The organism is Paraburkholderia fungorum (assembly GCF_003610895.1).
Taxonomy (GTDB): domain Bacteria; phylum Pseudomonadota; class Gammaproteobacteria; order Burkholderiales; family Burkholderiaceae; genus Paraburkholderia; species Paraburkholderia fungorum_B.
Genome location: NZ_MCAS01000010.1, coordinates 1 through 57,104, shown reverse-complemented (window position 1 = coordinate 57,104; position 57,104 = coordinate 1). Strand labels below are relative to the sequence as shown.

Here is a 57,104-nt window from a genome sequence, read left to right as displayed (position 1 = left end):
GCTCGCGGGCCTCGCGGTCGGACAGCAACTGGGCGATTTCCGAAAGGATTTCGAGGTGCTGCTGGGTGGCCTGTTCGGGCACAAGCAGGAAGATCAGCAGCGAGACCGGCTGGCCGTCGGGCGATTCGAAGGGGATGGGTTCGGCAAGCCGGACGAACGCGGCGAGCGGTTGCTTCAAGCCTTTGATCCGGCCGTGCGGAATCGCGACGCCTTCGCCGAGCCCCGTCGATCCGAGGCGCTCACGCGCAAACAGATTGTCAGTGACCGTGCTACGGGCGATGCCGTTCTGGTTCTCGAAGATCAGGCCCGCTTGCTCGAATACGCGCTTCTTGCTGGTGACCGATAGTCCGACGACGACGTTCTCGAGGGGAAGAAATTTGGCTAAACGATTCATGTTGACAGGCGAAAACGTGGCCTGGGTTCTCCTCGCTGGGGCGTTTGAGTGGTGTTCCATTCGTTTGATGCTCGCGGCGACGTGCGTTGGAGTCCGAAAGCACAGGACTCCGGCCGACCGTTTTCCCTTTGAGCTTGCTTGACCCCGATGGTAACCGGAACATTATAGATCAGGGTAGCCATGGATGGTGCGGCGCGCCATCCATGCATCATGGGTTTCTTCGCAGGATTGATCCGATCTGTGCCGCAGGGCGAGAAAGCGGTCCACAAACGAAAAACCGCCCGGTCTCGGGCGGTTTGGCTGAACAAATAACGGCAAATGGGGAAAACGAAGGAATGTGAAAAAAGCCTTCTAATCTTCCTTATTGCGGCGGCACATCCAGTAGCGGTGCCGGCTGGTACTTGATCGCGTCGTGCTGATGGCCTTGCAGGCGATCCTTATGGCGTATCACTTGCCGGTCGAGCTTGTCGATCATCAGATCGATCGCAGCGTAGAGGTCGCTGTCACAACTCTCGACGAAGATATCCTTGCCCTTGAGATGCAGGTTGATTTCAACCTTTTGACGCTTTTCCTTTTCCTTGTGGTTGTCGACCGAGAGGACCACACTGCCGTCGATTACCTGATCGAAATGTCTTAGCACCCTATCCAGTTTGGTGATCACGTATTCGCGCAACGCAGGCGTTACTTCGAGGTGGTGTCCACTGATCTGCAGATTCATAGTGCTTCTCCAAGCTAGAGGCCGCTTGTTCCGCACGATGACGAAGGTCCGGTCGATCTGTCGGCTTGCCTGAGTCGCCCCCCGGTGACTGACTTCTGGCAGGTCGCATCGGCCGGCCTGTCCGCCAACTGCGGAGCGGCCGGTAAATGCCCGTCGCGGGAGGCGGCGGGCTACAGAGACTTGCGCAGGTTGACTGCCGGAATCTTGAGTGCTTCGCGATACTTCGCAACGGTACGCCGTGCGACCACGAAGCCCTGTTCCGCCAGCAGTTCGGCTATGCGGCTGTCTGAAAGAGGAGATTTCGGGTTTTCCGCTCCTATCAGTTGCTTGATGAGCGCGCGAATGGCCGTGGAAGAGGCCGCGCCGCCCGTGTCAGTCGAAACGTGTGATCCGAAGAAGTACTTAAATTCAAGCGTCCCGAATGGGGTCAGCATGTATTTACCGGTTGTCACACGCGAGACAGTTGACTCGTGTAGGCCCAGCGTATCAGCAATTTCTCGCAAAACCAAGGGGCGCATGGCAATTTCGCCATGAACAAAAAAGCTCTTTTGACGCTCGACAATAGCCTGCGCGACCCGGAGGATCGTCTCGAACCGCTGCTGGATATTTTTGATCAGCCAGCGTGCTTCCTGCAGTTGCTGGCGCAACGATCCGCTGCCCGGATCGCCGCGGTTATTGCGCAGAATATTCGCGTACAGATGGTTGATCCGCAGCTTCGGCACCACTTCCGGGTTGAGTTCCGCCTGCCAGCCCTGTGCCGTTTTGCGCACCATGATGTCCGGCACGACATAGTCCGCTTCCGCCTTGCCGTAAGCGGCGCCGGGAAACGGCTCGAGCGAGCGGATCAGGCTATGCGCATCGCGCAGATCGTCGTCGTTCGCCTTCAGATGCTTGCGCAGGCGCGTGAAGTCGCGTGCCGCGAGCAGTTCCAGATGGTGGGCGACGATGTCGAGCGCAAGCGTGCGCGTAGGCGACTGGTCGAGTCGCAGCAATTGCAGCTTGAGACATTCGGACGCGGAGCGCGCGCCGACCCCTGCCGGGTCGAAGCTGTGCAGCAATGCGAGCGCGGCGTTCATTTCGTCGAGATCGACTTCGAGCTCGTCGGGCAGATCGGTCAGCACTTCGTCGAGCGTGGCGGCAAGGTAGCCGTCGTCGTCGAGCGATTCGATCAGGAACGTGATGAGTGCGCGGTCGCGTTGGCTCGCCTGGGTGACGCGAAGTTGCGCCATCAGGTGATCGCGCAGCGAGGTGCTCGACTCGTGGATTTGCAGCGGCGGCAGATCGTCGTCGTCTGAGGCATTGCCGGAGCGGCCGTAGTCGTCGAGGTTCCATTGCGACGCTTCGCCGCTGCCGTCGCTCGCGAGGCCGTTGTATTCATCCACGCCCTGCGGCTCGCCGTTATCGGCGCGCTCGCTGCTGCTGGTGGACGAAGACGAGCTATTGCCGCCCATCTGGTCGGGCGGTGCGGAGGAATTGGGCGCCTGGGCGATCAACGAACCGTCGGCCGCCACGCGCAGGGGGCTCGCGATCCAGTCGTCCTCGTTTTCGAGGAGCGGATTCTGCGAGATCGCCATTGCGACTTCCTGCTGCAGTTCGAGCGTAGACAGCTGAAGCAGCCGGATGGACTGCTGCAGTTGCGGGGTCAGCGCAAGATGCTGCGATAGGCGGAGTTGGAGGCTGGCTTTCATGGCAAGTTGAGATTCATTGTAGAGAGTTTGCCACGACCGCGATACATTGCGACATTCGCAATTACGCGTGCGCCCGTTTTCGGCGGCGCTGGGCGCGGGACGGCCCAGGTCAAAAATGCTGATGTGGGGATGCCGCAAAGGGTCCGGCGGGTGCGCGCTCGCATCGCCGGTAATCCCTTGTGCACTTACATGCGGAAGTGTTCGCCCAGATAGACGCGCCGCACGCTTTCGTTTTCGATGATGTCGCTTGGCGCACCGGCGGCCAGCACGCTGCCGTCGCTGATGATGTAAGCGTGATCACAAATGCCGAGGGTCTCGCGCACGTTGTGGTCGGTGATCAGCACGCCGATATTACGCTGCTTCAGAAATTTGACGATCTTCTGGATTTCCAGCACCGCGATCGGATCGACACCGGCGAACGGTTCGTCGAGCAGAATAAAGCTTGGATTGGTAGCCAGCGCACGTGCGATTTCAACCCGCCGGCGCTCGCCGCCGGATAGCGACAGTGCCGGATTCTCACGCAGGTGAGCGATCTGCAGTTCGTCGAGCAAGGCCTCGGTGCGGTTCGTGATGGTGTCCTTGCTGAGCCGCTTGCCGTTGTCTTCGACCTGCAATTCCAGCACCGCGCGAATGTTTTCCTCGACGGTGAGCTTGCGGAATACCGATGCTTCCTGCGGCAGATACGACAAGCCCAGCGACGCGCGCTTGTGAATCGGCAGCAAGCTGATCGATTTGCCGTCCAGATCGATTTCACCCGCGTCGAGCGGCACGAGGCCGACGATCATATAGAACGAGGTGGTTTTGCCGGCGCCATTCGGACCGAGCAGACCAACCACTTCGCCGCTTTTCACGTCGAGCGAGACGTCTTTGACGACGGTGCGCGAGCCGTAGCGTTTTTTCAGGTTACGGACCACCAGCGAACTGCTGGTGCCGGCCGGTTTGCGATTGGGGAGGGACGCGGAAGAACTCACTGACTCGGTGCTCCCTGGATCGTGGTGGACGGCGCGAGCGTGGCAGACGCGCCGTTCAACGGCACGGGGCCGCCATTGCGTGGCGACAGCATCGCGCGCACGCGGCCAGTCGGGTTGCCCGGGCTGGCGACGTCCTTGCCTGCCTTTGCGGTGTAGAAGTCGTTCTGGCCGTCATATGTGATGACGCTGCCGTGCACCTGATCCATTACCGTCGAGAGGCCTTGCAGGCGCTTCACGGTAGCGTTGGTGGTGAGCGTGGTCAGATCCTGCTTGCCGTCGTAGTCGATACGAACGGCCGTGCCTTCGATGTATTCATCAAGACCTTCGCGTTTCTGGCGGAAATACGACAGATTGCCGCCGCTCGATGTGCCGGTGGCGTACTGATAGCCCTGTGGGTCTTGCGTCACTTCGACCCGATCGGCCTTGATCACGATCGTGCCTTTGGTGGCGACCACATGGCCGGTGAAGATGTTGACCTGTTTGAGGTCGTCGTAAGTCATGTTGTCCGCTTCGACGTTCAGCGGCTTGTCCTTGTCGGCGCGGTCGGCGTGCGCAAGCGGCGCGAAGCCGGCGAGCGGCAACGCGACGATCAGCGCAGCGAGTCCGGCGCGGCACGCGGACAGGGTGCGCGAGCGGCCGGTGTCAAAACGGGGGAACGATTCGTTCATGCAGTCACGCCTGGAATGGATTACCCGGGTTGCTTGGGCGAGCTGGCGGAGCCTTCGGACGCGGCAATCGCGCCCTTCACATTGCCGAACAGCTGCATCACCCGGGTGACGTTGTTGTAGTTCATGCCGCTGGCAGTCATCACAGACATGCCGCGCTGAAGTTTAACCGGCTTTTCGGTCTCGATCACATCGTCGTTGACCAGCACCCTAAAATGCTGCGAATCGGCCTGCATCTGCGGATCGCCGTTGCCGGCGGCCCGTATGATGCGCGCGTTGTCGTATAAATTGACGATCGAGGCGTCGGCGTTGACCGTGCCGGTGTCGCCGGTCGCGGTGACAATCGGCTTGCCCGGCTGGAACGCGCGCATGGCCGGCTTGACCAGATCGCTCAGCTCGTCGTCCTCGTAATGAATGAGGGACTGGGCGGTCAGACGGTATTGCGTCGAACCCGATTGATCGAGTTCGGACACCGAGAAGTTGTCCGCGAAATAGTCGGGCGTGTGCTCCTTGGGGCGCACCAGGCTTTCGTTTGGCCGCGGCAGCGTGGCCTGCAGAAGCCACCACGTAATGCCGGCGAGCGCCGCCATTGCGACGAGCGGAATCAGCGAGGTCCAGCGAAACTGATTCATCCGACGAGGCCCCGCTGTTCGCCGCTACAGGCTGCCGCGAGCAGCGCTTCATATTTGTGCTGCGCGCGCAGCAGGGTGTCGCAGACTTCCCGTGCCGCGCCGTGGCCGCCGCGCGCCTCGCTGACCCAATGGGCACGCGCGATCACTTCAGGGTGCGAATTGGCCGGCGCCGCCGCGAAGCCGACCTTCAGCATCACGCCGAGGTCGACCCAGTCGTCGCCCATGTAGCCGCACTGTTCCGCTGTGAGGCCGGTTTGCTTGAGCAGGTCGGCAAACGCCTGGGGTTTGTCTTGCACGCCCTGATAGACGTGCGTGATATTCATTTCCTTCACCCGCGCCGCGACGATGCCCGATTTGCGCCCGGTGATGATCGCCGTCTCGATGCCGGCCTCGCGCAGCAGCTTCATGCCGTGGCCGTCCATGGAGTTGAACGCCTTCATGGTGTCGCCTTCCGCCGTAAACAGCAGGCCGCCGTCGGTCAGCACGCCGTCGACGTCGAAAATCATCAGCTTGACGCGGCTTGCGCGTTCAGTGGCGGTAAGGGGCGCGACGGGCATCAGATCACCTTCTTCGAAAACAGGTCGTGCATATTGAGTGCGCCGATCAGCTTGCCTGCCTCGTCGACGACCAGCATCTGATTGATGCGATGGCGCTCCATCAGTTCCACGGCTTCGACAGCAAGTTGATCCGGACCGATCGTGCGCGGGCCGGCGGTCATCACCGAGGCGATCGACAGTTCGCGGAAATCGCCGTCGCGTTCAAGCACGCGGCGCAAGTCGCCGTCGGTGAAAATGCCGGTCACGCGATCGTCGTGATCGACGATCGCCGTCATGCCCATGCGCTTGGCGGTCAACTGGAACAGCGCGTCGCGCACGGTGGCCGTGGGCGTCACCTTCGGTACCTGTTCACCGGTGCGCATCACGTCGCGGACATAAGTAAGCAGGCGCCGGCCGAGCGCGCCGCCCGGATGCGAGCGGGCGAAGTCGTCGCGGCCAAAGCCGCGCGCGTCCAGTACCGCGACCGCGAGTGCATCGCCGAGCGCGAGCGCGGCGGTGGTGCTGGCGGTGGGCGCAAGATTCATCGGACAGGCTTCTTTTGACACGCCAGAATTCAGATGCACGTCGGCGAGTTGTGCGAGACTCGATGACGGGCGGCCCGTCATGGCAATCAGCTTGGCGCCGAGCCGCTTGATGAGCGGCAGGATCGCCACGAGTTCTTCAGTTTCACCGGAATTGGACAGCGCGAGGAAGACGTCGTCTGCCGTGACCATGCCGAGGTCGCCGTGGCTTGCTTCCGCCGGGTGAACGAAGAACGCCGGTGTGCCGGTGCTGGCGAGCGTGGCCGCGAGCTTGCGGGCCACGTGGCCGGATTTGCCGATGCCGGAAACGACGACGCGTCCGCGGCAGCCCAGGATGAAGTCGACCGCCCCGACGAAACCATCGTCGAGTTGATCGCGAAGCGCGCGCACGGCGTCCGCTTCGATGTCGAGCACGTCGCGAGCGAGCGCGAGTGCCCGGTCGCCATTGATTTTCGCTATCATTCGCGGAGTATAGCAAAGGCGCTTGTTCGCCGCGCCGGGCCTGCTGTCCCTAGCCACTGCCTTTATTACTGTCTTTAACGGCCCCACAACCTTGTCGCACGGCGTTTGGCGTGCGCGGTTCCGCTGACGAACGAGGACGCTTTACCGATGCGTTTTTGCCGATGATTTCCCCGCTCGAAATGACGCTGTTCCTGCTGCTGGCATCGGTGGCGGGCGTGGTGGTCTTTCGCTTCCTGAATCTTCCGCCGATGCTTGGCTATCTGACGGTCGGCATCGTGGTCGGGCCGCATGCGTTCGGCCTGGTTCCGGATTCGGTGGGCGCACAGAACCTCGCCGAATTCGGCGTCGTGTTTCTGATGTTCTCCATCGGGCTGGAATTTTCGCTTTCCAAACTGCGCTCCATGCGCCGGCTCGTGTTCGGCCTTGGCCTGCTGCAGGTGATCGGCACGATTGCGGTGGCGGTCACGCTCGGCTTCGTGCTGGAGCGCTGGGTGCATATCACGTGGCAGGCGAGCGTGGCGCTGGGCGGCGCGCTGGCGATGTCGTCCACGGCGATCGTGAGCAAGATGCTGGCCGAGCGGCTCGAGATCGAAACGGAGCACGGCCGCAATATCTTCGGGGTGCTGCTGTTCCAGGATCTGGCCGTGGTGCCGCTGTTGATCGTCATTGCGGCGCTGGGCGGCGATTCGAAAGATCTCGTCAGCGCGCTCGGGGTGGCGGCCATCAAGATCGTCGTGGCTCTCGCCCTGCTGCTGATCGTGGGTCAGCGCTTCATGACGCGCTGGTTCAACGTGGTGGCGCGGCGCCGTTCGCAGGAACTGTTCATCCTCAATCTGTTGCTGGTCACGCTCGGCGCGGCGTTCATCACGGACAAATTCGGCTTGTCGCTTGCGCTCGGCGCGTTCATCGCCGGCATGTTGATCGCCGAAACGCCTTATCGGCATCAGGTGGAAGAGGACATCAAACCGTTTCGCGACGTGTTGCTCGGCCTCTTCTTCATCACGACCGGCATGCTGCTCAATCCGCGCGTGGTTTGGGAGCACCCGTTCATCGTGCTCGGCTTTCTGGTCGGCCCGATCCTGCTGAAGGCGGTGATGGTGACCGGGCTCTCGCGCCTGTTCGGGGCGTCGCCGGGTGTCGCGATGCGTACCGGTATCGGCCTCGCGCAAGCCGGCGAATTCGGCTTCGTGCTGTTGAACCTGATTCTCGACAAGCATCTCGTCGACGCCACCTTGTTGCAGGCGATTCTCGCGGCGATGCTGCTCTCGATGCTGGCCGCGCCGTTCCTGATCCAGAATGCGGATCGAATCGTGCTGCGGCTGTCATCGACGGAATGGATGATGCAGTCCTTGCAGATGACGCGTATCGCGACGCAGAGCCTGAAGCAAAGCGGCCACGTGATTATCTGCGGCTATGGCCGGGCGGGGCAGAATCTGGCGCGCATGCTGGAGCACGAGGGCTTGTCGTACGTGGCGCTGGACCTGGACCCCGATCGCGTGCAGGCCGCGGCGGCGGCGGGTGAATCGGTGGTGTTCGGCGACGCGGGGCGGCGCGAATCGCTGCTTGCCGCGGGTATCCATCGCGCCGCGGCGATTGCGATTACCTACGCGAACACGCCGTCGGCATTGCGCGTGCTGCACAACATTCACGAGCTGGAACCCACGCTGCCGGTGATCGTTCGTACCGTCGACGACGCCGACCTGGAAAAGCTGCTGGCCGCTGGCGCAACCGAGGTGATTCCTGAAATCGTCGAGGGCAGTCTGATGCTGGCTTCGCATACGCTGGTGCTGATGGGCGTGCCGATGCGGCGCGTGGTGCGGCGGGTCGAGGAAATGCGCGACGAGCGCTACGCGCTGCTGCGCGGCTATTTCCACGGCGCGGACGACGTCGAAGACGACGACGGTCACGAACAGGTGCGGCTACAATCGGTGCCGGTCGACGAAAACTCGGACGCGGTAGGCCGCACGCTGGCGGAACTGGGTCTGTTCGATCTGGGCGTCGAGGTGACGGCAATCCGGCGGCACGGTATTCGCGGCGTGGAGCCGGACCCGTCCACCAAGCTGCGCGCGAGCGACATTGTGGTGTTGCGTGGTCTGCCCGAACGGCTGGCCGAAGCCGAAGAGCGGCTTTCGAAGCATCGCCGGGCGGGCGCCGCCGCAGCCTAGCGCGTAAGGTTGGCGTGGCATGATCTCGCCGGGGTGGTTCCGGGTTGACGTCTGGCTGGCCTTCCCTGGCGGCAGCGCCCGAACCAGCCGTATCTCGCCGCCCACACCTGAATTGGCATTTCATCGGACCTGTCGAGGTCCATCCGGAGACATCATGTCCAACGCGCTCGCGAGCGCGCCGCTCGATGCGGCCGACTACATCAAAAGCCATATCCGCACGGTGCCCGACTGGCCGCAACCGGGCGTGCAGTTTCGCGACATCACGCCGCTCCTGCAGGAGCCGAAGTCACTGCGCGTGCTGATCGATCTGTTCGTCCAGCGCTATATCGACGCGAAGCTCGACTACGTTGCAGGGCTGGATGCGCGAGGCTTCATCATCGGGCCGATTCTGGCTTATGAACTGAACCTCGGCTTCATTCCGATCCGCAAGCAGGGCAAGCTGCCGTACAAGCGGGTCGCGCAATCCTATGAGCTCGAATACGGCACCGCCACCGTCGAGATTCACGAGGACGCCTGCAAGCCGGGCGACCGTGTCGTGATCGTCGACGATCTGATCGCCACCGGCGGCACGATGATGGCCGGCAAGATTCTGCTCGAGCGGCTGGGCGCGGTGGTGGTCGAAGGTGCGGCGATCATCGATTTGCCCGACCTTGGCGGCTCGGCTCTATTGCGCAAAGCGGGGCTGCCGCTTTACACCGTGACTGAATTCGGCGGCCATTGAGCGGCCACTGAGCGCTGCCCGCGAACTTCTTCCTGCACACAAAGAAGGTAAGAAAGATGCCCAACTTCCTGCTGTTCCTCGCGACCTCGATTGCGATCACCATGGCGCCCGGTCCCGACAATCTGCAAGTGCTCGCGCGCGGCATCTCACAAGGCCGCGCGGCGGGCCTCGTCGCCGCACTCGGCTTTGCTGCCGGCATCACATTCCACACCACCCTCGCCGCGCTTGGCGTGGCCGCGCTGTTGCGCTCGTCGCCGGTTGCGTTTGAGGTGATCAAGCTGGCCGGCGCCGCGTATCTGATCTGGATCGGCATCAAGGCGCTGCGCAGCCAGGGCCTCGCCACCGCGCACGAGCGCGCGCCGCAACCGTTGATGGCGGTGTTCCGTCAAAGCGTGCTCGGCAATCTGCTGAATCCGAAGGTGACGCTCTTCTTCGTCGTGTTCCTGCCGCAATTCGTGCAGCCGCACGGCACGCAAAGCGTGACGGTGCAGATGCTCGAACTCGGCGTGTTGTTCATGTTGCAGACCGTGGTGGTGTTTTCGCTGTTCGGCGTTTGCGCGGGAATGATCGGCGGCTGGTTGAAGCGTCGGCCGCGCGTGGGTGTGTGGCTCGATCGGCTCGCCGGCGCGACCTTTATCGCGATCGGGATTCGCGTCGCCTTGCGTGATTGATGTGATCGAAGTGAGTGGGGCCGCCTGAGCGGTTGAATGAGCGGCCGGGCTCGCCAGAAGAACAGTTGGAGCTTTGAATGACTTTGCCTTGCATCACCGCCGCGCGCCGTTTCGATAGTCGCGCGCATCTGCCGTTCTGGATCGGCGCGGAGCAGGTCGGTTGGATTCGTTTGACCGATATGCCCTTGCTCGAGCGCTGGCCCGATGTGTTTGAAATCGACCGTGTGGAACAGCGGCGCGTGACGCTCGCGCCAGTGTTCAACACGGTCGATCTGCGCAGTGCGGCGCTCGGCTCTGTGATCGGCGCGCTTGCCGCCGAGGGCCGCATTCCCGGCTGGCGCAACGAGACTTACGCGATCCGCAATGCGTTCGATGCGCCGCCGCTCGCGTACATTGAACGCGCGGCGTCGCGCCTCTTCGGCACGATGACCTACGCGGTGCATCTGAACGGCGTCGTAGAATACGCGGATGGCGCACCGCAATTGTGGATCGCGCGCCGCAGCGACACCAAGGCAACCGACCCGGGCATGCTCGACAACGTCGTGGCGGGCGGAATCGGTTGGGGTTTCGGCGTCGAGGCGACGATCGTCAAGGAGTGCTGGGAAGAAGCCGGTATTCCCGAAGAGATCGCCGCGCGCGCCACGGCTGGCCGCACCGCGCATGTGCTGCAATCGTTGCCGGAAGGTACGCAGGCCGAACAGATTTTTATCTACGACCTCGCGTTGCCGGCCGATTTCGCGCCGCGCAATCAGGACGGCGAAGTGGGCGAACACCGACTCGCACGCATCGACGAAGTCGCGCGCTGGATCGAGGAAGGCGCGATGACCGTGGATGCGAGTCTCGCCACGCTGGATTGCCTGTTGCGCCGCCGTTGGATCGACGAAGACGCGTGTGCGGGCATCGAGACCTTGTTCGCGCCGCCCACGCTCGTATAAGTGCGAGCCGGGCGCGAGCGCGACGAACAGGCCGGCTTACGCCCTGTCACGCGGTATCGAGCAGGACACACAGAACACACCACGCACTGAAGAAGGGAGTCACCCAGGTCATGTCGACCGATCACAGCTTTATCCTCAAACTGTCGTGCGCCGACCGGCCCGGCATCGTCCACGCGGTTTCGGGCTTTCTGTTCGAGCGTGGCAGCAATATTCTTGACTCCGCGCAATTCGGCGACGGCCGCACGGGCGAGTTCTTCATGCGCGTGCATTTCCAGCAGGTGGGCGGCGATCCGGGCCTGGAGGTGTTGCGTACGTCGTTCGCGGCGCTGGCTGAGCAGTTCGGCATGCGTTGGGAGTTGCATGATGCATCGGTGAAGCCGCGCGTCGTCATCATGGTGTCGAAGATCGGCCATTGCCTGAACGACTTGCTGTTCCGTTATCGCACCGGTCAACTGGGTATCGAGATTCCGGCAATCATCTCGAATCACAAGGAGTTTTATCAGCTCGCGGCCAGCTACGACATTCCGTTCCATCACTTTCCGCTGCTGGGTGGCACACCGGATGCGAAGGCCGCGCAGGAAGCGCGCGTGCTCGAAGTGATCGGTGAGCATCAGGTCGATCTGGTGGTGCTCGCGCGCTACATGCAGATTCTGTCGCCGCAGCTTTGCGAATCTCTTGCCGGCCGCGCGATCAACATTCACCACTCGTTCCTGCCGAGCTTCAAGGGCGCGAAGCCGTATTACCAGGCGTTCGACCGCGGCGTGAAACTGATCGGCGCAACCGCGCACTACGTGACGACGGATCTCGACGAAGGTCCGATCATCGAGCAGGAAGTGGAGCGGGTGGATCACAGCATGACGCCGGAGCAACTCACGGCGATCGGCCGTGACGTCGAATGCGTGACGCTCGCGCGTGCGGTGAAGTGGCACGTCGAGCATCGCGTCGTGCTGAACGGCAGCAAGACCGTGGTGTTTCGTTAAGCAGAGGATCAGGACCGCATGGCGGTCCTGCCTGCCTCCCGCGCGCCTTCGGCGAGCCGTGAGTTCTGTGCCGAACGGCGGCGCGCATTCAGTTTCTTCAGCCAGATCAGCAGTCCCGTTGCGCTCAGCACGGCGACTGCAAGCCCCATCGCGCTGATCACAATCCGCCCGCCGAGACCGAGGATGCGTCCCGAGTGCAGCGGGAATTGCACCTGCATGAAGATGTCGCCGGCCGTGCCTTTGCCGGGAATCTGCACGCCTAGCGGCTTGCCGGTGGCCGCGTCCCAATACATCCACGGATTGCCGAGACCGAGGTCGCCGTGATCGTTGCCGGCGGCGTAGAAGCCGACGCCGTAGGCGCGCAGCAATTCCGCGTAGTAGACGCCGCCCGGCGGTACCTTCAGGTTCTGTGCTTTACCGGCTTGCTCGGCCAGCTGCACGATGCGCTCGCGGCTCAGCACCTGATCGCCGGGCTGGGGTTTGCGCAGAATTTCGGGGTTGTTGATGGGGTCCGGCGTGAGCGCCGAGAACATCGATACGACGGGCCGTACGACCGGTCCCGACAGATTCATCGACACCGACGTCAGCGCGACAATCACCAGCAGGCCCCAGATCCACACGCCGCCCGAGCGGTGCAGATCGAAGGTGAGCGCATAGCCGCCACGCCCCAGGCGAAACGCAAACGACTTGCGCCATGCCTTGAGGCTCGGAAACGACAGCCATAGCGCGATCACGCTATCGAACAACCACACGATCCCGACAATGCCCATTAGCCACGTGCCGGTATCGATACCGCCGGTGAACGGCAGGTGCAGCGTGTAGTGCAGCTTGTAGATGAACGGAATCAGATTGAGCCGCGCGAGCGAAACGGCGCCCCATTCACGGCGCCCTTGTATGTCGCCGGTGGCGGGGTCGACGGCGATCTGATTGAAGTCGAGCGGGTAGGGCTGCTGCGTGGCGGGGTCGGTGCGCGGCAGCACCATCATTTGCAACGTGTGGCCGGGTTCTGCGGCGAGCGGCAGATACGTGACCTGCAGGCGTGGATCAGCCGCTTCGACGCGACGTGCCAGCTCGAGCCCCGACAGCGCCGGGCCGGTGGTGCGGGCTTTGAAGAACGTCGGGTTCAGCGCCGCATCGAGTTCATGATCCCACGCGATGATCGCGCCAGTCAGGCCGGCAACGAACAGAAACAGCGCAATGGCGATACCGAACCAGCGGTGCAGGCGGACGAGCTGCCGCCTCATGGACGAATTGGCGAAAAGCGGCAGGGACTCTGAAACGATATCACGGTAAAGACATAGTGCGAATGGGAATTGTTCTCATCTTATGGAATTGTGCCACCGACTGCAAGTTTCCCGTAAGCGCGTCGTCGCTGGCGTTCGATGCCAGCATCACTCGTGGCCTCGAGGCGAGCTTCGGTGCGCTGTATCGGGAGCGCCATTCAAGCGGCATCGCCGGGGCGATCTCGACGGATGCAATATCAGGGTGCGACCTTGCCGCGCACGTTATCGCTGAACGCGCATCGACTTCTGAGCATAAAAAAAGCGGCACCCAGGTGCCGCTTTTTCGCTAGCTGCTATCTGCTTACACCAGCCGCAGATAAATCAATTCCCGCTTGATGTACGCGTAGAAGATCGGCGCCGCGACCACACCGGGCAGACCGAACGCGGCTTCCATCACGAGCATCGCGATCAGCAATTCCCAGGCGCGCGCCTCGATCTGACCGCCGACGATACGTGCATTCAGGAAGTATTCCAGCTTGTGAATCACGATCAGGAATATCAGCGACATGATCGCCGCCGGGAAGCTCACCGAGAGCGCCACCGCGACAATGATCGTGTTCGAGATCAGATTGCCGATCACCGGCAGCAAGCCGGCGATGAACGTCACCAGCACGAGCGTCTTGGAGAGCGGCAGCGTGTCGTGAAAGAGCGGCAGGATCACCAGCAGGAAGATGCCGGTGAAGACCGCGTTGATCGCGGAAATCTTGACCTGAGCGAATACGATGCGGCGAAAGGCATCGGCGAAACGGGTCACGCGCGTGACGAATGCCGTGGATAGCGGCAGCCGTTGCATATGCTTTTGTGCCCCGACCGCGATGATCGCCCCGATGATCATGCCGATCAGGATATGCGTGAAGCCGCGCGCCGCGGTCTTGCCGCTTTGCTGCAGCATGTTCGCGTGCGTTTGCATCAGCTCGGTCGCCTTGGTCTTCATCTGCTCGGTGTCGACCGGCAGATAGTTGGCGATGAACTGGGGAATCCGGCCGCGCGCCTGGTCGATCAACTGCATCGCCTGATCGAGCAGTTTCTGCACGCTCGGCACGTCGTTCTCGAAGTGCTCGATGATGCCGAGCGTCAGGCCCGTGAGTGCGCCGACTATCACCGCCGAGAGAATCACCACCGCGAGCCAGCGCGCGCGTTGACTCGACATGTGCCGCTCAATGCGCGGTGCGATGGTGTGCACGAGTTGGAACACGAGCAGCCCGGCCAGCAAGGCGCCAAGCAGCTTCAGTTCGATGACCCCCCACATTCCGATCAGCATCAGCACGTAACTGCCGATTTCGACCGCCGAAAGCTTCGGCAGGCTCATGTCGCTGGTCAGCCTGACCGGGCGTGGGCGTAGGTCCTGCACTTCCCCGTCGTCGCGCGCCTGATTCCGCTTGGCCATGGCTTATTCCGTCTCCAACCCGTGTTGTGCTGCGTTACTTTCTGCTGGCGGTGCGTTTCAGCAGCGGCGCCAGATATCTACCGGTAAAACTTGCCTTCGACTTCGCGACCTGTTCCGGCGTGCCTTGCGCAATAATCTGGCCGCCGCCGGCACCCCCTTCGGGGCCGAGATCGATGACCCAGTCGGCAGTTTTTATCACATCGAGATTATGCTCGATGATCACGACCGTATTACCCTGATCTCGCAATCGATGAATGACTTCCAGCAGCAGGGCGATGTCGTGAAAGTGCAGGCCGGTGGTTGGCTCATCGAGGATGTATAGCGTGCGACCGGTGTCGCGCTTGCTCAGTTCCAAAGATAGTTTGACGCGCTGTGCCTCGCCGCCGGAGAGGGTGGTGGCCGACTGGCCCAGCCGGATATAGCCCAGACCCACGTCCAGCAAGGTTTTCAGCTTGCGCGCGACGACCGGCACCGGCTTGAAGAACTCGTAGGCGTTCTCCACCGTCATGTCGAGCACTTCGCTGATGTTCTTGCCTTTGTACTGCACGTCGAGCGTTTCGCGGTTGTAGCGCTTGCCGTGGCATACGTCGCAGGGAACGTAGACGTCCGGTAAAAAGTGCATTTCCACCTTCAGCACGCCGTCGCCCTGGCAGGATTCGCAGCGCCCGCCCTTCACGTTGAACGAAAAACGGCCCGGATCGTAGCCGCGTTCTTTCGCTGCCGGCACGCCCGCGAACAGTTCGCGGATCGGTGTGAACAGGCCCGTGTAGGTCGCCGGATTCGAGCGCGGCGTGCGGCCGATCGGCGACTGGTCCACGTTGATGACCTTGTCGAAATGCTCCAGACCCTCGATCGATTCGTACGGTGCGGGCTCGGTGGACGAGCCGTACAGGTGATGCGCGACCGCGTGGTACAGCGTGTCGTTGATCAGCGTGGACTTGCCCGAACCGGACACGCCGGTCACGCAGGTCAGGAGGCCAACCGGCAGATCGAGCGAAACGCGCTGCAGATTGTTGCCGTACGCTTCGACGATGCGCAGACGCCGTTCGTCCGGTTCCTTGCGCTCGTCCGGGAATTCGATGCTGCGGGCGCCGGACATATACTGCCCGGTCATCGAGGCCGCGTTCGCCTGCACCTGCCTGGGTGTACCCTCGGCGATCACCATGCCGCCGTGCTCGCCCGCGCCGGGTCCCATGTCGACCACGTAGTCGGCCATGCGGATCATGTCTTCATCGTGTTCGACGACGATCACCGAGTTGCCCAGGTCGCGCAGATGCTTGAGCGTGGCGATCAGCCGGTCGTTGTCGCGCTGATGCAGACCGATCGAGGGTTCATCCAGCACGTACATCACGCCGGTCAAACCGGAGCCGATCTGCGAGGCGAGGCGAATCCGCTGCGCTTCACCGCCCGAGAGCGTTTCCGCGCTGCGTTCGAGCGACAGGTAGTCGAGCCCGACGTTATTCAGGAACATCAGGCGTGCGACGATTTCCTTGACCACCTTGTCAGCGATCTCGCGCTTCGAGCCTTCGAGCCGCAGCGTCTGGAAATAGCCGAGCGCGTCACGCAGCGGCCAGCCGCTGATTTCGAAGATGCCGCGCGCGTCGCTGTCCGCGCCGATCCGCACGAAGCGGGCTTCGCGGCGCAGCCGCGTGCCGGCACAGGCCGGGCAGGGCTGGTTGTTCTGATACTTGGCGAGCTCTTCGCGAACCGCGACCGAATCGGTCTCGCGGTAGCGCCGCTCCAGATTCGGGATGATCCCTTCGAACACGTGCTCGCGCACGGATGTACGGCCGCGTTCGTTGATGTACGAGAACGGGATCTCCTGCTTGCCCGATCCGAACAGCAGAATCTTGCGGACTTTCTCCGGCAGGTCTTCGACGGCCGTGTCGATGTCGAACTCGTAGAACGCCGCGAGACTTTGCAGCATCTGGAAGTAGAACTGGTTGCGCCGGTCCCAGCCCTTCACCGCGCCCGCCGCGAGCGACAGCGACGGATGCGCGACCACCCGCTTCGGATCGAAGAAGGTGATCTGGCCGAGGCCGTCGCACTCCGGGCACGCGCCCATCGGGTTGTTGAACGAGAAGAGGCGCGGCTCGAGCTCCTGCAGCGAATACGAGCAGATCGGGCAGGCGAACTTCGAGCTGAACAGTTTTTCCTTGTCCGTATCCATTTCCAGCGCGATCGCGCGGCCGTCGGCGAGACGCAGGGCCGTCTCGAACGATTCCGCGAGGCGCTGCTTCATATCGTCGCGCACTTTCAGGCGATCCACGACGACGTCGATCGTGTGCTTGTCGTTTTTCTTGAGCTTCGGCAGCGAGTCGACGTCATAGATCTTCGCGACGCCTTCGTTGGCGGTGCCGCCGCCCGAGCGGACGCGAAAACGGATAAAGCCCTGTGCCTGCATTTCCTCGAACAGCTCGACGTGCTCGCCTTTGCGGTTCGCCACGACGGGCGCGAGGATCATCAACCGGGTGTCTTCGGGCAGCGCGAGCGCCGCGTCGACCATCTGCGAGACGCTTTGCGCCTCCAGCGGAATTTCGTGGTCCGGGCAGTACGGCGTGCCGACCCGGGCGAACAGCAGCCGCAGATAGTCGTGAATCTCGGTCACGGTGCCGACCGTGGAGCGCGGATTGTGCGAGGTCGCTTTCTGCTCGATCGAGATCGCCGGCGACAGGCCTTCGATCAGATCGACGTCCGGTTTTTCCATCAATTGCAGGAACTGGCGGGCGTAAGCGGAGAGGCTTTCGACGTAGCGCCGCTGTCCTTCTGCATAGAGCGTGTCGAACGCGAGCGACGATTTACCCGAGCCGGACAGGCCCGTAATCACGACAAGCTTGTGACGCGGGAGGTCGAGATTGACGTTCTTCAGGTTGTGGGTGCGAGCCCCACGGATACGGATTTGTTCCACGCGTTATTCCAAGACTTGGCCCGTGACCTGGCGGAAAGAGGAGGAGGCTAAACCTGCTACTATAACGACTTTTCAAGACCGCCGTTACGGCTTCCTGACAGCCCGAAGAAGGCGCAAGGCAAGCTGTAAGGCAGCGGTCCAGCGCCGTGGGGAAGAGCTCTAACTGGGGCCAATTTCCGCGAGCACAAGGCGCCGCGAGGCTCCAGACGGGCGTGTAGCAAGGCCGCCCGCCCGAATGCCGCGCCGCATGCTGGCCGCCCAGCTCATTCAAAGAACGCTCCCGATGTCCAATCCGACCGCTACATCCTCACGCATGAGCGCGCCTGAAATGCGCGCGACCGTGTCGCTTGCCGCCATCTTCGCGCTGCGCATGCTGGGTCTCTTCATGATCATGCCGGTGTTCTCGATCTACGCGAAGACCATCCCCGGCGGCGACAACGTGCTGCTGGTGGGGATCGCGCTCGGCGCGTACGGCGTGACGCAATCGATGCTCTATATCTTCTACGGCTGGGTTTCGGACAAGATCGGCCGCAAACCGGTCATTGCGACCGGCCTCCTGATCTTCGCGCTCGGCAGCTTCGTCGCGGCGGGCGCGCACGACATGACGTGGATCATCGTCGGCCGGGTGATTCAGGGCATGGGCGCGGTGTCGTCCGCGGTGATCGCGTTTATCGCCGACCTGACCTCCGAAGAGCACCGCACCAAGGCGATGGCAATGGTCGGCGGCAGTATCGGCGTTTCGTTCGCGGTGGCGATTGTCGGCGCACCGATCGTATTCCAGTGGGTCGGCATGAGCGGCCTGTTCACGCTGGTCGGCATCTTCTCGATTCTGGCGATCGGGCTCGTGCTGTGGGTCGTGCCGGATGCGCCCAAGCCCGTGCACGTACGCGCGCCGTTCGCCGAGGTGCTGCATAACGTCGAGTTGCTGCGCCTGAACTTCGGCGTGCTCGTCCTGCATGCCACGCAAACGGCGCTGTTTCTCGTCGTGCCGCGTATTCTCGAAGCGGGCGGCCTGCCGGTCGCGTCGCACTGGAAGGTGTATTTGCCGGTGATGGGCCTCTCCTTCGTGATGATGGTCCCGGCGATCATCGCGGCGGAAAAGCGCGGAAAAATGAAAATCGTGCTGCTGTCGGCGATCGGTCTTATCCTGATCGGACAGTTGTTGTTGGGCGTCGCACCGCATACGATTCTGAGTGTGGCGGCGATCCTGTTTGTCTACTTTCTCGGCTTCAATATTCTTGAGGCGTCGCAGCCGTCGCTGGTGTCGAAACTGGCGCCGGGCACCCGCAAGGGCGCGGCGGCCGGCGTGTACAACACCACCCAGTCGATCGGTCTTGCACTGGGCGGCGTGATTGGCGGCTGGCTGCTGAAAGCGGATGGACAGAGCGCGGTCTTCTTCACTTGCTCGGGGCTGGTGTTTTGCTGGCTTATAATCGCCGCACAGATGAAACAGCCGCCGCGCAAGGCGTAAAAAGGCTCACTCAGAACTTACCTGGCGGCGGGCCGAGGCGCAGTTCCAGTCTCCGGCCCGCTGGCTTGAGATGTGAATTGTGCGTTGCCGCGCCGCCCGCAACGGAATCAACAGGAGAAACTCATGGCATCCGTGAACAAGGTCATTCTCGTCGGCAATCTCGGAGCCGATCCGGAAGTCCGTTATCTTCCGAGCGGCGACGCAGTGGCGAACATCCGCCTTGCAACGACGGATCGGTACAAGGACAAGGCGTCCGGCGAAATGAAGGAAGCGACCGAATGGCACCGCGTGTCGTTCTTCGGCCGGCTTGCTGAAATCGTGTCCGAATATCTGAAGAAGGGTTCGTCGGTGTACCTGGAAGGGCGCATCCGTACCCGCAAGTGGCAGGCTCAGGACGGCACCGACCGTTATTCGACCGAAATCGTCGCTGAGCAGATGCAAATGCTGGGCGGCCGTGGCGGCTCCATGGGCGGCGGTGGTGACGAAGGCGGTTACAGCCGCGGTGAGCCGTCGGAGCGTAGCGGCGGCGGTGGTGGCGGCGGCCGTGCGGTCTCGGGCGGCGGCGCTTCGCGTGGCGGCAGCGGCGGTGGCGGCGGTTCGAGCCGTCCGAGCGCGCCGGCCGGTGGCGGCTTTGATGAAATGGACGACGATATTCCGTTCTGAAGTCTCGGAACCGGAAACTGTAAGATCGACCCCGCTTTTTAGCGGGGTTTTTCTTTTGACGACCTCGCTGCGTCGCGAGTCATCGCCATTAAGCCTTGTCGCAAGCAGAATACTTTCACCGCCGGAGGTGCTCCAGCGCATCTCTCATCGGTGAACTGGAAATCACAATCGGCCCGGTAAACGGCGTATCCAGATCGGCGATCACATAGACCGCGGAAGCAATGGAAACCGCCCCAAGCGAGATCATGACCAATGCCAGCGCATTGCGCGGCGCGATCAATCCGAAGCTGAGAAAAATCACGCACAGCCAGAAAGTCAGAGTCATGAAGAACGGCAGAGAAATTGAGCTGTGCGCTTCCTCGATGATCTTCCATCGCGCGTCCACGGTTCGTCGATATTGCGTCAACGCATCACCCAGTGCGCGCTGCTGTAACGGATCGTGCGGCCGCAGTTGCCGCAACTGCCGCCCGACCGCGGTCAGCATGTCACCGAGCCGGACGTTCTCCAGCTTTTGCGTGTTGTCCTGAGTTCCGATATCCCGCGGATAGTCACCAGCCGGAGCCGGCTCACCTGGCCAGGTCGATGCAATCGCGGCCGCGGTGTACAGGCGCAGCAGGTGCCGGGCCTCGTCCGTGTCGCTGCCGTATTCCCGCATGGTGGTGTCGAATTCGATCAGGTCAGCCGCGAAAGCGCGCAAATCATTCGATTCGGTATCGAAACTGGCTTTTGCCGATGCCGTCATCAACCCGAGCACCAAGGCGGCAAACGTCACCAGCATGCCCATCACAAGCTGGATGAGTTGCACGGTTTCGTGCGCCTTGTGCTCCTCAGGCAGCAATGGCCGCACCCATACGCCAAAGCCGGTTATGACCAGCAACAAAGCGAAAACCAGCAGAGCCGAGCCTATCTCTGACATAGAAATGCTCCGGGGACGCGCGCCTCGTCACTGTCTACCAATCGCCGACCCCCGACCACCCGGGTAGTCCCGCAAATGCCCCTGCGTGAGTGGTTGCCGCGTTGCGCCCGTACATTGAGGCATCGCAAACGTATGCATCGTCAACCATAAAGTTTTCTGTAATCCGGCCGTAGACCATCTATGTGGCGTTCGCTTAAATTTCAAACAAAAGTTGCGGACCTGGCCGATGGGCTTGGGCGCAGCACGCGTGGCCGAGGCTAGCCCTCTGAGCATCCAGCCAGGCAGCCCAATGGAGACCAGCCCGATGTTGAAAAATCTGTCGATTCGAACCTGCCTGACCCTGATGATTGTGTTCTTCGGCGTGGTGCTGCTGGTTGGCGCCGCAGCCGGCCTGTTGTCGTTGCGTTCGAGCAACGCGTCGCTGCAGCAGATGTACACCGTGGATACGCCCGCAGTCGCCGACCTTGAAGGTAGCGCCGGGCAGTTGCTGCGCCTGCGTCTCGCTCTCGCGACCTATGCATCGTTGGTCGACCTGAACGATCAGGATGGCGCGAATGCGGTGCTCAAACGTTTTGATCAGTACCAGAAAGCATCGAACGACCGCCTTGCCCACTATGTGAGCCGTGCGGGTACGGATGCCGACGAACAGCGTCTGATCAAGGACATGCAGGACAAGCGCGACACCTTCCTGCACGAGGGCGTCGATCCGGCGCTGGCCGCGCTCAAGTCGGGTGACAAGACTGCGTTCGAGCAGTTGCAGGCGCACAAGCTGCCGACCCTCTATAGCGCGTACGAAAAGGCGATGCTTACGCTCGAGCAATTGCAACTCGATCATGGCGCGCAGCGCTATCAGGATGCGCAGGATCTGTTCTACGCAATCTGCGTTGCGGTGGCGATCGGCATGGGCTTGTCCTTGCTGGGCTCTTTGATCGGGCGCGCGGTTATGGTGCGGGCCATTGTCAGTCCGGTCGACGCGACCATCGCGCAGTTTCAGCGGATTGCCAACGGGGACCTGACCAGCAAGATCGATGTGACGAGCAACAACGAAATGGGCCGTCTCGCGGCGGCGCTGCGCAAGATGCAAGACTCGCTGATCGAGACGGTGAATGCCGTGCGTCATGGCACCGAGTCCATCGATACGGGCGTGAGCGAGATTGCGGCGGGCAATACCGATCTGTCGCAACGTACCGAGGAGCAGGCCGCGTCGCTTGAAGAAACGGCGGCCAGCATCGAAGAGCTGACTTCGACGGTCAAGCAGACCGCGGACAACGCGAAGGAGGCGAGTTCGCTGGCGCAGGGCGCGTCGAGCCTGGCTGCGCAGGGTGGCGATCTGACCGAACAGGTGGTGGGCACGATGCATGGCATCGTCGACGACTCGCGGCGGATTGCCGACATTGTCGGCGTGATCGAAGGGATTGCTTTCCAGACGAATATTCTGGCGCTGAACGCGGCGGTCGAGGCGGCGCGCGCGGGCGAGCAAGGGCGTGGATTCGCGGTGGTGGCGAGCGAGGTGCGGTCGTTGGCACAACGAAGCGCGGCGGCGGCCAAGGAGATCAAGGGGTTGATTGATGCTTCGACGGCGCGGGTGCAAGCGGGGTCGCAACTGGTCGAACGCTCGGGTTCGACGATGACTGAGATTGTCGAGGCGATTTCTCGTGTGAGTTCGATCATGGGTGAGATCGCGGCGGCGGCGCTTGAGCAGAGTACCGGGATCGATCAGGTGAACCTGGCTGTTGCTCAGATGGATGAGGTGACGCAACAGAACGCTGCGCTGGTGGAGCAGGCTGCGGCGGCTGCCAGTTCGCTGGAGGAGCAGGCTCGCAGGTTGACTTCGTCGGTGGCCGTGTTTCAGACGGGGAGTGGGGGGGCTTCGTTTGCTGGTCGGCGAAGTGGGGGTGTTGCTGCGCCGGTGACGAGAGGTTTGGGTGGGGTTGTGGCGGGTTGATGTTTTTTGCCTGTGCGGCGCTTACTCACGTGTACCGTGATTCCGACTGCAATCCCGGCGTGAACTGTACCGGGCAATCGTGCTTGATGCTAAGGACGTTGCCTCGTAACTAAATCACCGCCAAACGTACCACAAACCTACCATCCGACGCGGCGCAGACGAAACTGGATGACTGGCCGAGCGTGAAGCCAGCGGATGCCACGCGACCCAAACTGATGTGCATAAAGGTCGCGTTGCATGGAGAAGCAAGTGCACAGGCTGCCGCGGTGGCACACTGAATAACGCTAGTGGTTACTACAGCGCAGCAATGGAAAAAGGCGCGAGCGCCTTTTTCCTCACGCATTTACGAGGCGGGCGTAATCTGTTTCAAACAGTCGGCGTGTTCTGCGCGATCCATGACTTCGAAGCAAAAGTACGTGTCCTCGCCTTTTTGATCCATCGTTGCGTGCAGAAAATCCAGGGCGAGCCGATTGCATCGCCCTTGATAGGTCTCCCATTGCATAGCGGACCTCGGAGAATAGTCGGCGATGGCATCGATATATGGCATCACTTGATGTGCATCGAGGCGTGCAGCCTCGATGCCAAGAACGGCCATTCCAGCGTTCTGGCATACAGCAACGAATTGCAGCGCGTCCTTGCCTCTCAGAAAAATTTCGCCGCTTGGCCGCAGCTCAGCGTGCTCAATGAATGATGCGTAGATTTCGCTTTCCTTCGTCATTTCTGCTCACTCAAAATGGATTCTGCCAGTTCGGATCATTCCGGTTGGAGACCTGAACGACAGTACCGTCGACGTCGTTGCGCACAACATATGAGCCGTCGTCACGCACGTACGCGGTTGCTGGGTCATCGCGCCGACCGTTACCGTCTTCGAGATTTCTCGTGTCGCGTGTTTTTGTCGTCCGTGCCGGATTGTCGATTGTGTCCTCAACGTCTTTTTCAGTCCACCTGTAATGGCCTAATAAAGCTGGACACCTCAAAAGGTAGACTTCTAACCAAACGATGAGGTGTCAAATGGGAGGACGGGAATTCTCGGCGCAGTTCAAGGAAGGCGTGGTGAATCTGATGTTACAGCAGGGCTACATGGTCGGGAAGGCCGCGCGGGCGCTGGGCATTGGCGAGACGGCCTTGCGTCGCTGGATCGGTGCACGTGAGCCACAGGGCACGGTAAGCGAGCCGTCAAAGGCAGCGCTGACGCACGGACAGGCGCGGATTCAGGAACTGGAGAGGCGTGTCGCGGAACTCGAAAGGGAGCGCGACATTTTAAAAAATCCGCCGCTCACCCCGCCAGCTCATAAGCGGGTCCCCCGCGCAGCCACGGTAGTGGTGCATCTGGAATCTGTGTTCTCGCACATTCCGCCCTGTTGACAAGGCAGTCATTCTTCCGGCGGCGCTGCGCGCGCCGAAGGGTATTTCACAGAACCGTCTGCGCGTTTCTCGCGCGTGCTTGACTCGACGCTGCATCCAAAACCTACCTGCCATGCGCTTGCACTTCGTTCGAGGTGCTAATTCACACCTGAACGAGCTGTCGCAACTTGTCGATCGCCGGAGGCGCGAGTGGCGCTTTCCGCGGCAGATAGATTTTTCGGAACGTCGCCGAGGCAAAGCCGATGGCTCCCACCGAACTCAACCGAAGCCTCCCGGTTTCCCTGGCAGACCCATCCGCGACGCACGCAGTGCGGAGTGGGAGCGAATGAGTCCTTTGTCGCTAACGCGGAGTGTGCGAGAGCACAGATTCCAGATGCGCCACTACCGTGGCTGTGCGGGGGACCCACTTATGAGCTGGCGGGGTGAGCCGCTTTCTTTGCTTATCTTTCTTTGCGGCGGCAAAGAAAGTAAGTGCCGCCCCGCACAGGGGCAACACTAATAAACCACTAACAATTCAAGGAAAGGCCAAAGAAGTCAGAGCAGGAAAAGCCCAACCCCGCAGGCACACAGACAAAAGCGCCGCGCAGGCAAACAACACACTACTGCACACCCGCATAATACTTAGCAATCCCATCAATCTCCGCAGGAGTCATCTGCCTAACCACATTCCGCATCTGCTCATTAATATCGTTACGCCGGACACCGGAAGCAAACGCCCGCATCTGCGCAGCGAGATAAACAGAAGACTGTCCTCCAAGCCACGGCGCCGCCCCCTTACGATCAAGCTGCCCATGACAGGCCGCACAAGGCGCGATATTGCGCTGCGGGTCACCCTGCATCGCAAGCTTCACAGCATTCGCGTCTGGCCCCGCGCCGGCAGGCAAAACCTCGGCCGCCGGAGCCCTCGGCAGCGAAGCATAATAAGCCGCCAGATCATGCAAATCCTGATCGCTGCGAGCCGCAATGATCGGTTGCATGATCGCGTTCTGCCGCACGCCGTTCTGATAATCGCGTAACTCTTTATAGACTACGTCGGCATACTGCCCAGCCAGCGCGGGTGCCGTCACCTGCACCGTGCCCTGCACGCCATGACACATCGAGCAATTCTGCGTCGCGATGGTCGCGCCGCGGCCAATCGAACTCGCGTCGGCACGCACGCGCCGCAAAGGTGGCAAGACCACCACCTCGCTCGGCGCAGGGCCGGTAATGTTGGCACCGCCGTACCAACTCGACGGCGCGCCCGCGGCGCTGCAAATCGTCGCCCATAAACCACGCTCGCTGAATCCGCTATTGGCCGACGGCAACCAGATGAAGCCGATCAATATGGACACAACAGCAATCGCAATCGTGCCGCCGAGGCTCACCGTGAACCACGGGTTGCGCAAGCTGAAGACGCGTTCCTGACTCATCGCTGCGCTCCGACGACAACTGCCGGCACCGACGTCTGCGGCAATCTGAGCAACTGAACGATCGGCACACTGTAGTTGACGACCGTCAGCCCGATCATCAACGCCACCCACAAGCCGAAACTATTGAGCGCGGCAGGCACGTGCTCAACCGGCTGCGCCGCGCTCGCGAAGCGGAAACTCTGTTGCTGCACCAACGGCCCGAATTGCGATTTCGCGAGGATGTAAATGAACAGCACGCCTGACACCAGCAGAATCAGTCCGCCCACCGCCGACATGCCGACCCAGAACGCCTGCGATTCCATTCCCGGCATGTTGTAGTCGTAATACGCCATGCGGCGCGGCGCACCAAGCAGGCCGACGTAGTGCCACGGCAGCGTTGTCACCATCATGCCGATGAACCATAACCACAATTGCGTGCGCACCAGCTTGACCGAAGCGATCGCGCGGCCGGTCAGTTGCGGCCACAGTTCGTACGCGATCGCGAAGTACATGATGACGATCGCACCGCCGAAAATCAGATGGAAGTGCCCGGTCACCCACTGCGTGTTGTGCACCGTCGAGTTCAACTGGTAGCTCATGTTGATCAGGCCGCCCGCACCGCCAAGACCCAGCATCACGAACGAAAACGCGATCACCAGCATCATCGGGTTCTGCCACGGCAACGCGGTCAACCAGCCGAACGCGCCCTTGCCGCCACGCAACCTGCCCGCGATCTCCACTGATGCACAGATGGTGAACACCGTCAGCAACGTCGGCACCGACACCATGCCGGTGAACACCGCATGCAGGAACTTGAAGCCCGAGCCGACCTGCGGATCGGCGAACAGATGGTGAATGCCGATCGGCATCGCGAACACGAGGAACAGAATGAAGGACACGCGCGCCATCGAGTCGCTATAGAGCCGTCCGCCGATCGCGCGCGGCACCAGTGTGTAGTACGCGATGTAAGCGGGGATCAGCCAGAAGTAGACAATTGCATGCAATGTCCACGAGAAGAGGATGCGTGAAAGACCCGCGTCGATCGTGTTGGTTAGACCGAACGCGACCGGCAGGATCTGGAACAGGATCTCGAGCGCCGCGCCGATCGCGGTCCACGCCCACAGATACGCGCCCGCCACATTGGCGAACATCGCGAGTGGTATCGGCTTGCCGGGATTGGCGCGCTTCCAGACTCGCAGATTCACATGCATCAGCGCGACCCATATCCACGAGCCGACTACCACCAGCACCACGCCGAGGTAATAGAACGGACTGCCGATCATCGGCGGATAGAACGTGTAGAGCACGGAGGCTTTGCCGAGCGCGACCGGGACCATTGCCATCACCGCGCCGACCGCCAGCATGATGAACGCAGCCCATGCCCATTTGAGACCGACTAGCCGCTGTGCGAGCGCGAGTTCGACGATCGCGTAGCCGAAGCCCATCGACACCAGCGTGGGCAGCACGTAAGCCATTACCGAGCCATGCGCGGTCACCGATCGATAGTAGAGCTCGGGGTCGCCGATCCACGGTACCAGCGGGCTGCGTACCAGCATCTGCCAGGCGCCGAGCAGCAGCGCGATCAGAAACGCGATGAAGGCCAGCCAGAAATGCGCGAGAACGAGTCGCTTAGCGTGAAACACAGCTGAGCCTCCGGGATTGTCGGGCTTGCTCGAAGAACGTGGCTTTGTCGATGACCTTGACGTGCGCCCACATGGTCTGATGGCCGAAGCCGCAGAACTCGTGACACGGCATGGTGTGCTCGCCGGTTTTGTCGAAGCGCGTGTTCAGCGTGGCGACATAGCCGGGCACGACCATCGTGTTGATGTTGGTGTCGGTGACAAGCAGGCCGTGCACGACATCGGCACTGGTGGTGCGGATCGTGATCGGCGTGTCGGCAGGCACCAGCAGACATTGCGGCGTGAACGAGTACTGCTGCGCAATGAAACGCACGACCACCGAGCCATCCGGCTCGACGGCGCTGCCGAGGTTGTCTTCGACGAACTCGCCGGACAGTTGCAGGCGGGCAGGATCGATCGTCTCGACCCGCGACGGCGGCATCATCGCCCAATGCAGGCCCGAAAACACGATGACGGCGAGCATCAGCACGATCAACGCTGTGGCGAAAATCGCCCAGCGGCGCTCGGCGCGTAACGCGACGTCGTGGCCGCTGCCCGGTTGGTGGTTGGAATCAGTCGACATGGTCAGTGAATGACGCCGCGCGGCAGAAAGACAAGAAAGTAGAAGCCGAACCAGATTGCCATGACGATCAGCGTGGCGACACCGGCCACGGCAATCGCGCCATGCGGGCCGGCCGCGACGACGCGTTCCACTTCTTCATCCGTAGGTGGGGCCGCGCTGCGGGTATCGTTCGCTTCCATCTAGAGCTTCTCCAGTGCAGCGGTTCAGGTTCAATGCAGCGGCGCCTTGCGCAACTCGTTGACCTCGCGGGACGTCACCGGCTTGCCGTGATTGCCCCACGCAGTGCGGATATAAGTGACGACGGCGGCGGCATCGGTATCGTTCAGTTCCTGCCCGAAAGGCGGCATGCCATACGGCTCGGGGTTGCGCATGGTGCCGGGCGGAAAGCCGCCATTCAGCACGATGCGGATCGGGTTGACTGCGGAGTCCATTTCGATCGACTGGTTGCGAGCGAGCGGCGGGTAGTGCTGCAACTGGCCTTCGCCGTTCGCGCCGTGGCATAGCGCGCACTTGTCGGCGTAGATTTTTTCGCCGAGCGCAAACACGTTGGTATTGGTCGGCGCCGACGGGCCCGTCTTGCGGCCGCGATTGTCCGGCAACGTCTTGAGATAGACCGCCATCGCCTTGACGTCGTCTTCCGTCATGTACTGAAGGCTGTGATAAGTGACTTCAGCCATCGGCCCGTACACAGCGCCGCGATCGGAGATGCCTGCCTGCAGCAGGTCGACGATGTCCTTGATGCTCCAGTCGCCGAGACCGCCGTCCTTGTCTGATGTCAGCGATGGCGCGTACCAGTTCTGCACCGGAATCAGACCACCGGCGAACTGCTCGCTTTGTGAAGAACCACCCAGCATGTTGATCTTGGTGTGGCACATCGTGCAGTGTCCGAGCCCGTCGACGAGATAGGCGCCGCGATTCCATTCGACCGATTTGGTCGGATCCGGCTGGAATTCGCCTTCACGGAAATACAGCGTGCGCCAGCCGTACAGCAGCTTGCGCTGATTGAATGGGAAGCGCAGCGTGTGCTTGTGGTTCGGCTCGCGTACCGGCGTCACGGATTTCAGATAAGCGAAGATCGCGTTCGCGTCTTCACGTGTGACTTTCGTGTACTGGGCGATCGGCATTGCGGGGTAGAGCATGGTGCCGTCCGGCGTGCGGCCAGTGCGCATCATCTTGAAGAAGGCTTCCTCGCTCCATGTGCCGATGCCGTACTGCGCGTCCGGCGTGATGTTCGGTGAGTACAACGTGCCGAACGGTGTCTCCATGGCGAGGCCGCCGGCGAACAGCTTGCCGCGCGGCGCGGTATGGCAGGCGACGCAGTCGCCGGCGCGCGCCAGATACTCGCCGCGTTTGACGATGTCGGGGCGGGTGTCGGCTTTGTCGCCGGCGGCCATCGCAGCCGTGGCGGCCGGCACGGCTTCGGCGGCGCTTGCTTCAGCGATCAATAGCGTACGCAGCGCGCTGGGCAGTGCGGCGCTGCCGGCAACGATCAGGCAGGCGAGCAGCAAACCCGATACGAGCGAGACAGTAGCGCAACGGCGCTTGGTCACGGCATGCGAAACGGGGAGGATCGAGCGGAGGGTCGGCTTCATTGCGGTTGACTCCCGCATGCGAGCGGCAGCCGCTCTGCGGACGCCGGCGCGGGCCGCGGATCGGCGGGGCGCGGCTGGCGCGCGAGCCAGCTCGATACCGCGGTGATGTCCTTGTCGGTCAGCTTGACGGCGATCGAGTGCATGCAGTCCGGCGCAAGCGCGTGACGCGTGCCCGAGCGCCAGGTGCCCATCTGCCCGGCGATGTAACTCGCATGCAGGCCGAGCAGGCCCGGAATGCCTGGTTGCGTACCTGTCATGCGTGCTCCATGACATGCGATGCACGCCGGGATCTTGCGTGCGGGGTCGCCTTGGGTGACGAGCCGTTGTCCGGCTGCGAGCACCGCCGGCGCAACTTCGGTGTGATCGGCATTGGGATAAGGCGGTTGCAGGTCTGCGAAGTACTGGCTGATCTTGCGCAGATAGTCGTCGGGCAGAAACGCGAGCAGGTAACCCATCGGTGGATAGGTGCGGCCGCCGTCACGGAACGCGGTCAACTGATTGAACAGATAGTCGGCTGGTTTGCCGGCAATACGGGGAAAGTAGTCGTTGTTCAGGCCCTGGCCTTGCACGCCATGACACGAGGTGCAGGCGCGCACGCGTTCGTCCATGGCGGAGGGCATCGCGCCTTGTGTGTCAGTGGCCGCAAACGCCACGCCACTCAACATGACGTAAAACACCAACAGGATCGAAAATCCGATAGTTCTACGATGCACGCCAGGCCTCGTCGGGGAACGGTTATTTTCGCTAATTATTTCTCACGCGTTCGCTCGTGAATTCACGTATGGATTCGATGAGCGATGCATGACAAGCCTGCCAATTCTTCTTTTATAACGACTGCATGAACAGCAAATCGAAACTGACTTATTAAGGAGGCGCAGTGTTGAACCGATACGGCGATGCCACTTCTTTACAAAGCGATGATCTGCCTGAGTACGCCGTTGGGCGGCGGCTTTCGGGTTGATGTAGTAACGCTTGATGCGTCCGGAAAGTGTGTAGAAGGTTGCAGGAATTTATCCGTTGCGTCAATAAAAATTGACAGGCCAATTGCTGATGTATTCGATCAGCATAGGCGTCGATTAGCGCGCTTTCAATACTTATTCTGCAGTTGATTTGCGAGTGGGTGGCGTCATTGAATGCGATTGATGCGCTGCTTCACATTTCTGTTGATATTCATGAGTCGCCGCGCGCATCGGTGGCCGGGGCATCAACTAAAGAGGCGCATCAATGCAGCGCGTGCATTACTCACGCGTTCGCTTTCGCCGATTCGCCCTGGCAACAGATGAAACTCGACAACAGGCAACGCGGGTAACCCGACGCCTGGCGGGCAGGCCACCACGCCCCCGCCAATCGACGATTCGTTCAGGCAGGAAATGCCTAGCCCGGCTTTCAATGCCAGTTGCAGCCCGGCTACGCCGGAGGCCGAATGCGACACAAGATACGGCACCTTGTGTTCGTCGAGAAGCTTCACGACGAAGCGTTGCAGCTGGCAACTCGACGGTAGCAAAACCAGTGGATACGGCGTGGCCGGCGACGGACTGGCGTCGGCCGCGCAGACCCACAGCAGTTTTTCACGCCGCACCACCGTGCTTTGCGCTCCAGCATTTGCGCGCCCGGTGGTGGCGCGCGTGCTCCCGGTGACGAGTCGCAACGAGAGACCGATGTCGTACGACACGTCGTCGCCGGCGCTGCTGTCGATCACGGCGCTCGGCAGCACGGTGACGTGCAGTTTGAGGCGCGGGTGCTGTTCCGAAAACAGCTTGAGAATGCGCGCGATGTCGAGCGGACGGTAGTAGTCCGTGATGGCGATGCGCAGTTCGCCGTCGAGTGAGCGGCCTTGCAGATCTTCGAACGCCGCCTCGCTCATTGCGATGATGCGCCTCGCATGATCGAGCAGGCGGCTGCCGGCCGGTGTGGCAGACACGCCCTGCTTGCTGCGCACGAAGAGCGGCTGGCCGGCGCGCTCCTCGAGTTTCTTCAACTGCTCGCTCACCGACGATTGCGATAGGAACACGCGCTCAGCGGCCGCCGAGATGCTGCCCGATTCGGCGACGGCAACGAAAGTGCGTAGCTGTGCCAGATCAAATCCGCGTTGACTCATGATTCGGTATATCCGATGGGTGCCATCTGATTTTCCGGCTTTTCCGATGGTTGGCTCAGCCGTAGGATACCTCCAAATCATTCATTGCGGAGGTTGTCATGGGAAACGATTCGATTGCTGCCGTGCGGATGCCGGGTGAGCGTGCGGCGAGTCACCGGTGGAAGGTGCTGGGCGTCGGCTTTGCGGCGAATGCGAGTTTTTCGGCCGCCTTCTCGGGGATTCCGACCACGGCCGTTTTTTTGCGTTCGGGTTATCACCTCGGCAACGAGGGGTTGGGGCTGGTGCTGGGCATGCTCGGTTTGGGCATCGCCGTCAGCGAGTTGCCATGGGGACTCCTGACCGACCGTTGGGGCGACCGCCGTGTGCTGCTGCTTGGACTTCTCTCGACTGCCGCGGCGCTGGCCGGGCTGGCGTTGTTCGTGGTGCCGTCCGGTGCACATGTGCCGAACGTGACCACGCTTGCGCTCGGTCTGCTGTTGGTTGGCCTGCTCGGCGGCAGCGTCAACGGTTCAAGTGGCCGTGCGGTGATGGCCTGGTTTCGCGAAGGTGAACGTGGCCTCGCAATGAGTATCCGGCAGACCGCGGTGCCGGCCGGCGGTGGTCTGGGGGCGTTGGTCTTGCCGGTGCTCGCGTCGAGATTTGGCTTTGCCAGCGCGTACACCGTACTGGCCCTTGCGTGCGCGGTTACGGCGGTGTTTGCATGGCGCTGGCTGCACGAGCCTTCGCATGCCGCAGGCGACGGTACGGGTACGGCTCACAACGCGGCGGCTGTGGGTGCGGCGCCAGCGAAGGTTTCGCCGTTACGCGATGTGAGCATATGGCGCGTGGCGCTCGGCGCGGGAGCATTGTGCGTGCCGCAGCTTGCCGTGGTGACGTTCGGGACCGTTTTCCTTCACGACTTCAGCCGTGCCGGCGTGCTGGCGATCAGCGTGACGATGGCGGCGGTGCAACTGGGCGCGGCAATTGCACGGGTCTGGAGCGGTGCATGGACCGACCGTCGCGGTAATCGACGCGCTTACATGCGCGCCTGCAGTGTATTGACCGCAGTGCTGTTCGCCTCGCTTGCACTGTTGACGGGCGTGGCCGGCATGCATCATGCGGCGATGACCGCGGTGTTCGCGCTGATGATCGTGCTGGGCGGCATAAGCGCGTCCGCATGGCATGGCGTGGCCTTCACTGAACTCGCGACGCTCGCGGGGACGAGCCGCGCGGGTACCGCGCTCGCGATCGGCAACACGTGTGTCTTTCTCACGCTGTTCGTGACGCCGCTCGCGATTCCGCTGTTGCTCTCGGTGGGCGCGTGGCCGATGGTGTGGGCGGTAGCCAGTGTGTGCGCATTGATCGCATTACCGGTGTTCCCGCGCGCGGCTCGCGTGAGCAAGCTGGCAGCCGTACGCGCTTGTGATGCCACCTGATGGGGTAATGACGGCCGGCTGAATGAAGCTGCCGGTGTTGTGTTGTTCATGCGACGGGAGCGGCGGGACGCGCTCTCGTCGCGATATTACTTTTTAGCTGGAAATCAACCGGAGAGAAAAACAGCGAGAGAAAAGCTCCCTCATATTCGGTTTGCATAATTGCGTATCTCCAGTTTGATAGCACTGCAATGGACTATCAAATCGTCTATCGGTTTCGGAACGTTCCGATTCTCGCCCGAATGTAGCGGTGATCTTATGGCGGCCATTGACTCGCCATTCCAAGCCTGGAGGCTATCAAGCCAAGCGCGTGACAAGTGGGATTTCCCTTGCGTGTCCGCCGAATGCACCTACAACAATCGAGAGAAATAATAGTGAACCTTCGAGTCATTCTGGCCGACGATCATCCTTTCGTTTTACTTGGCGTTCGAGCCGCATTGGAAATGCATGCCGGTGTCACCGTTGTCGGCGAAGCGCTTACGCCGGGTTCGTTGATCAAACTGTTGCAGAGTACGCCGTGCGACGTGCTCGTCACCGATCTGACGATGCCGGAAGCGTCCGGCGCGGTTGAAGACGGCCTTGATCTTGTCAGGCGAATCCGATGTGCGTGGCCATCATTGCGAATCGTCGTGATGACTGCTCTGACAAACACTGAGATTCTGCGCGCCATCGTGTCGGATGGCGCAGTTTGCACGCTCAGTAAGATGGAAACGACCGACGAGCTGTGGTCTGCGATCGAGGCGAGTGGCAAGGGCGAGGTCTACGTTGGCCGTTCCGTCATCGAAGCGCTTGCCAGACCCCGGGACGAAGCGTGTGATCCGCCATCGGTTTTGCCTTTGTCGCGCAAACAGGCCGAAGTGGTGAGCATGTTCGTGCGCGGTCGATCGATCGCTGAGATCGCAGTAGCGCTCGGATGCCATTACCGAACTGTCAGTCGCCGAAAACGCGAAGCGATGACTAAACTCGGCGTCACGAATGACCCCGGTCTTTTTGCATATATTCGTGCGCATGGCGTTATCTGAGTTAAATCGCATAGCTAAACGATTATTCGTGCAAGTTCATTGAGTCATTTCAGAGCGCTCTTATTTCTATCTCCCGAAGTATGTTGAATGATCGCGGCAGGCCCAGTTGCGCCGGAGAGCGCGACAGGAAATCAAGGTATGGGGGAGAAAAAAGACGATGAACGAAAACGCTGACACAAGCACACCAGTTCGAACCATCATTGCGGACGACCATCCACTGGTTCTGTTGGCGATCGAGAACCTGATGGCGGGCTATCCGGATATGCAGATTGTGGGCCGCGCTGCCGACGCCACAGAACTTTTCGAAGAAGTCGATCGCGTTCCATGTGACCTAGTTCTCATGGATCTCTATATGCCATGCGGCTTACATGGCGGCGCACTGGAAACCGTCAGGCAGTTCAAGGTGCGCTATCCGAACGTTGCGCTTGTTGTACTCACTATGGAAGTCGAAGCGGCCGCACTGAAAAAGGTCATCGCGCTCGGTGTCGATGCGCTGATCAGCAAACGAGACCGACTCGATCTGATTCACGTGGCCATCGTTACCGCGCTGGCTCACGAGTGTTATCTCGGACCGGTGGTGCGATCGCAGATAGCCGACGCAACGGTCGCGCACCGTTTCGATTTTGTCCGGCAAGTATTGTCGCGCCGCGAACTGGAGGTGTTCACGCAATATGCTTCAGGGCTTGCTGTAACAGAGATCGCCACTCGCCTTGAGCGAAGTGTCAAGACAATCAGTGCGCAGAAATGTACCGCGATGCGCAAGCTCGGTCTGCACAGTGACGCGGAACTGTTCCGCTTCGCCGTCGAGCACGGCGTGATCTCTGAAGATTGTCTGCAGAACCGGCGTTAAGCCGACGGGACGTCACGCCAGTCCGGTGGTGTGGCGAACAGAAGATGTACTTGGCATATCCCGGGGAGGCACGTCACGTGCAGGGAGTGCCAGTCGATAAGACAACAAAAAATGTCACAAAAGATCCGCGTCATCGTGGCCGACGATCACGATTGCGTTCGTGTTGGCGTGATGCGCCTGCTGCAATCGGTACCTCACATCGAAATAGTTGGCGAAGCGCCTGATACCCAGACGCTGGCCGAATTGCTCGACACCCATGCGTGCGACGTTGTCGTGTCGGATATTGGTATGCCGGGTATCGACGGCGCCAGCAACGTCGTGTCCTTTTTGCGTCGCCTGTTCCGGGCGCGTCCGCATCCCCGCGTCGTCATCCTGACGATGATTTGCCATGCGCACATGCTTTCTGGCTTGTTGCATCTGGGCGTGGCCGGAATCGTCGACAAGCGCGACACCGCCACGTCGGTGATCGATGCCATCGAGGTAGCGATTGCAGGCGGCGTCTATCTATCGGATCGGGCACGCGTCGCGATAGACGCCTCCGATGCGCCGCCGCAGCCTCGCGCGGGCGTGCTGAGCGCACGTGAATGGGAAGTCTTCCAGCTTTATGTGCAAGGTTTGGCAGTCCATGAGATCGCGGCGCGTTTGCAACGCAGCGGCAAGACCATTAGCACGCAGAAGCGCAGCGCGATGCGCAAGCTTGGTCTCGAGTCAGAAAACGACCTCATCGACTACGCGAGACAGATAGGGTTGGCCTGACAACGGTGTGAGGGAGCCGATTCTCAAAGGTCCATTTTTCTTAGGACTTTAGGAGTCTTCTGATTGGTCGCGCGACGTCATCGTTTCATAGTTCTGAATTGGCTGAGGCTTGCCACCCAACATTCGCGTGACGGAAACCGTCATTTCGCGATGGGGTGTACTGCCGAGCCTGGAAAATTCAGGCAGATGTCCAGCGGCTGGAGTGCGACGCCGTCTGCCATTTGCACAAGGACTTGGGGGCGGAATGGTAGCGCTAGGAAAACGGTTGTTGGTCGAGGGGGGCGGAACGGCATGGGTGGTGTTCATCGGTTGCGGCAGCATCGTATTGAACACCGGTGCACTCCAGCAGGGATACGGCGTACTCGAGGTGTCGCTCGCGTTCGGTCTTGCGCTTGTCACGGCGAGTTACGCATTCGGCGCCACCTCCGGTGCCCACTTCAACCCGGCTGTCACGATTGGCTTTACCGTCGCGCAACGTTTCCCGGTTCGGGATCTGCTGCCCTATATTGCCGCCCAGATTCTCGGGGCCATCGCCGCTGCGGCACTGCTCGCTTACGTGGCGAGCGGCCGCCCCGGCTTTGAACTGGCCGCGAGCGAATTCGCGGCGAACGGTTTTGGCGACCATTCGCCGGCCGACTATCAACTTCATTCTGCGCTCGTGGTCGAGCTTGTGCTGTCGTTCACATTCGTGATGGCAAGTCTGATGGTGGCCGGCCGGCGACGGTTGCGGCCGATCTCACCGCTGATCGCCGGCGCGAGTCTGATGATCGTGTACATGGTTTCGATCCCGGTGACCAACGGCTCGATCAATCCGGCTCGCTCTACCAGTCAGGCGCTGTTCGTCGGCGACTGGGCACTCGACCAGCTCTGGCTGTTCTGGGCTGCGCCTCTGCTGGGCGGCGTGGCCGCCGGGGCGCTGTTTTCATTTCTCTGCAGCAAGTCGGGCCGAAAGGCCGCGTCTTCCGCTCACAAGCAGGGCAGAGTCGCGTGAGCGCTGCCTGGTTTCATTTCATGGCTCCCTCTATGAAACTCCAACGCTGTGTCACGGTGAAGCGGATGGTGCGGCGTTTATCGCAGTGCCTGCTTGTTGTGCTCGCGTTGGTCGTCGCGCAGATGCAACCTGCAGTGGCCCAGCCGTTTGCCGGGCCTTCACAGCCGCAAGTCGCAGGCGCATTTCCTGGCAAATTGACCGTCGGTGTGCTGGCTGACGGCTGGTTGCCTATGGAGGGCCTTCAGGACGGTCAGATAATCGGGTTGAGCGCCGACTATTTGCGCGTGCTGGTCGGACAGAACGTGAAGATCGAGTCCAAGGCATTCCCTGATATGCAGCAACTGCTTGCCGCTGCTTGCGCTGGCAAGGTCGATCTGGTCATGAGCCTCGCTCGCACCCCCGAGCGGGAACGCTGCCTCAGCTTCACCGCGCCGTACTTTCGGGCGCCGGCGTCGGTGGTAGCTCGCCGCGACGGCGATGCGTACGCGAATGCTGCCCAGCTTGCTGGCACACGCCTCGCGGTAGAGAAAGGGTTTGCGCTGGAACGCGCGTTGCGCGACCGCTTTCCACGCGCCCAACTCGAAACCTTCGCAAATACTCACGCGGCCCTCCATGCGGTCGCACGGGGTGATGCCGACGCCTATCTCGGCTTCACGCCTGCCGTTCAGTACGCGTTGACCAGCGAGGAATTCCGCGGACTCCGCATCGCTTTCGAGGAACGCGGCCGCATCGCCGACTTGCGCTTCGCCGTGCCGCGCAACCAGGTCGCGCTGCGTGACCAACTCGACCACGCGCTCGCGTTGATGAGTCCCGCCGACGATACGGCGATCCGCGCGCGCTGGCTATCCGGAAGCTTCGACGCGCAAGCGGCGTCCGCTGCACGCCGTCTCGTGCTGACGCCAGACGAGCAGGCCTGGCTCCGTTCGCTGCCACCGTTACAGGTGGGTTTCGACAACGGCTGGCCGCCCTTTAGTTATGTTGACGAATCCGGCCATCCTGCCGGCATTGCCGCTGAATATCTGGACTATTTGAGCCGTGCGCTGGGTGTCGTGTTCAACCGCGCCCACACGGCCGACTGGCCCGCAACCATCCAGGCTTTCCAGCACGGCGATCTGGCGATTCTGGCGACCTCCTCCAGCAACGATCCGCGCCTGAAGGGCGCGCTGCACACCCGCGCCTACGAAAGCTATCCATTCGTGATCGTCGGGCGGGAAGACGAACCGGCCGCGCGTGCACTCAACGATTTCGCTTCACGGCGTATCGTGGTTTCGTCGCATATCGCCGGCTCGATTCCGCTCGCGCTCGACAATATTCCGCCGGCCAACATTACTGTCGCGCCCAGTCTGGACGAGGCGCTCAAGATGGTCGAGAACGGCCAGGCAGACGTGCTGGTCGGCAATGTAGCCGCCGTCGATATCCTGCTGAAGCAACGTTACACCGGTATCCTGAAGATTCTCGGCACAGTGGGCGGGTCCGACGCACTCGGCTTCGCGGTGCGCCCCGATCTGGGCCCGCTTGCGAGCTTGATCGACCGGGCCTTGCTGGCCATGCCGCCAGCCGAGAAGCAACGCATCCGGCAAAAGTGGGTGACCGGCGGTACGGCAGACCAGGGAGTGTGGAGCGTCACTGCGGTGCGCCTTCTGCCGCTGCTGATCGGCATCGGTATCGTGTTGCTGGTCACGCTGCGCGCTTATCTGCTGCTGCAACGCGAAGTCAGGCGGCGCAAACAGACCGAACGCGAACTGGCGCTACAGCTGAACTTTCAGGAAACCATGATGGAGATGGTTCCCTATCCGCTGGTCGCCAAAGATCTGGAGGGGCGCTACATCGCGATCAACCGGGCGTATGAAGAAGCGTGTGGTTTGCGCCGCGAAGTAGTGATCGGACGCACGACCGTGGAAGTCCAGACTTGGGGCGAAGCCAACAGCCACGTTCTGGAGGACCTCACACGCAAGATGCTGGCTGGTGGTGCACCGGCACAGGCGGAACTCCAGTTCGAACGCGGCGCGGGCAACCTGCGGCACGGCCTGTTCTGGACACGGATCTGCCACGGCAGTGACGGCAAGCCGAGTTGTGTGCTCGGAACCATGGTCGACATTACCGATATCCGGCGTGCCGAAATGCTCGCGCGTGAAACTGAGCGACGCCTGTTCGACGTCACGCGCTCATTGCCGGCCGTCGTATTTCAACTGCGCCGCACCGCGGACGGGGCCTATTCGTTTCCTTATGTCGGCGGCGACACGCGATATCTGCTCGGTGGCGGCCGCGCTGCGTCGGTGAGCCGCGACAAGATCGATTTCGGGCGCGTGTGCGAGGAAGACCGGCCTTTTGTGCTGGCCGAGCTGGAACGATCGGCGCGTTGCGAAACACCGGTGAACATGGAGTTTCGCTTCGATCTCGAGCATGGACTCAAATGGGCGCGCGCAGAACTGGTGCCGCGCCGAGAGAAGGATGGCAGCGTTGTGTGGAGTGGCTATTGGGTGGACGCAAGCGTCGAGCACGCGCGCTCCGATGAACTCGCGCGTGCACGCGACGTGGCCGAAGCCGCCTCGCGTGCAAAAGATGACTTTGTCGCGATGATGAGTCACGAAATCCGTACGCCGATGAACGGTGTGCTCGGTCTTGTTGAGGTGCTGGAGCGCACGCCGCTCAATGCGGATCAAGGGGAAATGCTGGGCATGATCCACGAGTCGGCGGGCGCATTGCTGCAGATTCTGGACGACCTGCTCGACTATTCGAAGATCGAAGCGGGCCGGCTGACTATCGAAGCCGAACCCATCGATGTGCGTGAGCTGGTCGACAACGCCGTCGGTTTGCTCGCGGGCCGCGCTCACGAAAAAGGACTGAAAGTCCGTGTGGATATCGCGGCTGACGTTGCGGCGACGCTACGCGGTGACAGCGTGCGACTGCGGCAGATTCTGTTCAATCTGCTCGGCAACGCCATCAAATTCACGCCGGAGGGCGAGGTCGACGTGCAGGTTGCGGTCGTCGATCAGACGGGCGACGTGCAGACACTGGAGATGAGCGTCGAGGACACCGGCATCGGTATTGCACCGGAGGTGCAGGCGCGGTTGTTCGAGCCGTTCGTGCAGGCGGAATCGTCAACCACCCGCCGCTTCGGCGGCACAGGTCTGGGTTTGACGATCTGCCGCAAGCTGATCGACCTGATGGGCGGCACCCTCGAATTGCGCAGCGAACCCGGGGTCGGCACACGCATGATCGTGCGCCTCACTATGCCTGTGGTGTCGCAGCTTTACTCCGTGAGCGGCTTGCGTGGTAAGCGCGGCGTCGTGGTGACGGGTGACGCGCGGGTCGCGCAGGCGCTGATGCATTTCGGCGAGTCGCTCGGACTCGAGGTGCGCCGCTTATCGCCCGATGCAGCTGAACTCGCTGATCCGAATGACCTGGCACGCGTGGATATGATTTTCGCGAGTGAGGATGTGGTGTTGCCTGCGAGCGTCGGGTCCGGTTCGCGGATCATTTGCCTGACCGAGAAACCGAAGCCGACCGGCTACCGCGTCCTCGACAACAACGTGCGGGTCAGTATCAACCCGATCTCGTGGCGCGGCCTCGGTGCGGCGTGCGCCGCCGCGATGACGGGGTTGCCGTCGGTCGCGCCGCGTTCTGCTGGGATGCCCGGCATGGCTGAAGGCGCCACCGCGCCACCGGACCGCGAACGTGCAATTGCCAGCGGACGGCTGATCCTGGTTGCAGAAGACCATCCGGTAAATCAGGAATTGATTCGTCACCAATTGGCCTTGCTCGGCTTTGCTTGCGATGTCGCGAATGACGGCGTCGAGGCACTGGCCGCACTGGAACAAACCAGCTATGGATGTTTGATCACGGATTGCCACATGCCGAACCTGTCCGGCTACGAACTGGCGCGGCGCGTCCGGGAGCAGGAGCACGGTGGCGCACGTCATTTGCCGATCCTGGGTATTACGGCGAATACCGCGCCGGAAGACCTGAGGCTATGTCGTGACGCGGGCATGGATGACTGCCTTGTCAAGCCGACGCGGCTCGCTACGCTGCGTGACTACCTGAGCCGGTGGTTTGGCTCGGACAGCGCCTGGCAAGCCGCACCCGCCGAAACGGTCAGTGCGCTGCCGGTTGCCGGAGATGCTACCCGCGGTGGCCCTGAGCCATTCGTGCCGGTCGACCTGAGTCACATGACGCAATTGTGGGGGAGCGAGTCGACGGTCAAGGCGTTGCTCGATTCGTTTGTTTCTTCGGTACGTGAAGACGCGCGGGCATTGTTACCGCTACTCGAACGTGTTGAGGTCGAGCGTCTGCGCGAGTGGCATCATCGCGTGGCGGGGGCGGCGAGTGTGCTGCGATATCCGCCGCTGCTCAATGCGTTGGAAGACTATCGTCGGGAGCTTGCCGTCAAGACGCCGGAACGTTTGCGCAGCGACGGACAGGAGTTGGTTCGCAAATGCAATGCCATGCTGGATGGAATCGAGCAGCAGGCCGCTTTGCTCGCATGATGTTGCCGTGCGCAGCGGCAATACGAGGCTGTAGCGCCTTGCTTGAGCGATCGCATTGGCGTGTGCTCAAGAGCGAATCCAACTGACGCGAATCCAACCGACGAATCGGACAGGCGAAAAAAAACGCGGCCGAAGCCGCGTTAAAGATTTGGAGACATCCCTCGATGAAGGAGTCACTTCTCGCAACCGGAAGCATAATCGCGACGGCGCAAAAGATTTACTACAAAATGCGCAATTAACTGTTCGTAAATATCGATGAAAGCGTCGAATCGGCCCTGTTTCGAAAATAGTCGACGGTAAATTCTACGAACGAACGCGTCGTAGCTGACACGTGCCGACGCCCGGGATACACCAGCGAGACTTCCTTGTCCGCATCTTTGATCCGGTAGCCGGGCAGCACCTGTACGAGCGCACCGCTCATCAGATCCGCCGAGACGTGATTTTCGGGCAGGATCGTAATGCCCATATCGGCAAGCGCCGCCTGGCGCAACATCACCGCGTTGTTGACTGCGTAGCTCGCTTTCATGTTGACGGTGATCTCTTTGCCGTCTTCGTCGACGAAGCACCACTGCGCGCTGTGAATCCTGGATGACGGTGCCAGAAACGGGTGCGCAACAAGTTGCGCTGGAGTGAATGGTTTGCCCGCCGCAGCCAGATAGGTGGGCGACGCAACCGCCACCGACCCGACCTTGAACAGAGCGCGCTTGATCAACGTGCCGCCGCTGACCTGTCCAGGCACCACGATGCCGACGTCAAATCCCTCTTCAATCAGATCCACCGGCCGGTGCAGCAGCGTGACCGAGAGTTTGACCCTGGGGTGCTGCAAGCGATAGCACCGCAGTAGTGGCGTCAATCCAAATAGCGAGAATGAGGCGACCGCCACCAGTTTCAGCGTGCCGGACGGATCGTTCGCACTTTGGGAAATACTGGACTCGACGGCGTCCAGTTGATCGAGAAGCTGCCGGCAGCCATCGGCATAGGCGAGTCCGGCTTCGGTGAGCGACACGCTGCGTGTGGTCCGGTTGACGAGCCGAGTGTTGAGGTGCGTCTCGAGCAGAGCGACATAGCGCGTCACCACTGCATTGGAAAGATCGAGACTCGCAGCTGCGCGCCCGAAAGAGCCGTTCTCGGCGACTCTCAGAAAGACGCGCATGGCCAGCAATTGGTTCATCGTGATAGTTGGCTCGATCGGGAAGCACCTGGGCGCATGGAACTGGCAGCGTGAGTTTGAGCGTGGAGAGAAACCGTGCGGGTTGCAGCAGCGTTCCGTGATGGGAAATCGCTCATGCTGCACGCAACAGGTGAGCGATGGTAATCGTCGCAAAAACTGGCCGGCACAAGAACCGGCCGAATAGCCGTGACGAGACTTCCGAATGCACGATGTAGCGGGGTTGCAACGCTTTAATTAGATAAGTATCGCTAAATATAAAACGAGATAAATGGAAGGTCTTGTGGTGCAAGGCTCGCCAATATTGCGATGTTGATTTTTCGAACAATTCAAAAAATATTTTGTGTGAACACGCGTGGCGTCTCTGAAAGTTGGACACCTAAACTCCGCTCTGCAAATCAAGCCGATATGCAGTGAGTGCTCTGGATCGAGCTGATCCGCAGCCAGTAATCGCGCTGTGCAAACAAATCGAGTCGAGGACTCAACAATCACACGTTATTTGGAACATCATGAAAAAGATTCTGATTCTTGCGGCGGTTTCCGCGACGTTCGCTAGCGCGGCCAACGCGCAAAGCAGCGTGACGTTGTACGGTATCGTCGATGCTGGTTTCACGTATGTGCAAAATGAAGTCTCGGCGAGCGACGCATCGAAGCATGGTGCTTCGTACGGCCTGACGAGCGGCAATGTGTCGGGCAGCCGCTGGGGCATGCGCGGGCGTGAAGATCTCGGCGGCGGCTACGCGGCAATCTTCACGTTGGAAAACGGCTTTAACGTAGGCAACGGCATGAGCGGGCAAGGTAACCGTGGCTTTGGCCGCCAGGCGTTTGTCGGCGTCTCGAGCGGCTATGGCACGCTGACCCTGGGTCGTCAGTACGACTCCGTGGTCGATTATCTCGGCCCGTTGACCGCAACCGGCAGCTGGGGCGGCGAGTACCTCGCGCATCGCGGCGATAACGACAACGCCAACGCGTCGATGCGTATCAACAACTCGGTGAAGTACCAGAGTGCGAACTATGACGGTTTCTCGTTCAGCGGCCTGTATGGCTTCTCGAACCAGGCCGGCGCCTTCGCAAACAATCGCGCCTACAGCGCCGGCATGGGTTATTCGAACGGCGGCCTGAAGCTGGCAGCCGGCTACCTGCAGGCCCAGGGTGCCGGCGGCAACGCAAGCGGTGCGATCCAGGACGGTGCGCCGAATGTCGGCGTAGCGGGCGAACGTCAGCGGCAGCGCACCTGGGGTGCCGGCGGCAGCTACGCATTTGGCCCGGCAACGGTTGGCCTCGTGTACACGCAGAGCCGCTTTAACTTCGTCACCAACGACGCGTCGGTGCGCTACAGCAACTACGAAGTCAACGCGCATTACAACCTGACGCCGGCGATGTCGTTCGGTGCGGCTTACACCTATACGCAAGCGCTGCAGAACACGCCGGGCGTGCCGGGCGGTTCGAGCCACTGGAACCAGATCGGTCTGCAGGCTGACTACGCACTGTCGCGCCGTACCGACCTGTACCTCGAAGGCGTTGCGCAGGTCGGCGCGAAGGGCAACCAGATTGGGTCGCAAGTGTTCGGCACCGATGCGCCGTCGTCGGGCAGGAGCCAGGGTGTGGTGACGACGGGTGTCCGCCACCGCTTCTAAAGCACCTTGCTGCAGGAAGAAAAAGCACCGCTCGCGGTGCTTTTTTATTGACGAAAGCGACACGACGGGGCCAGCTACTGCAAGTGCCCTCCGACGCAAACATCTTCGAAGGATTTGCACTAGTATGTGGTGGCGCCGCGCGCAGCCGGGTTTCCGGTGTGGCGGTGCATCAAGTCCGGAGAAGACGATGATTGCACTTCGAAAACTGAATCTGGCTGTGGTGTTGTGGGTGTTGGCGTCGGGTGCCGCTTTCGCGGATACGGTGGCGTTGAAAGCCGACCTCGAACCGTCGAGCGAAGTGCCGCCGCGCGTGAGTCACGGGCACGGCATGTTGAACGCCACGTTCGATACTTCGACCAAAGCGCTGCAATGGACCGTTACCTATGAAGGGCTGAGCGGCCCGGCAACCGCCGCGCACTTCCACGGCCCCGCGCCGGTCGGCCAGAACGCCAAGGTCCAGGTGCCGATCGGCAAGGAAGCGTTGGCAAGTCCGATCAAAGGATCGGCGGCGCTTACCGAGCAGCAGGTGACGGATTTGATGGCCGGGCAGTGGTACTTCAATGTCCACACCGCGCAGAACCCGATGGGTGAGATTCGCGGGCAGGTGCTGCCGGCGAACTAGGCAAGAAGAAAATCGTACCACCCGGTGGCGCCGGCGCTTTTTCAGGATTAGAAGCCGCCGTCCACTGGCGCATCGGCGAACGCACGTACCATGACGGGACACTAGCGAAGGAGCGTGTCCCGATGAGTTGGCAAAGTGCACTGGCGTGCTGGTACCTGCGCAGGGAGTTCCGGCCACAAACCCTCAAACCGGGTATCAATGTTGAGAGGGCACGCGCATTGACCGCCAGGCGGGTCTGGTCGCCGAAGGTACCCGCCGGCTGGCGTCTGCGGGAATTGTATGGGGCGGACGATTGGCCGCTGCAAGGCGAGTGGATCGAACGCCTCGACGGCGCACCGAGCGCCGGAACCGAACCGACCGTGCTGTATTGCCACGGCGGCGGCTATTACTTCTGTTCACCGCGTACACATCGCTCGCTGGTGTTCGGGTTGGCGAGGCGTGCAAATGCCCCGGTCTTTTCGCTCGACTACCGGCTCGCGCCGGAACATCGCTTCCCAGCGGCGCTCGATGATGCAACCGCAGCCTATCGTCAGTTGCTTGCAGACGGTACGCCGCCCGAGTCGATCGTGATCTCAGGTGATTCTGCGGGCGGCGGTCTCGCGCTAGCCACGCTCATTGCGTTGCGCGATGCCGGCGATCCATTGCCGGCTGGCGGCCTGCTGTTTTCGCCGTGGACCGATCTGGCCGCTGCAGGCGCTTCCATCCGCACCAATGACGGTCTCGATCCGATGTTCAGCGGTCCCGCGATCGCTCGCGCGGCACAGGTTTATCTCGGTGACGCCGCAGCCACCCATCCGTACGCGTCGCCGGTCTACGCCGACCTGCACGGCTTGCCGCCGCTCTTCATCATGGCGGGCAGCACCGAGGTGTTGCTGGACGACTCGCAACGCGTCGCCGACAACGCACGCGCTGCGGGCGTCGACTGCGAATTCGAAGTCTGGAAGAAGATGCCGCACGTCTGGCCATTGTTCACGCCATTCATTCCGGAGGGCGGCCGTGCGCTCGACCGCGCTGCGGCCTTCGTGCGTCGCGTGACGAGCGCAGCAAGTGGGCGCGCCATGGCCGCTCAGCCGTCCAGCGTGACGTCCATCGCCTGATAGGCGGTTTCGACCGCTTCCTGGCCATATTGCCGCTCCAGCCGCCGCACGGTGAAGTGGCCGTGCGCGACTTGCTGGAAGTGGTCGATGAACACCGTATTGACCATCGCGCCGAGCACTGCGCCGATCGCCGGAATCGACTTGGCGGCGATCTGCTCGCTCACCTGCACCGAAAAGCGCGCGGCAATCGTATTGAGCAGGCGCAGCAAGGCCGCGGAGCCATGCGCGGTGAAGCCTTTCGTCGCGATTTCGGATGAAGCCTTCGATACCGCCTGCGCCAGCGCGCCGCGCATGATGAAGTAGCCGAAGTCCGCGTCGTCGTCGGCTTTCGAGGTGCCGCCCATGCCGAGCACCGTCAGGCATTGCAACTGCGTGTCGATCGACGTCAGGTCTTCGCCCTCGCTGCGCGCGATGTCGCAGATCGAGCGGAACATCAGCGTGGTCGTGACCGGCAACTCGACGGGCAGCGCGAACAAACCGAAGGCGCCGCCGGCCGCGCCGGTCGTGGCCACGGCGAATTTGTGCAGCAGGTTGCTCGGCTTGTCGGGCACGATCAGCGGCGAGGCGCCGGCCTGCCGCCCAAGCGTGCGCAGTGCGATCGAAAGGCATTTGCGCAACGCCAGTTCCGTCGCATCCGTGACCTTTTCGTTGGCGAAAGCCGGAATGCGCGAGAGCAGCTTTTCGAGCGGCGCGCCGACGATGCTGGCCAGTTTCATCGCCAGCGCGGGGCTTTCCAGTTCGTGTTTCGCGCGTCGCAACGCGCTCAGGTCGTCGTCCGATAACGATTGTGCTGCGAGCGAACTCGGCTCCATGTGCCTCCCTGGCGTCATGTGTTGTCCATTCTTCAGTCGATTGCCGGCGCGGTAAACCGCGCCGGCGGCTTCCAGCTTAGAGCATCACCTCGTGGTATGATTCAGAATTGTTTGACAGGTCAACTGTTGCGCTATCAAAAATGGCTGTCCATACCGCGGCCCACCACTCGAGTGGGCAAGTTTTACCTTTCCGTGAATCGCTACTGGCGATGCTCGGCGTTTCCTTCGTTTCGATGCTGGTCGCTCTGGACCAGACCGTGGTCGGCACCGCGTTGCCTACCATCGTCGCGGAACTGAAGGGTTTCGAGCTTTATGCGTGGGTCGCCACGTTATATCTGCTGACCTCGGTGATCACCGTGCCGATCTTCGGCCGCCTCGGCGATTACTATGGGCGCAAGCCATTCGTGATCGCATCGATCGTCGTGTTCACGGCGGCGTCGGTGCTATGCGGCGCCGCCAACAACATGCTGTTCCTCGTGCTCGCGCGCGGTTTGCAGGGCATTGGCGGCGGCATGCTGGTCGGCACCGCCTTCGCGTGCATTCCTGATCTTTTCCCAGACTCGGTCGTGCGTCTGCGCTGGCAGGTGCTGATGAGTTCGGCGTTCGGTATTGCGAACGCGGTGGGGCCATCGCTCGGCGGCTTCCTCACGCAGTACTACGGCTGGCGGTCGGTGTTCTATGTGAATCTGCCGGTCGGTCTGCTGTCGCTATTTTTCGTCTGGCGCTTCCTGCCACATCTGCGGCACATCGAGCACAAAGGCAAGATGCGGCTAGATTGGCCCGGCGCGCTGCTGATCGCAGTGGCGCTCGGCTCCTTGCAATTGTTCGTCGAGTTGCTGCCGAAGCACGGCGTCACGTTGAGCGTGTCCGCACTGCTCGCGCTGAGCGTTGCCTCGGCGTACGGGCTGTGGCAATGGGAAAAGCGTTGCCCAACGGCGATTCTGCCGGTGGATATGTTTCGCAACCGCAGTCTGGCGGCGCTCTTCACGCTCGCCGTGCTGGGCGGCTTCACCATGTTCTCGTTGCTGTTCTACGCGCCGTTGCTGTTCCAGGGCGGCTTCGGGATGTCGCCGAAAGAAGCGGGACTCGTTATTACGCCGCTCGTCGTGTTCATCACGATCGGCAGTATCGCCAACGGCCGTATCGTCTCGCGGGTGCGCAATCCGAATCTGATGCTGTACATCGGCTTCGCGCTGGTGGCGTTGGCATGCCTCGGCGTGGTCGTCGCAACGCGTTCGATGCCGCAGTGGCTGCTGATGTCGTTCATGGTGCTCGGCGGTCTCGGTCTCGGCTTCGTGATGCCGAATCTGACGATCTTCGCGCAGCAGACCGCCGGCCGCGAGCACCTTGGTATCGCCACCGCGCTGCTGCAGTCGCTGCGGATGATCGGCGGCATGATCGGCACGGCGCTGACCGGCACCCTGGTTAGCCATATGTACGCAAGCGGCGTTCGCAGTGCGCTGGAGAACGATCACGCGTCGCAATGGTTCGCCGATCTCGGCGACCCGCAAATTCTGATCAATCGCGACGCGCAAACCACCTTGCTCGGTCAACTGCAGCATGCGGGTCACAACGGCGCGATGTTGCTGGAGAGCGCGCGTGAGTCGCTGGTCGCGGCGATTCATCTGGGCCTCGCGATGGCGGCGATCATCGCCGTGGTGTCCGTGTGGCAAAGCCGCCGTGTGCCGCCAATCAAGCTTCAGCGCAAGCTCGAGCCGGTGATTCACGCGGATTGATTTTTAGCCTTACCGTTTTACTGACAGATCATGGAAGAACAGGACCGCGTCGCCGTCATGCAGCAATTCGGCCGCACTTATCGGACGTTCATGTCGGCCTTCGAGGCCCAGGTTGGCCAGCCGTTGCCGCGCTGGCGCATTCTGCTCGCGCTGCACGAGCAGGCCGGCGAGTCGTCGCAGAAGCGGCTGGTCGAGCGCTTGCGCGTCGATCCGGGTGCGCTCACGCGGCAATTGAAAACGCTCGAGGGTTTAGGCTGGATTGCTCGCAGCATGGACGCACGCGATAACCGCGTGACCAATGTACGTTTGACCGAAGCAGGGCGGTCCGTGACGGAAGCCAGCTTGCCGCGCCGCAATGCTTTTTTGCACGACACGATAGCGGCATTACCGGACGACGCGCTGAACGCTCTCTCGGGTGCTTTGACGATACTGGAAACGCGGATCGGCGAAGTGGCGGCGACGGCTAACGCAGCAGCGGTGGACTCCGCCGCTCTTGCGCAAGCGCAGGATACCCCGGCTCGTTAGACCTCACGGATCGGAGCGCCGCCGATTCAGATTCAGTACGGCAGGCCGCTGCGAATGACACGACCTGAACCGGGGTCACGAAGGACATGCACGTGACAAACGGCGCGCCACCTCACCGTGAGACGCGCCGTTTGCTTCAGCGTCAGAAGAACGTTTCGATCACTTCCGTGACGCGGTACGACGGATCGAGCACCAGTACCTGACGCCACTTGTCGAACGTCAGACACGGATGCGAAATGTCGAACCCGATCATGTCGCCTACCTTCAGATCGGCGCCCGCGGGAATCCGCAGATAAGCGTGCTGATCCATCAAGCCGAAAATTTCCCAGCCTTCGCTCGCCGCGACATCGCGCGGCGCTTCGGTGCCCGGACGATAGTGACGTGCCGGTTCCGGCATGCCTGCGTCGAAAGCGGAATCGCGTTTGCCCAGACCGATGATCGCGCGATCCGGCTCCGGAATCGACTGCACGTACGCCCACAGTTGCAGCGCCGGCAACAGGCCCTCGCCCATTTTCTTCGCGACCGGATTGCGCGCGAAGATGTCGGTTTGCGCCTTGCGATAGACGCCGACGTCATGTGTGAGATAGCAGCCGGGCCGCAACACGATTTCGACCTTGCCGGTCTCCGCAGCCTTCACGAATTCTTCCGCGACCACGTCGTACCAGGCCGAGCCGGCGCCTGACAACACAGCCGGCGTGCGGGCAAAACGGCCTTCCTCGACAAGCGCGCGCGTGATGGCGACAGCGCTCTGCAGGAACTCGCGCACTTCGTGTTCTTCCTTCAGCACGCCTTCATACAACTCGACGCCAGCCAGCTTCAACACATCCGGATAGCGTGCGATCGCCTCGAGCACCGCGTTGCGCTGCGCTTCGTCGCGCACGCCGGTGCGCCCGCCCGGCACGCCGAGTTCGAGCAATACCTGCAACGGTTTGCGTACCGATGTGAAAAACTGGCCCAGTTGTTCGACGCCTTCGACCGAATCGACGAGACAGAAGAACTCGAAATCGGGATCGCTCAACAACTCGGCGACCATCATCATGTTGCGGCGGCCAACCAGCTGGTTGGCCATCAGGATTCGCGACACGCCGCCGTGATAGGCCGCGCGCACCTGGTGCGCGGTGGCGAGCGTGATGCCCCATGCGCCGGTTTCGAGCTGGCGGCGAAACAGCTGCGGCGCCATGGTGGTTTTGCCGTGCGGCGCGAGCTTGACGCCGTATTCGGCGACGAACGCCTGCATCCACTCCAGGTTGTGTTCCACGCGATCCGCGTACAGCACGGCGGCGGGCAGGCTCACGTCTTCGTTCAGCAGGTTCCACTCGAGGCGAGCGGCATCCGTGAGCTGGATGCTGGTGCCAGGAACCATGCCCAAGCCCTTGCTATAAGGATCAATCGTTGCGCCCTGATAGTTTGTAACTTTCATGTCTCCGTGCTCCATCGTCCAGTTAAATTGAATCAAAGTTGACTTTACTATGTTACCGAAAGTACGATGCTTGAAGAAATGTTATTTAGTACCACGGTTTTCCGGAGGCGTTTTGTAAGCCTTCATGGGCGCCGCGACACCCCACACAGCCTGAATGAACTCAACCGCCGAACCGCTGGCTTTCGATATCGTCGCGCGCATCGCCGAATGCGCGCCGGAACTGCGTTCGGCCGAACGGAAGGTCGCCGCGCTGATTCTCGACGATCTGACCGGTGCCTCGCGCGCGAGTATCGGCGCGCTTGCCCAGCAGGCCGAGGTGAGCGTCGCGACCGTGACCCGTTTTGCCAAGGCGGTGGGTTGCCGCGACGTGCGGGAGTTGAAGCTGCGGCTCGCGCAGGCGGCGGCGGTCGGGCAGCGCTTCCTGCAGGCGGGCGGACCCACCGATGCCCCCGAGCCGATCGCCACCCGGGTATTCGACGAACTGCAAACCGCGCTTGCCCATAATCATCAGCTGCTTCGTCAGGCGCCTTTGGCCGAGGCGGCAGCCGCCTTGCGCACCGCGCGCATGATCTATGTATTCGGCATGGGTGGCGGTTCGACCGCCTTGGCCGACGAAATGCGTTTCAGGCTGGTGCGTCTCGGCCGTCCCGTCGCGACCTATCAGGATGGCTTGTTGCAGCGGATGGTGGCGAGCACCGTATCGCGCGAGTGCGTGGTGATCGCGCTGTCCACCACCGGGCGCGTGCCGGAGATGGTCGAGAACTGCAAGATCGCGCGCAGCTATGGGGCCAGCGTAATTGCCCTGACAGCGCCGGCTTCGCCTTTGGCCAAGCTGGCCGATTGGGTGATTCCGATCGTCGCCTTTGAAACCGATTTCATTTACAAACCGTCGTCCTCGCGTTACGCGATGATGATGGCGCTCGATGTGCTCGTCACCGAACTTGCCGTCAGTCAGGGTGACGAGAGCCGGGAATTGCTGCGCCGCATGAAGCACGCGCTCGACACTCACCGTGGTGGTGGCGATCGACAACCATTAGGAGACTGATCCATGCATTCGCATCCTGAAGCCGCCGATACGCTGATCTTCGGCGCGCAACTGTACGACGGCACGGGCGCGCCGCCGGTCGAACGAGACGTCGCGATCCGTGACGGCCGCATTGCCGCGATCGGCAATCTGTCGAACTGGCTTGCCGAAGAGGTGATCGAGGCCAATGGCCGCGCGCTGGCGCCGGGTTTCATCGACGTTCACACGCATGACGACACGCACGTGATCCGCTCGCCGCAAATGATGCCGAAGATCACCCAGGGCGTGACGACCGTGATCGTCGGCAATTGCGGGATCAGCGCGTCGCCGGTTTCGTTGAAGGGCGATCCGCCCGATCCGATGAACCTGCTCGGCGAGCGTGACGCGTTCCAGTATCCGACTTTCGCTGCCTACGTCGAAGCGGTGAACGCGGCGCGTCCCGCCGTGAACGTCGGCGCGCTGATTGGGCACACGGCGTTGCGAAGCAACCAGATGGACCGGCTGGACCGGGCGGCGTCCGGGCAGGAAATCGAAGGCATGCGCGCGCAGCTCGAAGAGGCTTTGGCAAACGGCGCGCTGGGCTTGAGTTCGGGACTTGCTTATGGGTCCGCCTTTGCCGCGCCGACCGAGGAAGTCATGGCGCTGGCCGAGCCGCTGGCCGCTGCGGGCGCGCTTTACACGACGCACATGCGCACCGAGTTCGACGCGATTCTCGACGCGATGGACGAAGCGTATCGGGTCGGCCGTCACGCGCATGTGCCGGTGGTGATTTCGCATTTGAAGTGCGCGGGGCCGTCGAACTGGGGGCGTAGCGAGGAGGTGCTGAAGTCGCTGGAAGGCGCGCGTCGCTTGCAGCCGATCGGCTGCGATTGCTATCCGTACAACCGCAGTTCATCGACGCTCGATCTGAAGCAGGTGACAGGCGACATCGACATCACGATTACGTGGTCGGAGCCGCATCCCGAGATGGCGGGCAAGCTGGTGCGGGAGATTGCCGCTGAGTGGGGCATCACGCAGCAGGAAGCGGGCAAGCGCTTGCAGCCGGCGGGCGCGGTGTATCACAACATGTCCGAGGACGACGTGCGGCGGATTCTGTCGCATCCCGCGACGATGGTTGGCTCAGATGGTTTGCCGAACGATCCGCTGCCGCATCCGCGTTTGTGGGGCGCGTTTCCGCGTGTGCTTGGCCACTACGCGCGCGATGAGAAGCTGCTGCCGCTCGAAGAAGCGGTGCGCAAGATGACCAGCTTGTCGGCGCACCGGTTTGGTTTGGCGGAGCGCGGCGAGGTGCATATCGGTTATCACGCGGATCTGGTGTTGTTCGACCCGGCCAGGGTTCGCGATGCGGCGACGTTCGAGAATCCGCAGCAGGCCGCCGACGGCATCGACGCGGTGTGGGTGAACGGCGTGTTGACGTATCGCGATGGCGCGGTGACCGGTGAACGGGCAGGGCATTTTGTGGCGCGCGGCGCTGCGTCGAAGGGCGATGCGCGCGGCGCGTTCTGATTTTGTTTTTCTGATCGATGTGGCAGGCGTTTTCGTTGGCGCGTGCCGGACTTTTTAAGGAGTTGGATGATGAAGCGATATGGCGTTGAAGGCGGCAAGGGTACCGGTGGTCAACATATGCCCTTTGCTCGGGCAGTCGAAGCGGATGGCTGGTTGTTCGTTTCCGGGCAGACGCCGATGGAAAACGGCGAGGTGATCAACGGCGGGATCGTTGAGCAATCGCACAAGGCGATTCAGAATGTTTTCGCCATTCTGAAGGAAGCGGGTTATGGGGCGGAGCATGTTGTCCGCTGCGGTGTGTGGCTCGATGATCCGCGTGATTTTGCTTCTTTCAATAAGGTGTTTCGGGAGTATTTTGGCGAGAATCCGCCGGCTCGGGCTTGTGTGGTTTCTTCTATGGTGATTGATTGCCGGGTTGAGGTTGATTGCGTGGCTTATAAGAAACCTTCGGTTTGATTTTTGGTTTTTTGGCCTGCGTGGCGATTGGTTGTTTGCCTGCGGCGTTGGGCTTTCTTTGATTTCTTATTGGTTTGGTTTGGCTGTGCGCTTATTGCTTTGGCCTTTCCTTGAATTGTTAGTGGTCTATTAGTGTTGCCCCTGTGCGGGGCGGCACTTACTTTCTTTGCCGCCGCAAAGAAAGATAAGCAAAGAAAGCGGCTCACACCGCCAGCCACATAAGTGGGTCCCCCGCACAGCCACGGTAGTGGTGCATCTGGAATCCGTGTTCTCGCACATTCCGCTCCGGTGACAAGGCAGTCATGCTTCCCGCCTCGCACTACGTGCTCGCCGGAAGGGTACGTTATGCAACCCCTCGGGTTCGTTTGGGCTTGGTGGGGGCGGCGATGCGTCGAATGCGCAAGCGCCGCAGCACCTTCCTAAAAATATTGTGGCTTCGCCTGGCCGACCCGCAAATCGTAGCGGCCGCACAGCTTGAGGTTCGTACTTCGAATGAAATGCTGGAGACGACAGAAGCTGCTGATCAGATACGGATCGAGCGACTGCACGGAATGATGCGTGAGCACGAAAACGCAGCGACTGGTTCCATGAAGAACGCTTCGGCGCGCGCAGCGCCGCCGGAAGAATGACTGCTGTGTCACCTAGGCGGAATGTGCGAGAGCACAGATTCCAGATGCACCACTACCGTGGCTGTGCGGGGGACCCACTTAAGAATTAGCGGTGTGAGCCGCTTTCTTTGCTTATCTTTCTTTGCGGCGGCAAAGAAAGTAAGTGCCGCCCCGCACAGGGGCAACGCTAATAGACCACTAACAAATCAAGGAAAGGCCAAAGAGTAAGTGCCGCCCCGCACAGGGGCAACACTAATAGACCAATAGCAAATCAAGGAAAGGCCAAAGAAGTAAGCGCACAGCCAAACCAGACCAATAAGAAATCAAGGAAAGCCCAAAGCAGCCAGACCAACAAAAGCCCAACACCAAAAAACCACAACCCAAGCGCCGCGCAGGCAAAAAAACACCAAAACCTTTATTGCCGCGCCAACCGCAAATTATCCGGCATCGGCAAATTATAGTTAGTCCGGAACGGATTGATATCCAGCCCCCCGCGGCGGGTATACCGCGCATAAACAGCAAGCTTCACCGGCCGGCAGGCCTTCATCACATCGATAAAAATCCTCTCGACACACTGCTCATGAAACCCAGTGTGATTCCGATACGAGATGATGTACCGCAGCAAACCGGCATGATCGATCTGCGGCCCCACATAATGAATCTGCACGCTGCCCCAGTCAGGCTGCCCCGTCACCGGACAATTCGACTTCAACAAGTTAGAGAACAACGTCTCTTCAACCGGCGCCTCATCAAGCGCAGCCTTGAGCAACGAAGCATCTGGCTGATAAACATCCGCATCCAGATCGAGCCGGTCGAGCGACAAACCTTCAAACTCTTCCATTTGCAACTTGCCGAACTCATACGGCGCGCTCAGATGAACAGAAACAGTCGCGCCACACGAAGCGGAAACGTCCCGCTTGATCGTGTCCCGCACAATGTCCATCGACTCAAAAGCCGTTTGCGCAAATGACCCGAGATAAAGCTTGAACGACTTCGACTCGACAATGTTCGGCGAATCAGCCGGAACGAAGAAAGTGGCCACTGCAATCTGCGGCTTGCCACGCGCATTCAGCCAGGAAAGCTCGTAAGCATTCCAGATGTCCGTGCCGAAAAACGGCAACTGCGCGCCAATCCCAATCGCTTCGCGCGCGTTCTTCCGGGCAATCGGAAAGAGCAGCGAGGCGTCATATTGTTCGGTGTAAGCGGAAGCCTTACCCAGCGGTGACTGTTCAGGTGTCATGATGCGTTCACAATGCCACTCAGCACGTGCCCCGTCGCCGTCACGACGCGGGCCGATTCGCAATGGCCAATTTGGTCGTCGAAGAAAAAGTCCGGCTCGAACTCGCGCAAAAACGCGCTTTTGTCGAGGCCGCCGAGGAACATCGCTTCGTCGATTTCGATGTTCCACGCCATCAAGGTGCGGATCGCGCGCTCATGCGCCGGGGCCGAGCGCGCCGTGACCAATGCCGTACGAATATGCATCGGCGCGGCTTCGTCCGCGAGTTTCTGCAGCCGGTGCAGGGCTTCGAGCAACGGCTTCAAAGGCCCATCCGCAAGCGGCAAATCCTTGTTGTGAATCTCATGGCCGACGAACGCGCGCAGGCCATCTTTCTGAAAGATGCGTTCGGCTTCGTCGGAAAACAGCACGGCGTCGCCGTCGAAGGCAATCCGGATTTCGTCTGGATACTTACTCGCCATTTTCGCCGATTCGGGCAAGACGCGCGCAGCCGGAAATCCGGCGGCCAACGCGTCGCGCACATCGTCCTGATTCGCGGACAAAAACAGCGCGGCGTTCAACGGCTTCAGATAACCGAATGGGGCACGCCCACGCGTAAACACGCCACGCTCGATCGCTAGCCCATATTCCCGGCACGAATGAAATGCGCGCAATCCGCTGATCGGATCGCTGCGCGACAGGATCACCACTTCGACCCGGTGGCCGCCGGCATTCAAGGCCAGCAGCTTGCGGATCAGCGGAAACGCGACCCCCGGTTTGGCGGGCACGCTCAGCCGTTCGCGTTGCAACGCTTCATACGCGCGCAGGTCGCCCGCCTCGTACACGCAGTTCTCCTCCTCGAAGTCGAACAGCGCGCGCGACGAGATTGCCACCACCAGCTTGTCGACGAGCGAAAGAGCCATCTGCGCGTTTCAGTCCAAAGTGATCAGGCGAGGAACAGGCGGTACACCGGGTTCTGCGTCTCTTCCCAGTTCGGATAGCCGAGCGTGGCGAGAAAGCGCTCGAACTCGCGGTTCTCGCTCTCCGGCACCTGGATGCCGACCAGAATCGAACTGTAGTCCGCGCCCTGGTTGCGGTAGTGGAACAGGCTGATATTCCAGTTCGGCGCCATCGACGAGAGGAACTTCATCAGCGCGCCCGGCCGCTCTGGAAACTCGAAGCGGAACAGGCGTTCGTCATGCGCCAGCGGCGAGCGGCCGCCCACCATGTAGCGGATGTGCTGCTTCGACAGTTCGTCGAAGGTCAGATCGACGGTGGCAAAGCCGTGCGCTTCAAAGGCGCCCGCGATCTGCGCCGATTCGCTGCGATTCCTGATCTGCACGCCGACGAAGATATGCGCTGAATTCGCGTCCGCAATCCGGTAGTTGAACTCGGTGACGCTGCGCGTGCCCACCAGTTCGCAGAAGCGGCGGAAGCTGCCGCGCTCCTCGGGAATCGTCACGGCGAACACCGCCTCACGCGCTTCACCGACTTCGGCGCGCTCGGCCACGAAACGCATGCGGTCGAAGTTCATGTTCGCGCCGGACGTGATCGCAATCAACGTCTGGCCTTCGAGACCTTCGCGCTCGGCATACTGTTTGGCGCCCGCCACGGCCAGCGCGCCGGCCGGCTCCAGCACGCTGCGGGTGTCCTGGAAGACGTCCTTGATCGCCGCGCATAGCGCGTCGGTGTTCACGAGCAGCACGTCGTCGAGATAATCGCTGCACAGGCGGAAGGTTTCCTCGCCCACCAGCTTGACCGCGGTGCCGTCCGAGAACAGCCCGACCTCGTTCAGGGTGACGCGTTCACCCGCCTTCAGCGAGGCGGCCATCGCGCACGAGTCATCGGTCTGCACGCCAATCACCCTGATCTCCGGGCGCACCGATTTCACATACGCCGCCACGCCTGCCGCGAGACCACCGCCGCCGATCGGCACGAAGATCGCATGGATCGGACCCTGATGCTGGCTGAGAATCTCCATCGCGACCGTGCCCTGGCCGGCGATCACGTACGGATCGTCGAACGGGTGCACGAACGTCAGGCCGCGTTCTTCCTGCAGCTTCACGGCATGTCCGTACGCGTCGCTATAGGACTCGCCAAACTGCACGACCTCGACCGTCGCCCCGCCATGCGCGCGCACCGCATCGACCTTCACCTGCGGTGTAGTCACCGGCACGACGATGATCGCCTTCACGCCCATGCGGGCCGCCGAGAGCGCCACGCCCTGCGCGTGATTGCCTGCCGAGGCGGTAATCACGCCCCGCTCCAGCGCGTCCGCCGGGATATGCGCCATCTTGTTGTACGCGCCGCGCACCTTGAACGAGAACACCGGCTGGTTGTCCTCGCGCTTCAGATAGACCGGATTGGACAGCCGCGCCGACAGGTTCGGCGCACGTTCGAGCTCGGTCTCGCGGGCCACGTCGTAGACGCGCGCGGTCAGGATTTTCTTCAGGTAGTCGTG

The 57,104-nt window shown here is 61.5% G+C and carries 52 protein-coding genes (1 of these 52 running past the window's edge); 25 read left to right on the top strand and 27 right to left on the bottom strand.

Going from position 1 to position 57,104, the window contains the following annotated elements; genetic code table 11:
* The 8 genes from BCY88_RS11350 to kdsD all read right to left on the bottom strand — a co-directional run.
* Window positions 1-454 carry the 5' portion of a PTS sugar transporter subunit IIA gene (locus tag BCY88_RS11350; RefSeq protein ID WP_074285509.1) on the bottom strand. 62 nt of this gene lie to the left of the window's left edge, so only the first 454 of its 516 coding nucleotides appear in the window; its start codon is at window positions 452-454; its stop codon lies off the left edge, out of view.
* Between the two features lie 301 nt (window positions 455-755).
* Window positions 756-1,112 (bottom strand): ribosome hibernation-promoting factor, HPF/YfiA family, encoded by a 357-nt coding sequence (gene hpf, locus BCY88_RS11345; RefSeq protein WP_028199089.1) that lies wholly within the window; start codon window positions 1,110-1,112, stop codon window positions 756-758.
* Between the two features lie 170 nt (window positions 1,113-1,282).
* Window positions 1,283-2,800: an RNA polymerase factor sigma-54 gene (locus tag BCY88_RS11340; RefSeq protein WP_120344345.1), complete on the bottom strand. Its 1,518-nt coding sequence runs from the start codon at window positions 2,798-2,800 to the stop codon at window positions 1,283-1,285.
* Window positions 2,801-2,985: 185 nt separating this feature from the next.
* A complete protein-coding gene (gene lptB / locus BCY88_RS11335) occupies window positions 2,986-3,771 on the bottom strand; it encodes an LPS export ABC transporter ATP-binding protein (RefSeq protein WP_120344344.1) in 786 nt (261 codons plus the stop codon).
* Window positions 3,768-4,439: a lipopolysaccharide transport periplasmic protein LptA gene (lptA, locus tag BCY88_RS11330; RefSeq protein WP_120344343.1), complete on the bottom strand. Its 672-nt coding sequence runs from the start codon at window positions 4,437-4,439 to the stop codon at window positions 3,768-3,770. Before lptA ends, lptB begins: the two co-directional genes overlap by 4 nt.
* Window positions 4,440-4,459: 20 nt before the next feature.
* On the bottom strand, window positions 4,460-5,068 hold the full coding sequence (gene lptC, locus BCY88_RS11325; protein WP_120344342.1) for an LPS export ABC transporter periplasmic protein LptC: 609 nt from the start codon (window positions 5,066-5,068) through the stop codon (window positions 4,460-4,462).
* Entirely contained in the window at window positions 5,065-5,625 is a 561-nt protein-coding gene (locus BCY88_RS11320; protein WP_120344341.1) for a KdsC family phosphatase, read from the bottom strand. The genes lptC and BCY88_RS11320 overlap by 4 nt, the downstream gene beginning before the upstream one ends.
* Window positions 5,625-6,608, bottom strand: a complete 984-nt coding sequence (gene kdsD / locus BCY88_RS11315; protein ID WP_120344340.1) for an arabinose 5-phosphate isomerase KdsD — start codon at window positions 6,606-6,608, stop codon at window positions 5,625-5,627. Before kdsD ends, BCY88_RS11320 begins: the two co-directional genes overlap by 1 nt.
* Window positions 6,609-6,769: 161 nt before the next feature.
* On the opposite strand from kdsD, the gene BCY88_RS11310 reads away from it, so the two are divergent.
* The 5 genes from BCY88_RS11310 (at window position 6,770) to purU (ending at window position 12,080) form a co-directional block, all read left to right on the top strand.
* On the top strand, window positions 6,770-8,773 hold the full coding sequence (locus tag BCY88_RS11310; protein ID WP_120344456.1) for a monovalent cation:proton antiporter family protein: 2,004 nt from the start codon (window positions 6,770-6,772) through the stop codon (window positions 8,771-8,773).
* Window positions 8,774-8,927: 154 nt separating this feature from the next.
* Window positions 8,928-9,494 (top strand): adenine phosphoribosyltransferase, encoded by a 567-nt coding sequence (locus BCY88_RS11305; RefSeq protein WP_120344339.1) that lies wholly within the window; start codon window positions 8,928-8,930, stop codon window positions 9,492-9,494.
* A gap of 56 nt (window positions 9,495-9,550) precedes the next feature.
* On the top strand, window positions 9,551-10,165 hold the full coding sequence (locus BCY88_RS11300) for a LysE family translocator (RefSeq protein ID WP_028199098.1): 615 nt from the start codon (window positions 9,551-9,553) through the stop codon (window positions 10,163-10,165).
* A 77-nt stretch (window positions 10,166-10,242) separates the two neighbouring features.
* A complete protein-coding gene (locus BCY88_RS11295; RefSeq protein WP_120344338.1) occupies window positions 10,243-11,100 on the top strand; it encodes an NUDIX hydrolase in 858 nt (285 codons plus the stop codon).
* A gap of 110 nt (window positions 11,101-11,210) precedes the next feature.
* Window positions 11,211-12,080: a formyltetrahydrofolate deformylase gene (gene purU / locus BCY88_RS11290; protein ID WP_120344337.1), complete on the top strand. Its 870-nt coding sequence runs from the start codon at window positions 11,211-11,213 to the stop codon at window positions 12,078-12,080.
* An 8-nt stretch (window positions 12,081-12,088) separates the two neighbouring features.
* Here the strand turns inward: purU and BCY88_RS11285 are convergent, their stop codons facing one another.
* On the bottom strand, window positions 12,089-13,324 hold the full coding sequence (locus BCY88_RS11285) for a PepSY-associated TM helix domain-containing protein (RefSeq protein ID WP_120344336.1): 1,236 nt from the start codon (window positions 13,322-13,324) through the stop codon (window positions 12,089-12,091).
* Window positions 13,325-13,386: 62 nt separating this feature from the next.
* Between BCY88_RS11285 and BCY88_RS11280 the strand changes: the two genes are divergently transcribed.
* A complete protein-coding gene (locus tag BCY88_RS11280; protein ID WP_120344335.1) occupies window positions 13,387-13,653 on the top strand; it encodes a hypothetical protein in 267 nt (88 codons plus the stop codon).
* A gap of 11 nt (window positions 13,654-13,664) precedes the next feature.
* On the opposite strand, the gene BCY88_RS11275 is transcribed toward BCY88_RS11280, so the two are convergent.
* Together BCY88_RS11275 and uvrA are read right to left on the bottom strand one after the other, a co-directional pair.
* Window positions 13,665-14,750 (bottom strand): AI-2E family transporter, encoded by a 1,086-nt coding sequence (locus tag BCY88_RS11275; RefSeq protein ID WP_120344334.1) that lies wholly within the window; start codon window positions 14,748-14,750, stop codon window positions 13,665-13,667.
* Window positions 14,751-14,784: 34 nt separating this feature from the next.
* A complete protein-coding gene (gene uvrA / locus BCY88_RS11270) occupies window positions 14,785-17,658 on the bottom strand; it encodes an excinuclease ABC subunit UvrA (RefSeq protein WP_120344333.1) in 2,874 nt (957 codons plus the stop codon).
* A 283-nt stretch (window positions 17,659-17,941) separates the two neighbouring features.
* Here uvrA and BCY88_RS11265 point away from each other — a divergent pair, with 283 nt between their 5' ends.
* Both BCY88_RS11265 and BCY88_RS11260 read left to right on the top strand, forming a co-directional pair.
* The gene (locus BCY88_RS11265; protein WP_183081338.1) at window positions 17,942-19,129 is read left to right on the top strand and encodes an MFS transporter; all 1,188 of its coding nucleotides are present in this window, start codon (window positions 17,942-17,944) and stop codon (window positions 19,127-19,129) included.
* Between the two features lie 123 nt (window positions 19,130-19,252).
* On the top strand, window positions 19,253-19,792 hold the full coding sequence (locus BCY88_RS11260; protein ID WP_120344332.1) for a single-stranded DNA-binding protein: 540 nt from the start codon (window positions 19,253-19,255) through the stop codon (window positions 19,790-19,792).
* Window positions 19,793-19,907: 115 nt separating this feature from the next.
* Here the strand turns inward: BCY88_RS11260 and BCY88_RS11255 are convergent, their stop codons facing one another.
* On the bottom strand, window positions 19,908-20,708 hold the full coding sequence (locus tag BCY88_RS11255) for a bestrophin-like domain (protein ID WP_120344331.1): 801 nt from the start codon (window positions 20,706-20,708) through the stop codon (window positions 19,908-19,910).
* Window positions 20,709-21,012: 304 nt separating this feature from the next.
* Between BCY88_RS11255 and BCY88_RS11250 the strand changes: the two genes are divergently transcribed.
* On the top strand, window positions 21,013-22,653 hold the full coding sequence (locus BCY88_RS11250) for a methyl-accepting chemotaxis protein (protein ID WP_120344330.1): 1,641 nt from the start codon (window positions 21,013-21,015) through the stop codon (window positions 22,651-22,653).
* A 343-nt stretch (window positions 22,654-22,996) separates the two neighbouring features.
* Here the strand turns inward: BCY88_RS11250 and BCY88_RS11245 are convergent, their stop codons facing one another.
* Window positions 22,997-23,371 carry a hypothetical protein gene (locus BCY88_RS11245; protein ID WP_120344329.1) on the bottom strand — a complete coding sequence of 125 codons (375 nt, stop codon included), beginning with the start codon at window positions 23,369-23,371 and terminating at the stop codon, window positions 22,997-22,999.
* Between the two features lie 10 nt (window positions 23,372-23,381).
* Entirely contained in the window at window positions 23,382-23,630 is a 249-nt protein-coding gene (locus tag BCY88_RS40805; RefSeq protein ID WP_183081337.1) for a colicin E5-related ribonuclease, read from the bottom strand.
* A 34-nt stretch (window positions 23,631-23,664) separates the two neighbouring features.
* Here BCY88_RS40805 and BCY88_RS11235 point away from each other — a divergent pair, with 34 nt between their 5' ends.
* Window positions 23,665-24,018, top strand: coding sequence for a transposase (locus BCY88_RS11235; RefSeq protein ID WP_183081336.1), 354 nt, complete (start codon window positions 23,665-23,667; stop codon window positions 24,016-24,018).
* A 599-nt stretch (window positions 24,019-24,617) separates the two neighbouring features.
* On the opposite strand, the gene BCY88_RS11230 is transcribed toward BCY88_RS11235, so the two are convergent.
* From BCY88_RS11230 to BCY88_RS11205, 7 genes are all read right to left on the bottom strand, one after another.
* Window positions 24,618-25,427 (bottom strand): c-type cytochrome, encoded by an 810-nt coding sequence (locus BCY88_RS11230; protein ID WP_120344326.1) that lies wholly within the window; start codon window positions 25,425-25,427, stop codon window positions 24,618-24,620.
* A complete protein-coding gene (locus tag BCY88_RS11225; protein ID WP_120344325.1) occupies window positions 25,424-27,049 on the bottom strand; it encodes a b(o/a)3-type cytochrome-c oxidase subunit 1 in 1,626 nt (541 codons plus the stop codon). The genes BCY88_RS11230 and BCY88_RS11225 overlap by 4 nt, the downstream gene beginning before the upstream one ends.
* Complete coding sequence (locus BCY88_RS11220) at window positions 27,036-27,608, bottom strand: cupredoxin domain-containing protein (protein WP_120344324.1); 573 nt, start codon at window positions 27,606-27,608, stop codon at window positions 27,036-27,038. The genes BCY88_RS11225 and BCY88_RS11220 overlap by 14 nt, the downstream gene beginning before the upstream one ends.
* A 2-nt stretch (window positions 27,609-27,610) precedes the next feature.
* The gene (locus tag BCY88_RS39830) at window positions 27,611-27,787 is read right to left on the bottom strand and encodes a hypothetical protein (protein ID WP_167378501.1); all 177 of its coding nucleotides are present in this window, start codon (window positions 27,785-27,787) and stop codon (window positions 27,611-27,613) included.
* A gap of 30 nt (window positions 27,788-27,817) precedes the next feature.
* Complete coding sequence (locus BCY88_RS11215; RefSeq protein WP_120344323.1) at window positions 27,818-29,200, bottom strand: c-type cytochrome; 1,383 nt, start codon at window positions 29,198-29,200, stop codon at window positions 27,818-27,820.
* Window positions 29,197-29,913, bottom strand: a complete 717-nt coding sequence (locus BCY88_RS11210; protein WP_120344322.1) for a c-type cytochrome — start codon at window positions 29,911-29,913, stop codon at window positions 29,197-29,199. The genes BCY88_RS11215 and BCY88_RS11210 overlap by 4 nt, the downstream gene beginning before the upstream one ends.
* Before the next feature lie 491 nt (window positions 29,914-30,404).
* Window positions 30,405-31,298 carry a LysR family transcriptional regulator gene (locus tag BCY88_RS11205; protein WP_120344321.1) on the bottom strand — a complete coding sequence of 298 codons (894 nt, stop codon included), beginning with the start codon at window positions 31,296-31,298 and terminating at the stop codon, window positions 30,405-30,407.
* Between the two features lie 98 nt (window positions 31,299-31,396).
* Between BCY88_RS11205 and BCY88_RS11200 the strand changes: the two genes are divergently transcribed.
* The 6 genes from BCY88_RS11200 (at window position 31,397) to BCY88_RS11175 (ending at window position 40,816) form a co-directional block, all read left to right on the top strand.
* Window positions 31,397-32,713, top strand: coding sequence for an MFS transporter (locus tag BCY88_RS11200; protein WP_120344320.1), 1,317 nt, complete (start codon window positions 31,397-31,399; stop codon window positions 32,711-32,713).
* A gap of 371 nt (window positions 32,714-33,084) precedes the next feature.
* Entirely contained in the window at window positions 33,085-33,732 is a 648-nt protein-coding gene (locus BCY88_RS11195) for a response regulator (RefSeq protein WP_259461367.1), read from the top strand.
* A 157-nt stretch (window positions 33,733-33,889) separates the two neighbouring features.
* Window positions 33,890-34,582, top strand: a complete 693-nt coding sequence (locus BCY88_RS11190; RefSeq protein WP_120344318.1) for a response regulator — start codon at window positions 33,890-33,892, stop codon at window positions 34,580-34,582.
* A 111-nt stretch (window positions 34,583-34,693) separates the two neighbouring features.
* Window positions 34,694-35,338, top strand: coding sequence for a response regulator (locus BCY88_RS11185; protein ID WP_120344317.1), 645 nt, complete (start codon window positions 34,694-34,696; stop codon window positions 35,336-35,338).
* A 244-nt stretch (window positions 35,339-35,582) separates the two neighbouring features.
* Complete coding sequence (aqpZ, locus tag BCY88_RS11180; protein ID WP_120344316.1) at window positions 35,583-36,329, top strand: aquaporin Z; 747 nt, start codon at window positions 35,583-35,585, stop codon at window positions 36,327-36,329.
* A gap of 32 nt (window positions 36,330-36,361) precedes the next feature.
* Window positions 36,362-40,816 carry an ATP-binding protein gene (locus BCY88_RS11175; protein ID WP_120344315.1) on the top strand — a complete coding sequence of 1,485 codons (4,455 nt, stop codon included), beginning with the start codon at window positions 36,362-36,364 and terminating at the stop codon, window positions 40,814-40,816.
* 235 nt (window positions 40,817-41,051) lie between these two features.
* On the opposite strand, the gene BCY88_RS11170 is transcribed toward BCY88_RS11175, so the two are convergent.
* Window positions 41,052-41,987 carry a LysR family transcriptional regulator gene (locus BCY88_RS11170; protein ID WP_120344314.1) on the bottom strand — a complete coding sequence of 312 codons (936 nt, stop codon included), beginning with the start codon at window positions 41,985-41,987 and terminating at the stop codon, window positions 41,052-41,054.
* 506 nt (window positions 41,988-42,493) lie between these two features.
* Here BCY88_RS11170 and BCY88_RS11165 point away from each other — a divergent pair.
* The 3 genes from BCY88_RS11165 to BCY88_RS11155 all read left to right on the top strand — a co-directional run bounded on the left by BCY88_RS11165 (window position 42,494) and on the right by BCY88_RS11155 (window position 45,340).
* Entirely contained in the window at window positions 42,494-43,621 is a 1,128-nt protein-coding gene (locus tag BCY88_RS11165) for a porin (protein WP_120344313.1), read from the top strand.
* Between the two features lie 187 nt (window positions 43,622-43,808).
* The gene (locus BCY88_RS11160; RefSeq protein WP_120344312.1) at window positions 43,809-44,243 is read left to right on the top strand and encodes a CHRD domain-containing protein; all 435 of its coding nucleotides are present in this window, start codon (window positions 43,809-43,811) and stop codon (window positions 44,241-44,243) included.
* 122 nt (window positions 44,244-44,365) lie between these two features.
* Window positions 44,366-45,340 carry an alpha/beta hydrolase gene (locus BCY88_RS11155; protein WP_120344311.1) on the top strand — a complete coding sequence of 325 codons (975 nt, stop codon included), beginning with the start codon at window positions 44,366-44,368 and terminating at the stop codon, window positions 45,338-45,340.
* Here the strand turns inward: BCY88_RS11155 and BCY88_RS11150 are convergent.
* Window positions 45,310-46,152: an EcsC family protein gene (locus BCY88_RS11150; protein ID WP_120344310.1), complete on the bottom strand. Its 843-nt coding sequence runs from the start codon at window positions 46,150-46,152 to the stop codon at window positions 45,310-45,312. The two genes, BCY88_RS11155 and BCY88_RS11150, sit on opposite strands and share 31 nt — an antisense overlap.
* A gap of 140 nt (window positions 46,153-46,292) precedes the next feature.
* Here BCY88_RS11150 and BCY88_RS11145 point away from each other — a divergent pair, with 140 nt between their 5' ends.
* The gene (locus BCY88_RS11145) at window positions 46,293-47,888 is read left to right on the top strand and encodes an MDR family MFS transporter (RefSeq protein ID WP_120344309.1); all 1,596 of its coding nucleotides are present in this window, start codon (window positions 46,293-46,295) and stop codon (window positions 47,886-47,888) included.
* Window positions 47,889-47,918: 30 nt separating this feature from the next.
* On the top strand, window positions 47,919-48,413 hold the full coding sequence (locus BCY88_RS11140) for a MarR family winged helix-turn-helix transcriptional regulator (RefSeq protein WP_120344308.1): 495 nt from the start codon (window positions 47,919-47,921) through the stop codon (window positions 48,411-48,413).
* Between the two features lie 142 nt (window positions 48,414-48,555).
* Here BCY88_RS11140 and BCY88_RS11135 read toward each other — a convergent pair whose 3' ends face one another.
* Window positions 48,556-49,833, bottom strand: coding sequence for an amino acid deaminase (locus tag BCY88_RS11135; RefSeq protein ID WP_120344307.1), 1,278 nt, complete (start codon window positions 49,831-49,833; stop codon window positions 48,556-48,558).
* 154 nt (window positions 49,834-49,987) lie between these two features.
* On the opposite strand from BCY88_RS11135, the gene BCY88_RS11130 reads away from it, so the two are divergent.
* The 4 genes from BCY88_RS11130 (at window position 49,988) to BCY88_RS11110 (ending at window position 53,448) form a co-directional block, all read left to right on the top strand.
* On the top strand, window positions 49,988-50,878 hold the full coding sequence (locus tag BCY88_RS11130) for a MurR/RpiR family transcriptional regulator (protein ID WP_120344306.1): 891 nt from the start codon (window positions 49,988-49,990) through the stop codon (window positions 50,876-50,878).
* Between the two features lie 3 nt (window positions 50,879-50,881).
* On the top strand, window positions 50,882-52,363 hold the full coding sequence (locus BCY88_RS11125) for an N-acyl-D-amino-acid deacylase family protein (RefSeq protein WP_120344305.1): 1,482 nt from the start codon (window positions 50,882-50,884) through the stop codon (window positions 52,361-52,363).
* 69 nt (window positions 52,364-52,432) lie between these two features.
* Window positions 52,433-52,819 carry a RidA family protein gene (locus BCY88_RS11120; protein ID WP_120344304.1) on the top strand — a complete coding sequence of 129 codons (387 nt, stop codon included), beginning with the start codon at window positions 52,433-52,435 and terminating at the stop codon, window positions 52,817-52,819.
* 302 nt (window positions 52,820-53,121) lie between these two features.
* A complete protein-coding gene (locus tag BCY88_RS11110; protein ID WP_147408511.1) occupies window positions 53,122-53,448 on the top strand; it encodes a hypothetical protein in 327 nt (108 codons plus the stop codon).
* A 394-nt stretch (window positions 53,449-53,842) separates the two neighbouring features.
* Here the strand turns inward: BCY88_RS11110 and queF are convergent, their stop codons facing one another.
* The 3 genes from queF to ilvA all read right to left on the bottom strand — a co-directional run.
* A complete protein-coding gene (queF, locus tag BCY88_RS11105) occupies window positions 53,843-54,667 on the bottom strand; it encodes an NADPH-dependent 7-cyano-7-deazaguanine reductase QueF (RefSeq protein ID WP_120344302.1) in 825 nt (274 codons plus the stop codon).
* Entirely contained in the window at window positions 54,664-55,566 is a 903-nt protein-coding gene (locus BCY88_RS11100) for a 5'-nucleotidase (RefSeq protein WP_120344301.1), read from the bottom strand. Before BCY88_RS11100 ends, queF begins: the two co-directional genes overlap by 4 nt.
* A gap of 23 nt (window positions 55,567-55,589) precedes the next feature.
* The coding region (gene ilvA, locus BCY88_RS11095; protein ID WP_120344300.1) for a threonine ammonia-lyase, biosynthetic at window positions 55,590-57,104 on the bottom strand (1,515 nt) is incomplete at its 5' end.

Bases quoted from the DNA above. Each gene is read 5' to 3' on its own strand.
- BCY88_RS11230 (WP_120344326.1), bottom strand. From the start codon at position 25,427: ATGAGTCAGGAACGCGTCTTCAGCTTGCGCAACCCGTGGTTCACGGTG.
- BCY88_RS11265 (WP_183081338.1), top strand. From the start codon at position 17,942: ATGTCCAATCCGACCGCTACATCCTCACGCATGAGCGCGCCTGAAATG.
- BCY88_RS11300 (WP_028199098.1), top strand. From the start codon at position 9,551: ATGCCCAACTTCCTGCTGTTCCTCGCGACCTCGATTGCGATCACCATG.
- BCY88_RS11175 (WP_120344315.1), top strand. From the start codon at position 36,362: ATGAAACTCCAACGCTGTGTCACGGTGAAGCGGATGGTGCGGCGTTTA.
- BCY88_RS11280 (WP_120344335.1), top strand. From the start codon at position 13,387: ATGGGAATTGTTCTCATCTTATGGAATTGTGCCACCGACTGCAAGTTT.
- BCY88_RS11190 (WP_120344318.1), top strand. From the start codon at position 33,890: ATGAACGAAAACGCTGACACAAGCACACCAGTTCGAACCATCATTGCG.
- hpf (WP_028199089.1), bottom strand. From the start codon at position 1,112: ATGAATCTGCAGATCAGTGGACACCACCTCGAAGTAACGCCTGCGTTG.
- BCY88_RS11245 (WP_120344329.1), bottom strand. From the start codon at position 23,371: ATGACGAAGGAAAGCGAAATCTACGCATCATTCATTGAGCACGCTGAG.
- BCY88_RS11305 (WP_120344339.1), top strand. From the start codon at position 8,928: ATGTCCAACGCGCTCGCGAGCGCGCCGCTCGATGCGGCCGACTACATC.
- BCY88_RS11150 (WP_120344310.1), bottom strand. From the start codon at position 46,152: ATGGAGCCGAGTTCGCTCGCAGCACAATCGTTATCGGACGACGACCTG.
- BCY88_RS11200 (WP_120344320.1), top strand. From the start codon at position 31,397: ATGGGAAACGATTCGATTGCTGCCGTGCGGATGCCGGGTGAGCGTGCG.
- BCY88_RS11185 (WP_120344317.1), top strand. From the start codon at position 34,694: ATGTCACAAAAGATCCGCGTCATCGTGGCCGACGATCACGATTGCGTT.
- BCY88_RS11235 (WP_183081336.1), top strand. From the start codon at position 23,665: ATGGGAGGACGGGAATTCTCGGCGCAGTTCAAGGAAGGCGTGGTGAAT.
- purU (WP_120344337.1), top strand. From the start codon at position 11,211: ATGTCGACCGATCACAGCTTTATCCTCAAACTGTCGTGCGCCGACCGG.
- BCY88_RS11285 (WP_120344336.1), bottom strand. From the start codon at position 13,324: ATGAGGCGGCAGCTCGTCCGCCTGCACCGCTGGTTCGGTATCGCCATT.
- BCY88_RS11110 (WP_147408511.1), top strand. From the start codon at position 53,122: ATGCTTCCCGCCTCGCACTACGTGCTCGCCGGAAGGGTACGTTATGCA.
- BCY88_RS11125 (WP_120344305.1), top strand. From the start codon at position 50,882: ATGCATTCGCATCCTGAAGCCGCCGATACGCTGATCTTCGGCGCGCAA.
- BCY88_RS11170 (WP_120344314.1), bottom strand. From the start codon at position 41,987: ATGAACCAATTGCTGGCCATGCGCGTCTTTCTGAGAGTCGCCGAGAAC.
- BCY88_RS11340 (WP_120344345.1), bottom strand. From the start codon at position 2,800: ATGAAAGCCAGCCTCCAACTCCGCCTATCGCAGCATCTTGCGCTGACC.
- BCY88_RS11155 (WP_120344311.1), top strand. From the start codon at position 44,366: ATGAGTTGGCAAAGTGCACTGGCGTGCTGGTACCTGCGCAGGGAGTTC.
- lptA (WP_120344343.1), bottom strand. From the start codon at position 4,439: ATGAACGAATCGTTCCCCCGTTTTGACACCGGCCGCTCGCGCACCCTG.
- BCY88_RS11100 (WP_120344301.1), bottom strand. From the start codon at position 55,566: ATGGCTCTTTCGCTCGTCGACAAGCTGGTGGTGGCAATCTCGTCGCGC.
- BCY88_RS11160 (WP_120344312.1), top strand. From the start codon at position 43,809: ATGATTGCACTTCGAAAACTGAATCTGGCTGTGGTGTTGTGGGTGTTG.
- BCY88_RS11135 (WP_120344307.1), bottom strand. From the start codon at position 49,833: ATGAAAGTTACAAACTATCAGGGCGCAACGATTGATCCTTATAGCAAG.
- BCY88_RS11120 (WP_120344304.1), top strand. From the start codon at position 52,433: ATGAAGCGATATGGCGTTGAAGGCGGCAAGGGTACCGGTGGTCAACAT.
- BCY88_RS11250 (WP_120344330.1), top strand. From the start codon at position 21,013: ATGTTGAAAAATCTGTCGATTCGAACCTGCCTGACCCTGATGATTGTG.
- BCY88_RS11295 (WP_120344338.1), top strand. From the start codon at position 10,243: ATGACTTTGCCTTGCATCACCGCCGCGCGCCGTTTCGATAGTCGCGCG.
- BCY88_RS11215 (WP_120344323.1), bottom strand. From the start codon at position 29,200: ATGAAGCCGACCCTCCGCTCGATCCTCCCCGTTTCGCATGCCGTGACC.
- BCY88_RS11255 (WP_120344331.1), bottom strand. From the start codon at position 20,708: ATGTCAGAGATAGGCTCGGCTCTGCTGGTTTTCGCTTTGTTGCTGGTC.
- BCY88_RS11140 (WP_120344308.1), top strand. From the start codon at position 47,919: ATGGAAGAACAGGACCGCGTCGCCGTCATGCAGCAATTCGGCCGCACT.
- aqpZ (WP_120344316.1), top strand. From the start codon at position 35,583: ATGGTAGCGCTAGGAAAACGGTTGTTGGTCGAGGGGGGCGGAACGGCA.
- kdsD (WP_120344340.1), bottom strand. From the start codon at position 6,608: ATGATAGCGAAAATCAATGGCGACCGGGCACTCGCGCTCGCTCGCGAC.
- BCY88_RS11205 (WP_120344321.1), bottom strand. From the start codon at position 31,298: ATGAGTCAACGCGGATTTGATCTGGCACAGCTACGCACTTTCGTTGCC.
- BCY88_RS11275 (WP_120344334.1), bottom strand. From the start codon at position 14,750: ATGGCCAAGCGGAATCAGGCGCGCGACGACGGGGAAGTGCAGGACCTA.
- queF (WP_120344302.1), bottom strand. From the start codon at position 54,667: ATGACACCTGAACAGTCACCGCTGGGTAAGGCTTCCGCTTACACCGAA.
- BCY88_RS11320 (WP_120344341.1), bottom strand. From the start codon at position 5,625: ATGCCCGTCGCGCCCCTTACCGCCACTGAACGCGCAAGCCGCGTCAAG.
- BCY88_RS11145 (WP_120344309.1), top strand. From the start codon at position 46,293: ATGGCTGTCCATACCGCGGCCCACCACTCGAGTGGGCAAGTTTTACCT.
- BCY88_RS11310 (WP_120344456.1), top strand. From the start codon at position 6,770: ATGATTTCCCCGCTCGAAATGACGCTGTTCCTGCTGCTGGCATCGGTG.
- BCY88_RS39830 (WP_167378501.1), bottom strand. From the start codon at position 27,787: ATGGAAGCGAACGATACCCGCAGCGCGGCCCCACCTACGGATGAAGAA.
- BCY88_RS11260 (WP_120344332.1), top strand. From the start codon at position 19,253: ATGGCATCCGTGAACAAGGTCATTCTCGTCGGCAATCTCGGAGCCGAT.
- BCY88_RS11130 (WP_120344306.1), top strand. From the start codon at position 49,988: ATGAACTCAACCGCCGAACCGCTGGCTTTCGATATCGTCGCGCGCATC.
- BCY88_RS11165 (WP_120344313.1), top strand. From the start codon at position 42,494: ATGAAAAAGATTCTGATTCTTGCGGCGGTTTCCGCGACGTTCGCTAGC.
- BCY88_RS11220 (WP_120344324.1), bottom strand. From the start codon at position 27,608: ATGTCGACTGATTCCAACCACCAACCGGGCAGCGGCCACGACGTCGCG.
- lptC (WP_120344342.1), bottom strand. From the start codon at position 5,068: ATGAATCAGTTTCGCTGGACCTCGCTGATTCCGCTCGTCGCAATGGCG.